54 protein-coding genes, 1 tRNA gene and 2 pseudogenes (1 of these 57 running past the window's edge) are annotated in these 57671 nt (G+C 38.2%); 23 read left to right on the top strand and 34 right to left on the bottom strand.

Annotated elements, in window-relative coordinates; all coding sequences use genetic code 11:
- The 3 genes in view from infB to rimP are tightly spaced (each overlapping or abutting the next) and all read left to right on the top strand, a layout consistent with a single transcriptional unit that may run on beyond the window.
- Nucleotides 1–618, top strand: the end of a protein-coding gene (gene infB, locus FIM66_RS02155; protein ID WP_140599888.1) for a translation initiation factor IF-2. The gene continues 2223 nt to the left of window position 1, outside the view; the window shows 618 of its 2841 coding nt (coding positions 2224–2841); its start codon lies off the left edge, out of view; its stop codon occupies nt 616–618.
- Complete coding sequence (rbfA, locus tag FIM66_RS02150; RefSeq protein WP_000991176.1) at nt 618–953, top strand: 30S ribosome-binding factor RbfA; 336 nt, start codon at nt 618–620, stop codon at nt 951–953. Before infB ends, rbfA begins: the two co-directional genes overlap by 1 nt.
- Nucleotides 946–1386, top strand: a complete 441-nt coding sequence (gene rimP, locus FIM66_RS02145; RefSeq protein WP_140599887.1) for a ribosome maturation factor RimP — start codon at nt 946–948, stop codon at nt 1384–1386. Before rbfA ends, rimP begins: the two co-directional genes overlap by 8 nt.
- A 108-nt stretch (nt 1387–1494) precedes the next feature.
- On the opposite strand, the gene acs is transcribed toward rimP, so the two are convergent.
- Nucleotides 1495–3483: an acetate--CoA ligase gene (acs, locus tag FIM66_RS02140; protein ID WP_140547897.1), complete on the bottom strand. Its 1989-nt coding sequence runs from the start codon at nt 3481–3483 to the stop codon at nt 1495–1497.
- 202 nt (nt 3484–3685) lie between these two features.
- Between acs and FIM66_RS02135 the strand changes: the two genes are divergently transcribed.
- Both FIM66_RS02135 and hsrA read left to right on the top strand, forming a co-directional pair.
- Nucleotides 3686–4798, top strand: a complete 1113-nt coding sequence (locus FIM66_RS02135) for a metallophosphoesterase (protein WP_140547898.1) — start codon at nt 3686–3688, stop codon at nt 4796–4798.
- 352 nt (nt 4799–5150) lie between these two features.
- Entirely contained in the window at nt 5151–5822 is a 672-nt protein-coding gene (gene hsrA, locus FIM66_RS02130) for a response regulator-like transcription factor HsrA (RefSeq protein ID WP_140547899.1), read from the top strand.
- A gap of 785 nt (nt 5823–6607) precedes the next feature.
- Here the strand turns inward: hsrA and FIM66_RS02120 are convergent.
- The gene (locus tag FIM66_RS02120; protein WP_194149234.1) at nt 6608–7651 is read right to left on the bottom strand and encodes a 3',5'-cyclic-nucleotide phosphodiesterase; all 1044 of its coding nucleotides are present in this window, start codon (nt 7649–7651) and stop codon (nt 6608–6610) included.
- A gap of 30 nt (nt 7652–7681) precedes the next feature.
- A complete protein-coding gene (gene flhA / locus FIM66_RS02115) occupies nt 7682–9883 on the bottom strand; it encodes a flagellar biosynthesis protein FlhA (RefSeq protein ID WP_140489915.1) in 2202 nt (733 codons plus the stop codon).
- A gap of 133 nt (nt 9884–10016) precedes the next feature.
- Between flhA and rpsO the strand changes: the two genes are divergently transcribed.
- The 13 genes from rpsO to FIM66_RS02050 all read left to right on the top strand — a co-directional run bounded on the left by rpsO (nt 10017) and on the right by FIM66_RS02050 (nt 20117).
- Entirely contained in the window at nt 10017–10289 is a 273-nt protein-coding gene (gene rpsO, locus FIM66_RS02110) for a 30S ribosomal protein S15 (protein ID WP_001207115.1), read from the top strand.
- A 29-nt stretch (nt 10290–10318) separates the two neighbouring features.
- Nucleotides 10319–11608, top strand: coding sequence for an O-antigen ligase family protein (locus FIM66_RS02105; RefSeq protein WP_140599886.1), 1290 nt, complete (start codon nt 10319–10321; stop codon nt 11606–11608).
- A 129-nt stretch (nt 11609–11737) separates the two neighbouring features.
- Nucleotides 11738–12241: a type II 3-dehydroquinate dehydratase gene (aroQ, locus tag FIM66_RS02100; protein ID WP_000699284.1), complete on the top strand. Its 504-nt coding sequence runs from the start codon at nt 11738–11740 to the stop codon at nt 12239–12241.
- Between the two features lie 13 nt (nt 12242–12254).
- On the top strand, nt 12255–13328 hold the full coding sequence (locus FIM66_RS02095; protein ID WP_140599885.1) for an aminopeptidase: 1074 nt from the start codon (nt 12255–12257) through the stop codon (nt 13326–13328).
- Nucleotides 13328–13816: a 2-amino-4-hydroxy-6-hydroxymethyldihydropteridine diphosphokinase gene (folK, locus tag FIM66_RS02090; protein ID WP_194147110.1), complete on the top strand. Its 489-nt coding sequence runs from the start codon at nt 13328–13330 to the stop codon at nt 13814–13816. Before FIM66_RS02095 ends, folK begins: the two co-directional genes overlap by 1 nt.
- Complete coding sequence (gene flhF / locus FIM66_RS02085) at nt 13813–15189, top strand: flagellar biosynthesis GTPase FlhF (protein ID WP_001991968.1); 1377 nt, start codon at nt 13813–13815, stop codon at nt 15187–15189. The genes folK and flhF overlap by 4 nt, the downstream gene beginning before the upstream one ends.
- On the top strand, nt 15186–16070 hold the full coding sequence (gene ylxH / locus FIM66_RS02080) for a flagellum site-determining protein YlxH (RefSeq protein WP_140547904.1): 885 nt from the start codon (nt 15186–15188) through the stop codon (nt 16068–16070). The genes flhF and ylxH overlap by 4 nt, the downstream gene beginning before the upstream one ends.
- Nucleotides 16071–16074: 4 nt before the next feature.
- Entirely contained in the window at nt 16075–16389 is a 315-nt protein-coding gene (locus tag FIM66_RS02075) for a hypothetical protein (protein WP_000868000.1), read from the top strand.
- On the top strand, nt 16367–17134 hold the full coding sequence (locus tag FIM66_RS02070; protein ID WP_140499285.1) for an RNA polymerase sigma factor FliA: 768 nt from the start codon (nt 16367–16369) through the stop codon (nt 17132–17134). Before FIM66_RS02075 ends, FIM66_RS02070 begins: the two co-directional genes overlap by 23 nt.
- On the top strand, nt 17127–18191 hold the full coding sequence (gene fliM, locus FIM66_RS02065) for a flagellar motor switch protein FliM (RefSeq protein ID WP_078296028.1): 1065 nt from the start codon (nt 17127–17129) through the stop codon (nt 18189–18191). The genes FIM66_RS02070 and fliM overlap by 8 nt, the downstream gene beginning before the upstream one ends.
- Before the next feature lie 3 nt (nt 18192–18194).
- Nucleotides 18195–19058, top strand: a complete 864-nt coding sequence (fliY, locus tag FIM66_RS02060) for a flagellar motor switch protein FliY (RefSeq protein ID WP_140599884.1) — start codon at nt 18195–18197, stop codon at nt 19056–19058.
- A 28-nt stretch (nt 19059–19086) separates the two neighbouring features.
- Nucleotides 19087–19623 carry a NanQ anomerase/TabA/YiaL family protein gene (locus tag FIM66_RS02055; protein ID WP_140489901.1) on the top strand — a complete coding sequence of 179 codons (537 nt, stop codon included), beginning with the start codon at nt 19087–19089 and terminating at the stop codon, nt 19621–19623.
- Nucleotides 19620–20117, top strand: a complete 498-nt coding sequence (locus tag FIM66_RS02050) for a DUF2147 domain-containing protein (protein WP_000780279.1) — start codon at nt 19620–19622, stop codon at nt 20115–20117. Before FIM66_RS02055 ends, FIM66_RS02050 begins: the two co-directional genes overlap by 4 nt.
- Before the next feature lie 20 nt (nt 20118–20137).
- Here FIM66_RS02050 and fur read toward each other — a convergent pair whose 3' ends face one another.
- The 4 genes from fur to FIM66_RS02030 form a co-directional block, all read right to left on the bottom strand.
- A complete protein-coding gene (gene fur / locus FIM66_RS02045) occupies nt 20138–20590 on the bottom strand; it encodes a ferric iron uptake transcriptional regulator (protein ID WP_001253272.1) in 453 nt (150 codons plus the stop codon).
- Between the two features lie 159 nt (nt 20591–20749).
- Complete coding sequence (locus FIM66_RS02040) at nt 20750–21925, bottom strand: replication-associated recombination protein A (RefSeq protein WP_140599883.1); 1176 nt, start codon at nt 21923–21925, stop codon at nt 20750–20752.
- Complete coding sequence (locus FIM66_RS02035; RefSeq protein ID WP_000332996.1) at nt 21922–22293, bottom strand: heat shock protein transcriptional repressor HspR; 372 nt, start codon at nt 22291–22293, stop codon at nt 21922–21924. The genes FIM66_RS02040 and FIM66_RS02035 overlap by 4 nt, the downstream gene beginning before the upstream one ends.
- A 9-nt stretch (nt 22294–22302) precedes the next feature.
- Complete coding sequence (locus FIM66_RS02030) at nt 22303–23169, bottom strand: DnaJ C-terminal domain-containing protein (protein ID WP_140568796.1); 867 nt, start codon at nt 23167–23169, stop codon at nt 22303–22305.
- A gap of 167 nt (nt 23170–23336) precedes the next feature.
- Here FIM66_RS02030 and FIM66_RS02025 point away from each other — a divergent pair, with 167 nt between their 5' ends.
- On the top strand, nt 23337–24587 hold the full coding sequence (locus tag FIM66_RS02025; RefSeq protein WP_140501338.1) for an outer membrane family protein: 1251 nt from the start codon (nt 23337–23339) through the stop codon (nt 24585–24587).
- A gap of 62 nt (nt 24588–24649) precedes the next feature.
- Here the strand turns inward: FIM66_RS02025 and FIM66_RS02020 are convergent, their stop codons facing one another.
- The 26 genes and pseudogenes from FIM66_RS02020 to FIM66_RS08305 form a co-directional block, all read right to left on the bottom strand.
- Nucleotides 24650–25486, bottom strand: a complete 837-nt coding sequence (locus FIM66_RS02020; protein ID WP_140599882.1) for a 5'-3' exonuclease — start codon at nt 25484–25486, stop codon at nt 24650–24652.
- Between the two features lie 255 nt (nt 25487–25741).
- On the bottom strand, nt 25742–26638 hold the full coding sequence (locus tag FIM66_RS02010) for an OriC activity response regulator (protein ID WP_140599881.1): 897 nt from the start codon (nt 26636–26638) through the stop codon (nt 25742–25744).
- A gap of 21 nt (nt 26639–26659) precedes the next feature.
- On the bottom strand, nt 26660–27880 hold the full coding sequence (locus tag FIM66_RS02005; protein WP_140478276.1) for a bifunctional 2-C-methyl-D-erythritol 4-phosphate cytidylyltransferase/2-C-methyl-D-erythritol 2,4-cyclodiphosphate synthase: 1221 nt from the start codon (nt 27878–27880) through the stop codon (nt 26660–26662).
- 21 nt (nt 27881–27901) lie between these two features.
- Nucleotides 27902–29332 carry a Do family serine endopeptidase gene (locus tag FIM66_RS02000; protein ID WP_140599880.1) on the bottom strand — a complete coding sequence of 477 codons (1431 nt, stop codon included), beginning with the start codon at nt 29330–29332 and terminating at the stop codon, nt 27902–27904.
- 44 nt (nt 29333–29376) lie between these two features.
- Nucleotides 29377–30819, bottom strand: a complete 1443-nt coding sequence (locus FIM66_RS01995) for an amino acid permease (RefSeq protein WP_140599879.1) — start codon at nt 30817–30819, stop codon at nt 29377–29379.
- Nucleotides 30820–31015: 196 nt separating this feature from the next.
- On the bottom strand, nt 31016–31555 hold the full coding sequence (pgsA, locus tag FIM66_RS01990; protein WP_000866199.1) for a CDP-diacylglycerol--glycerol-3-phosphate 3-phosphatidyltransferase: 540 nt from the start codon (nt 31553–31555) through the stop codon (nt 31016–31018).
- Complete coding sequence (locus tag FIM66_RS01985) at nt 31552–32160, bottom strand: hypothetical protein (RefSeq protein ID WP_140547911.1); 609 nt, start codon at nt 32158–32160, stop codon at nt 31552–31554. The genes pgsA and FIM66_RS01985 overlap by 4 nt, the downstream gene beginning before the upstream one ends.
- A gap of 9 nt (nt 32161–32169) precedes the next feature.
- Nucleotides 32170–32958 (bottom strand): enoyl-ACP reductase, encoded by a 789-nt coding sequence (locus tag FIM66_RS01980; RefSeq protein WP_140547912.1) that lies wholly within the window; start codon nt 32956–32958, stop codon nt 32170–32172.
- A complete protein-coding gene (gene dapA, locus FIM66_RS01975; protein ID WP_140501349.1) occupies nt 32955–33857 on the bottom strand; it encodes a 4-hydroxy-tetrahydrodipicolinate synthase in 903 nt (300 codons plus the stop codon). Before dapA ends, FIM66_RS01980 begins: the two co-directional genes overlap by 4 nt.
- A gap of 14 nt (nt 33858–33871) precedes the next feature.
- The gene (gene pqqE, locus FIM66_RS01970; protein WP_140547913.1) at nt 33872–35206 is read right to left on the bottom strand and encodes a zinc protease PqqE; all 1335 of its coding nucleotides are present in this window, start codon (nt 35204–35206) and stop codon (nt 33872–33874) included.
- The gene (locus FIM66_RS01965; protein WP_140547914.1) at nt 35203–36258 is read right to left on the bottom strand and encodes a quinone-dependent dihydroorotate dehydrogenase; all 1056 of its coding nucleotides are present in this window, start codon (nt 36256–36258) and stop codon (nt 35203–35205) included. Before FIM66_RS01965 ends, pqqE begins: the two co-directional genes overlap by 4 nt.
- Nucleotides 36259–36295: 37 nt before the next feature.
- Entirely contained in the window at nt 36296–38323 is a 2028-nt protein-coding gene (locus tag FIM66_RS01960) for an RNA degradosome polyphosphate kinase (protein ID WP_140547915.1), read from the bottom strand.
- A 106-nt stretch (nt 38324–38429) separates the two neighbouring features.
- Nucleotides 38430–38507, bottom strand: a tRNA-Pro gene (locus FIM66_RS01955).
- Nucleotides 38508–38564: 57 nt separating this feature from the next.
- Entirely contained in the window at nt 38565–39662 is a 1098-nt protein-coding gene (locus FIM66_RS01950; RefSeq protein WP_140599878.1) for a restriction endonuclease subunit S, read from the bottom strand.
- On the bottom strand, nt 39655–41286 hold the full coding sequence (locus FIM66_RS01945) for an N-6 DNA methylase (RefSeq protein ID WP_140599877.1): 1632 nt from the start codon (nt 41284–41286) through the stop codon (nt 39655–39657). The genes FIM66_RS01950 and FIM66_RS01945 overlap by 8 nt, the downstream gene beginning before the upstream one ends.
- A complete protein-coding gene (locus FIM66_RS01940) occupies nt 41279–44410 on the bottom strand; it encodes a type I restriction endonuclease (RefSeq protein ID WP_140599876.1) in 3132 nt (1043 codons plus the stop codon). The genes FIM66_RS01945 and FIM66_RS01940 overlap by 8 nt, the downstream gene beginning before the upstream one ends.
- 47 nt (nt 44411–44457) lie before the next feature.
- Nucleotides 44458–46353, bottom strand: coding sequence for a motility associated factor glycosyltransferase family protein (locus FIM66_RS01935; RefSeq protein ID WP_140548881.1), 1896 nt, complete (start codon nt 46351–46353; stop codon nt 44458–44460).
- A 25-nt stretch (nt 46354–46378) separates the two neighbouring features.
- Complete coding sequence (locus FIM66_RS01930; RefSeq protein WP_140489864.1) at nt 46379–47146, bottom strand: TerB family tellurite resistance protein; 768 nt, start codon at nt 47144–47146, stop codon at nt 46379–46381.
- A gap of 9 nt (nt 47147–47155) precedes the next feature.
- Nucleotides 47156–47470 (bottom strand): hypothetical protein, encoded by a 315-nt coding sequence (locus FIM66_RS01925; protein ID WP_001861281.1) that lies wholly within the window; start codon nt 47468–47470, stop codon nt 47156–47158.
- 1 nt (nt 47471) lies between these two features.
- On the bottom strand, nt 47472–48959 hold the full coding sequence (locus FIM66_RS01920) for a DUF5644 domain-containing protein (protein ID WP_140599875.1): 1488 nt from the start codon (nt 48957–48959) through the stop codon (nt 47472–47474).
- Between the two features lie 11 nt (nt 48960–48970).
- Nucleotides 48971–49459 (bottom strand): hypothetical protein, encoded by a 489-nt coding sequence (locus tag FIM66_RS01915; protein ID WP_140548877.1) that lies wholly within the window; start codon nt 49457–49459, stop codon nt 48971–48973.
- Nucleotides 49444–51180: a M3 family oligoendopeptidase gene (locus tag FIM66_RS01910; protein WP_140599874.1), complete on the bottom strand. Its 1737-nt coding sequence runs from the start codon at nt 51178–51180 to the stop codon at nt 49444–49446. Before FIM66_RS01910 ends, FIM66_RS01915 begins: the two co-directional genes overlap by 16 nt.
- A gap of 98 nt (nt 51181–51278) precedes the next feature.
- Nucleotides 51279–52529 (bottom strand): cation:proton antiporter, encoded by a 1251-nt coding sequence (locus FIM66_RS01905; RefSeq protein ID WP_100975086.1) that lies wholly within the window; start codon nt 52527–52529, stop codon nt 51279–51281.
- Nucleotides 52530–52661: 132 nt separating this feature from the next.
- Nucleotides 52662–52862 (bottom strand): hypothetical protein, encoded by a 201-nt coding sequence (locus tag FIM66_RS08120; RefSeq protein ID WP_140548873.1) that lies wholly within the window; start codon nt 52860–52862, stop codon nt 52662–52664.
- Nucleotides 52846–53406 (bottom strand): outer membrane beta-barrel protein, encoded by a 561-nt coding sequence (locus FIM66_RS01895; RefSeq protein WP_140599873.1) that lies wholly within the window; start codon nt 53404–53406, stop codon nt 52846–52848. Before FIM66_RS01895 ends, FIM66_RS08120 begins: the two co-directional genes overlap by 17 nt.
- A gap of 43 nt (nt 53407–53449) precedes the next feature.
- Nucleotides 53450–53610: pseudogene (locus tag FIM66_RS08305) on the bottom strand (orotate phosphoribosyltransferase).
- A gap of 18 nt (nt 53611–53628) precedes the next feature.
- On the opposite strand from FIM66_RS08305, the gene modA reads away from it, so the two are divergent.
- Genes modA through FIM66_RS01875 form a run of 3 tightly spaced genes read left to right on the top strand, consistent with a single transcriptional unit; the run spans nt 53629 to nt 55859 of the window.
- Nucleotides 53629–54369 carry a molybdate ABC transporter substrate-binding protein gene (gene modA / locus FIM66_RS01885; protein WP_140599872.1) on the top strand — a complete coding sequence of 247 codons (741 nt, stop codon included), beginning with the start codon at nt 53629–53631 and terminating at the stop codon, nt 54367–54369.
- A 21-nt stretch (nt 54370–54390) separates the two neighbouring features.
- Complete coding sequence (modB, locus tag FIM66_RS01880) at nt 54391–55065, top strand: molybdate ABC transporter permease subunit (protein WP_039088371.1); 675 nt, start codon at nt 54391–54393, stop codon at nt 55063–55065.
- Nucleotides 55062–55859 (top strand): ATP-binding cassette domain-containing protein, encoded by a 798-nt coding sequence (locus FIM66_RS01875; RefSeq protein ID WP_140548869.1) that lies wholly within the window; start codon nt 55062–55064, stop codon nt 55857–55859. Before modB ends, FIM66_RS01875 begins: the two co-directional genes overlap by 4 nt.
- A 116-nt stretch (nt 55860–55975) precedes the next feature.
- Here the strand turns inward: FIM66_RS01875 and gltX are convergent, their stop codons facing one another.
- Nucleotides 55976–57367: a glutamate--tRNA ligase gene (gene gltX / locus FIM66_RS01870; RefSeq protein WP_140500516.1), complete on the bottom strand. Its 1392-nt coding sequence runs from the start codon at nt 57365–57367 to the stop codon at nt 55976–55978.
- 116 nt (nt 57368–57483) lie between these two features.
- Here gltX and FIM66_RS01865 point away from each other — a divergent pair.
- Nucleotides 57484–57671 (top strand): annotated as a pseudogene (locus FIM66_RS01865) (hypothetical protein); the annotation flags it as partial.

Below are 57671 nucleotides of genomic sequence, written 5' to 3'. Positions count from 1 at the left end.
TTAAAAAACATTCCTGTAGTCATTAAAGCGGATACGCAAGGAAGCCTAGAAGCCATTAAAAACAGCTTGTTAGAGCTTAATAACGAAGAAGTGGCGATCCAAGTGATCCACTCAGGGGTGGGGGGCATTACTGAGAATGATTTGAGCCTAGTTTCTAGCAGTGAGCATGCCGTGATTTTAGGCTTTAATATCCGCCCCACCGGTAATGTGAAAAATAAGGCTAAAGAATACAATGTGAGCATTAAAACTTACACGGTGATTTATGCCTTGATTGAAGAAATGCGATCGCTGTTATTAGGTTTGATGAGTCCTATCATTGAAGAAGAGCATACCGGACAAGCGGAAGTGAGGGAAACCTTTAATATCCCTAAAGTAGGCACGATAGCTGGGTGTGTGGTGAGCGATGGGGTGATCGCTCGTGGCATTAAGGCGCGTTTGATTAGGGATGGCGTGGTGATTCACACCGGCGAAATCCTTTCTTTGAAACGCTTTAAAGACGATGTGAAAGAAGTTTCTAAGGGCTATGAGTGCGGGATCATGTTAGAAAATTATAATGAGATTAAAGTGGGCGATGTGTTTGAAACCTATAAAGAAATCCATAAAAAAAGAACCCTCTAATGAACGCCCATAAAGAACGCTTAGAATCCAATCTTTTAGAATTGTTGCAAGAAGCTTTAGCGAGTTTGAACGACAGCGAGTTGAATTCTTTGAGTGTTACTAAAGTGGAATGCTCTAAAGGGAAGCACCACGCTTTTGTGTTTGTGCTTTCACAAGATCATAAAATCCTTTCTAAATTAAAAAAAGCTGAGGGCTTGATCAGGCAGTTTGTTTTGCAGGCGAGCGGGTGGTTTAAATGCCCAAAACTCAGTTTTGTTTCAGACAATAGCTTAGAAAAGCAGCTCCGTTTAGACGCCATATTTAATGAAATCGCTAAAGGGAAAGATAATGACTAAAAAAATAGAAGAGAAAATAGAGGGCGTGATTGAAAGTTTGGGTTATTTGCTTTATGATGTGAGTTTGGTTAAAGAAAATGAGCAGCATATCTTAAGGGTGAGTCTTAAAAACCCTAATGGAGCGGTTAGTTTGGATATTTGCCAACAAGTGAGCGAGATTATTTCGCCCTTATTAGATGTGTGCGATTTTATTCAAGACGCTTATATTTTAGAAGTGAGCTCTATGGGGTTAGAAAGAGTGCTTAAAGCCCCCAAACACTTCAAGCTTTCTTTAGGCGAAAAAGTGGAAGTCAAACTCATCAATAAAGAAAGCTTTCAAGCTGTCCTTAAAGATGCTAACGATTTGAGCGCGGATTTTGAATTAGAAAATCACGCTATCAAAAGCGTGGAGTATAAAGATTTAAAGAAAGTTAAAACGCTTTTTGAGTGGTAAAATAACGCGAAGCGGTAGACATTCTTACGCTTTATGAGAAATTACCGCTTGATTGAAATTGGACTCTCATTATTTGGCTAAAAAACGCCAAAAAGCATTTTTGAGATTTCACTCTTCCATTTGAGCGATACTCATTATTTCTTTGACCACATTCACATCTTCTAGCGTGCTTAAATCTTGAGTGATGGGCTCTTTTTTGGCGATAGATTTCAAAAGCCTTCTCATGATTTTCCCGCTCCTGGTTTTAGGCAAACCTGGCACATACATGACATTGTCTAATTTAGCGATCTTTCCAATTTCAACGGATAAGATATGATTCATTTCTTTTAACAATTCTAAACTCTCGCCAAGATTGCATTTAGCCCCATCGCACAGCACCACAAACGCAAACAAGCCCTCTCCTTTAATCGTATCAGGGATACCCACTACCGCGCATTCAACCACCATTTCATGTTTAGAAATAGCACTCTCCACTTCAGCCGTGCCAATCCTATGCCCACTCACATTCACAATATCATCTGTGCGCCCAATAATAGTGATGTATCCGTTTTCATCCACGATAGCACCATCTCCAGAGAGGTAGACATATTCCCCATTCAACTTGATCTGAGAAAAATAGCTATCAATGTATCGTTTTTCATCGCCCCAAATGTTTCTTACCATAGAAGGCCATGGCTTAGTGATGCATAAAAACCCTTGCTCTCCGGGCTTTGTTTTGGTGCCGTCTTCGTTTAAAACTTCTGCATGGATTCCAGGCAAAGGTAAAGTTGCACAGCTGGCCCTTATAGGCGTAGCTCCCGGTAAAGGGCTGATGATATGCCCGCCTGTTTCTGTTTGCCACCAAGTATCCACGATACTGCATTTTGAGTTACCGATTTTTTCATAAAACCATTTCCATGCCGTAGGGTTAATGGGCTCTCCCACCGTTCCTAAAACTTTGAGTGAGTCTAAATTATACTTTAAGGGTTCGTTTTCGCCTTTAGCATGCAGCATTCTTATAGCGGTGGGGGAAGTGTAGAATTTATCCACGCGGTATTCTTCTATCATCCTCCACCATCTCCCATAATCCGGATAAGACATCGTGCCTTCTAGTATCAAAGTCGTCGCCCCACAAGCTAAAGGCCCATAAACCACATAAGTGTGCCCTGTAATCCAACCAATATCAGCGGTGCACCAAAAATTATCGTTATCTCTAATATCAAAAACCCACTCCATCGTCATTTGCGCCCACAGCAAATACCCTGCACTGCTGTGTTGAACGCCTTTAGGTTTCCCGGTTGATCCGCTTGTATAGAGCAAGAATAAAGGATCTTCAGAGTCCATCATTTCAGGTTCGCATTTATCGGATTGGTAATTGACCATTTCATTATAGACAAAATCGCGCCCTCTCACATAGTCAATCTCTTTGGCGTTTCGTATCACAATGAGCGCTTTTTCCACACTAGGGCAGGCGTTATTTTCTAGAGCCTTGTCAAGGGCTGGCTTAAGCATATAGGGTTTGCCTTTCCTAAAAGTCCCATCTGCTGTGATAACTAATTTAGCTTGAGCGTCGTTGATCCTATCTCTTAAGGCTTCAGGGCTAAACCCAGCAAAAACGATGCTATGGATCGCTCCAATCCTAGTGCATGCGAGCATCATATAAACGCTTTCTACAATCATGGGCATATAGATAATGACCCTATCGCCTTTTTTGACATTGAATTCGTTTTTTAAAAGGTTGGCTGTTTTATTGACTTCAGAGTGGAGTTTTCTGTAAGTGATGACATTATAATCCCCCATTTCCCCTTCAAAAATGATCGCCACTTTATTTTTTTTGTCTTTTAAATGCCTGTCTATGCAATTGTAAGAAACATTGATTTTGCCGTTTTCAAACCATTTGAAAAAAGGGGCGTTATCGCTGTTTAAAACCTTATCAAAGGGCTTAAACCATGTGAGTTTTTGCGTGGCTAACTCGCCCCAAAAATGTTCATAATCTTCATTGGCTTCATGCACTAAATCTTTATATTCACACATGTTTTTAATCCTGGCTTGCTTGGCAAACGCTTTGTTAGGGTTAAAGACTTTTTTAGCGAACTCTAAATCATCGTCTAATTGCATTGCATTTCCTTTCTATGGCTTTAAGCACATTTTTTATTATTGTATCCAAACTCACACTCTTTTAAGGGGAGGGATACTTTTCTCTTTCTGTGGGGATTGAGACTGATAAAAAAGGAAACAATAGTAAGATGAAACCTAAAGGGTGCATTAGCGTTAATATGCTAATATAAACCAAAACATTATGACTATATAAAAGGGTGGTATGCTGATCTCCATAGCGTTTTTATTGGTTTTGTGTCTTTTGAATTATAGTTCTTTTAGGATGTTGAAATCGTTTTTAACCTTAAAGAAATTCTCTCAATACGCTTATTTAGGGTTTTTTATCCTTTTGAGCACGGGTGAGGCGGCTTTTGCTTTTTATAGAAATATTATGCCTAGCCATTTATTTGTTTTGACTTCGGCGTGTTCGTTTGTATCTTTTATTGCGTTTATTTTTTCCTTAAGTTTTTACGGGTTTTCCTACTCCATAGAAAAAATAGATTTTTTGCATTCAAGGCGTAAAAGTTTAAAAAACTTTTTAAAATTAGGGTTTTATCTGGCGTTATTAGGGTATTTTTGGCGCGGGTTTTATGAAGGGTTGGCCCGCCCTAAAATCAAAGAAACCCCTATTTATTTGGATAAGCTGGATAAAGAATTAAAGATTATTTTACTCACAGACATGCATGTGGGGAGTTTGTTGCAAAAAGATTTTGTTGATTACATTGTAGAAGAAGTCAATCAAAAAGAAGTGGATATGGTGCTGATTGGGGGGGATTTAGTGGATGAAAACATTGAAAAAGTCAAATCTTTTTTACTGCCCTTAAACAACCTTAAAAGCACGCATGGCACTTTTTATGTGCCAGGAAATCATGAGTATTATCATGGCATAGAGCCGATTTTATCGTTTCTTAACACGCTTAATTTAACGATTTTAGGGAATGAGTGCGTGCGTTTAGGGGGGATCAATTTGTGCGGCGTGTATGATTATTTCGCAAGGAAGCGTCAAAATTTTGCCCCTGATATTGACAAAGCTTTAAAAAAGCGCAATGAGAGTAAGCCCACGATCCTTTTAGCCCACCAGCCCAAACAAATTAGAAGCCTCAAAGAAAGCCACTCTGTAGATTTAGTGCTTTCAGGGCATACCCATGCAGGGCAAATCTTCCCCTTTAGCCTTTTAGTCAAGTTGGCGCAAACCTATTTACATGGTTTATACAAGCACAGCGGCACCACTCAAATTTACGTGAGCAGTGGGGCAGGGTATTGGGGCGTTCCTTTAAGGTTTTTAGCCCCTAGCGAGATCGCATACCTTAGGCTTTTACCTAAAAATCAAGCTTAGTTAAACAAAATCTTAATCGTAATCAAGCGGTTAAAAAAGGATTAAAACAAGGGGTTAAAAGCAACCGCCAAGACAAAGGGAAAGGAGGGGGAGGTGACCCTTCAATCTTAAGCGGTGCCAACCAAACCATAAGGAATGGTTGGATTGTAATTATACAATAAAATGGTGATTTTTAGCAAATGATTTTAAAAATTATCCATAAAAAACGCTTAAAGGCATTTTTTACAACCAATAACCAAACACAAAAGAGCTTGATTTTAACTAAAGCTTTTATTAAAATTTTCTTAAACTAATTTAAATTTATGATATAATCAGTGTTCGAATTACTCTTAAATGCAGGAGTCCATACACCATGCGCGTTCTACTGATTGAAAAAAATTCTGTTTTAGGTGGAGAAATTGAAAAGGGCTTAAATGTTAAAGGCTTTATGACTGATGTAACAGAGAGTTTAGAGGATGGGGAATACCTTATGGATATTAGGAATTATGACTTAGTTATGGTTAGCGATAAAAACGCTTTAAGTTTTGTTTCTAGAATCAAGGAGAAATATTCTTCTATCGTTGTTTTAGTTTCTTCTGATAACCCTACAAGCGAAGAAGAAGTCCATGCGTTTGAGCAGGGTGCGGACGATTACATCGCTAAGCCTTACCGCAGCATTAAGGCTTTAGTCGCAAGGATTGAGGCTCGTTTGAGGTTTTGGGGTTCTAATGTGATTGAAATTGGGGATTTGACCATTAGCCCTGATGAAGAAAAGATTATTTACAAGGGGCGTGAAGTTGAAGTGAAAGGGAAGCCTTTTGAAGTGCTTACCCATCTTGCCAGACACAGGGATCAAATCGTCTCCAAAGAACAGCTTTTAGACGCTATTTGGGAAGAGCCTGAAATGGTTACCCCTAATGTCATTGAAGTGGCTATCAATCAAATCCGCCAAAAAATGGATAAACCCTTGGGGATTTCCACGGTTGAAACCGTGAGGCGCAGAGGCTATCGTTTTTGCTACCCCAAACCGGCGTGTGAAGAGTAAATTCCGTGGTTTGCTAAAAAATAGATTAGAATGAGGGTGTGGAGTGGGTAAAATCAAATATTTGAATAGCGATAATAGAGACATCATGTTGGTGTTTAGCTAGGAGCATGATCATTTCATCTGCGATTAGTAGGGTGTTTTGGTTGAAAAACACTCAAATAAATTCGTATCAATTCATGGAGTTAAATATCTATCAAAACACAAAATACAAACTTTGGCTCCGTTTTCATTGGATATTGACAAAGTCTTATTTTTGTGGGATTTTTATGGGACACAAGAAAAATACACAAAGAAAACGCTGGCAAGATTTTAAGCTTATGCTGAAATTTTAGTGTAGTGGCGTTGCGAAAACCATTAAAACTATGACTAATCGTTTCATAGTTGGTTGTCTCGTTTTTAAGATAACCACCCGCTATTACCCCAAACCCTAACATGCTCCAAATACCCGCAACACAAAAACAATAACATAGAGAGATAATTTAAACCACTATTGGTTGCGATTACGGATTAAAAAACCTAAAAATACTAAAAAAGCGTTTTTTACAATCAAATTATTAAGAGAGCTTGATTTTAACCAAGCGATAGCTTTTTAAGCGACCTTTTGGGGGTTAGGGGGATTTAGTTGGGGGTTATAGGGGGAGAATTATTTTAAAATATCCCTCATTCCCTTAAAGGAATGAGTTTATACAAAACGATAGAATGAAAATTTTTAAACCTTATCAAAAAGAGTTTTTAAACTCTTAGTTTTTATAACTAACGCTTTTTACAAACAGCTAACTTTAGCGTTAGGCGTTATTGAAAATTTCTTCAACTTGCTCTTTAATGTCCTTATAATTAAAGCTTTCTTTAAAGCCATCAATCTTGCCTCCGCTCGCATTCCTATGCCCGCCCCCATTAAAACACATTTGACTGAGTTCGCACACATCGCAATTCCCATTCGCCCTTAAGCTCACATTCCCTTTAGCGTTCACATCCATATAAAAATCAAAATCCGGATTTTGCGTTAAAAAAAGGTTAGCTAACACGCTAATACCTCCCATAGAATAGCTTAAAAACCCTTTTTTATCCTGGTAATAAACGCTGCAATCATGCTTTTTTAAAGAGAGCAAATGCGTTTGCGCATTTGAAGAGATATTGTCCATCGTTTCTGTGTCAGGGTCGCCCCCTAGAGCGATTTTTTTAAGCCTGAACAAATCGTTATCATAGGCTACAGGGGCATTTTCTAAAAACAAATAGTTTTTAACTTCTTCTAAAAGCTTTAATTTATAGTTGCGGTTTTCATCATCAAACATGAAACGATTCAATTCAGAGCTTTGAGTGATCATGCGCATGCACACCTTTCCTAATTCAAAGCCATAACCTTGCGTGTCCCAAATATCCACAGAATTGACCATTTTCACTAAAGGCTCTAGCCATAGTGTGTTTTTTGGCTCTAAAATCGTGTAATGCTTTTTCAAAAATTCATACACGATTTTAGTCGCGCAGCGGTTCGTGTCTAAAAAATACCAATGGAAACTCTCAGCCACTTCCTTACCGCTGATATGGTGATCCAAAAGCTGGATTTGAATGTTTTTATTTTGCAAGCGGTGTTCTTGGATTTTATCCTGCAAATACTGCGCCTCGTTTAAATTCAAATTCAAATCGCTAACCAAAATAAGGAATTCACTCTCCTTAGATTGAGCGATCGCATTTAGAATTTCATAAATTCTCGCTGAGACTTCACGCCCGTAATTAGCGTTATAGCATTGGATATTTTTAAAAAATTGTTTTGAAACAAGCTGGCATGCATAGCCGTCTAAATCAATGTGTGAGAGGTGGTAAACTTGCATCATTCTCCTTTTTTATCAATTATTTATCCATTAAAAGTTAATATGGATCGTGCCTAAGGCTTCAAAATTAGAGTTAGGGTCTAATTCCGCATGGCTTAGCACGACCACATCAATTCTAGCCTGCTCCATTTGATTAGAAAGGGCTTTTCTTAAATTAGGCTCTACGATCAAAATCACCGGAGCGATCCCTTTTTGCAAGACTTTCATGGCCTCTTCAGAAACCCCTTCAATGAGTTTTTGCAATTCGCCCACATTGAGTAGCAAACTCTTAGAAGTGCCATTTTCTCGCAATTTATTAAGCAAAAATTGTTCGCTATCGGTAGAAAAGGTTAAAAATTTCAAACGCCCGTCTTCAGATTTAAAAGCGTTAGTGATCACCCTAGAAAGCCTCGCTCTCACTTGTTCGGTTAAGATATTCACATCGTTTTGAACCAATGGGGCAATATCGGTAATCGTTTCCAAAATAGTGAGCATGTCCTTAATGGGGATTTTTTCATGCAACAAGGCTTGCAAGACTGAACGGATCGCACCGGTGGGGATTTTTTTACTCTCTTCTATAATCGTAGGATAGTCTTTAGCCAAGCGCTCTAAAAGGGATTTCACTTCATCTTTAGTGATAAAATCTTCAGCGTATTTTTTCACTAATTCGCTGGTGTGCGTCGCAATAACGGTGCTTGGATCAATAATAGTGTAGCCTTGAATAATGGCTTCTTCTTTATTTTTAGTTTCAATCCATAAAGCGTCCATTCCAAAAGCCGGCTCTTTAGTAGGAATGCCTTCAATTTCTTTATTCACAAAACCGGTATTCATGGCTAAAAACTTATCCGGCATCACCATGCCCTCACCAATCACAATGCCCTTAAGCTTGATTTCATAATGTGTTGGGGGGAGCTGTAAATTATCCCTGATCCGGATTTGTGGCATCAAAAAACCATAATCGCTCGCTATCTTTTTTCTAATGCCCCTAATCCTTTCTAACAAATCGCCCCCTTGTTTCATGTCTGCTAAGCTAATGAGCTGATAGCCTAAAGCCAATTCTAAAAATTCAATTTTTAACACTTCATCAATGGCTTGCTCTTCTTCTCTTTTAATCTCTTCTTGGGTTTTAGCCCTTGTGGTGGGGGCGTGGGGTTTGATTTTAGAGCTGTGGGGTTTTTCACTCAAATCCAAGCCGAATTTTTGACTCAAATAATTTTCTAATTTAGTGAGCAGCCCGTCTTTTCCCTCCCTGCTAATCAGCCATGCGATGAATAAAAAAAGGGTCCCTACAAACGCTAAAGAAAAGGTAGGGAGTCCAGGAATGGTGGCAAAAAGTAATAAAATCGCCCCCACAATCACTAAAGTTTTGCTTTTATTCGTAAGCTGTGTGATGAGCTTAGAAGCGAAGTCCTCTTCTTCATTTTGCGTGGTGCGAGTGGCGACAATACCGGTCGCTGTCGCAATGATTAAAGCAGGGATTTGCCCCACAAGCCCATCGCCAATGGTTAGGATAGTAAAAGTGCTAGCGCTAAAACTCAAGCTCATATCCCTTTGAAACACGCCCACTAAAAACCCTCCAATGATATTGATAAGCGTGATAATGATAGAAGCGATCGCATCGCCTTTGACGAATTTAGACGCGCCATCCATCGCGCCATAAAAATCCGCTTCTTGGCTTAGAGCGGCGCGCCGTTTTTTGGCTTCCTTATCATCAATAAGCCCTGAGTTTAAATCCGCATCAATCGCCATTTGCTTTCCTGGCATAGCGTCTAGGGCAAATCGCGCCCTAACTTCAGTAACCCTAGTAGAGCCATTAGTAACCACTAATAGATTCACCAGCACTAAAATACTAAAGATAATCGCCCCAATCACATAATTCCCGCTCACGCTAAATTCCCCAAACGCTGTGATAATATCGCTCACTGCGCTAGGCCCTTTATAGCCTTGGGTTAAAATCATTCTAGTGGTGGCGACATTTAAAGCCAAGCGGTATAAGGTTACAATGAGGAGCAAAGTGGGGAAAGCGCTAAAATCAGTGGGCTTGTCAATATAAAGCCCGATTAAAATAATCAACACCGATAGCGCGATAGAAATCGTGAGTAAAAAATCCAACACAAAAGGCGGTAACGGCACGATAATGATCGCTAAAATAGCTATCACAAAGACCACAAGAGCTAAGTCTTTGGATTGCAAGAAGCGTTTAAAAACAGGGAAAGTCTTTTTAAAAGCTAATTTGGAGCGTTCGTTTGCCATAATCTAAAATCATGCCTTAATCTGGTAGGTGTGTTTGTCTCTTATTATAATATAAAGTTTAAGCGTATGATACAAAAAAGCTTGTTTTACGCTATAATGCGATCTTTATTAAATTACCAATTAGGAGGTCGTTATGGCTTTGAATCTGGAGAAAAAACAAGAAATCATTAAGGCGTTTGCTACTAAAGAAAACGATACGGGTTCTTGTGAGGTGCAAGTGGCGTTGTTGAATGAAAGGATCAAGCTTTTAACCGAGCATTTAAAGGCTAACCCCAAAGATCATTCCAGTCGTTTAGGGCTTTTAAAATTAGTCGCTCAAAGACGCAACTTGTTGAAATACATCAAACGCACCGCTCATGCGCGTTATGTGGTTTTGATTGAAAAGTTAGGCATTAAAGACAGATAATTTTATCGGCTTTAGGGTATGGCGAGTTTGTGTTGAAAGAGCGTTTGAAAGCCTTTTTTAGTGCGGACTCTCTTTTCACTTTAATTTTTTCCCTTTTCTTTCTCACTTCGTTTAAAAAACCTTTAACGCAAGTCTTATTGATTGTTTTAATGGTTTTTTTGTTTCTTAGGTGTTATTTCCAAGCGTCTTTGAAAGAAACCTTTAGAGTTAATCATCTAAAAACAATGCCTTTTAAATGGCTCACTCTGGCTTTTTTGGGCGTGTTTTTAAGCATCTTCCCTAACATGTTTAACATGCATGATAGCCAAACTTTCCGCTACAATTTATTCGCTCTAAACATGTCCTTAACTTATGCTTGCGGAGCGTTATGCTTGCTTTTTGCCAGCCGTTTAAGAATCAAATTGAATCAAAAAGTCCTTTTTTACAGCATGGCTGTTGCAAATTTCATTAACGGCCTGCTTTCATTGGTGCAAAAAATTTATTTTAACATGCCCAGAGCGCAAGGGTTTAGCACGGTTAAGGAGTATGTGGTTTTAGTGAGCGTTTCCATTTTAGGCTGTTATATTTATGCACTCTATTCGCAAAATCAAAAAGAAAAACTTTTTTTCACGCTTTCTGTTTTTGTGGGGTTTTTAGTCGTTATTTTAAGCGCTACAAGGAGCGCGACAATCGCTTTTGTTATTACTTTTTTAATCCTTTCTTGCTTTATTTTATACGCCAAAAAATCGCTCAAACCATTGGGTTATATGGTGGTTGTGAGTCTTGTTTTGAGCGCTTTGTATATGGGGAGTAACGCTTTAGAAAAAAAGGGGGCAATAGAGCAATCTAGGGTTCAAAACCAAAGCTTTGAAGAGGATTTGAAACGCTACGCTAAAAAGGACGCTGATAGCAGTATCGGGTGGCGTTTGGAACGCTGGAAAGAAGCCCTAACGGTTTTGCGTTTAAGACCCTTGTTTGGTATGGCCGCTAGCGAGAAATGCCAGAGGTTAGAAGAGATTTTATCCTTATCAAAGTCTTATAGAGCCAAAGATTTGATTCTTTGTTATGAAAGGTATGACAATCAAATCATTCATGTTTTAGCCACTAGGGGGATCATAGGCTTTTTGATCTGGCTCTTTTTTTTATTAGCGGTTGTAAAGATTTTTTGGAGCGGGATCAAGCAAAACTCTCTAATATCACTCTTTATATTAACGACACTCGCTTTTTACCTTATTTTTGGCATCGGGTTTGACCCCTTTGATTTCTTCATTACGGGAAGTTTTTTTGTAGGAATGGTCATGATGGCTGTTTTTTTAAAAAAGGATAAAAGCGCTTTTTAGCATCAAAGAGTTTGATGTTAGTCAAGCGGTAGTTTCTTGTGATGCGCTCTTAGGGGGATTTAAGGGGTAAGATAAAAACTTATGCTATAATGCGGTTTCATTCCATATTCAACAAGGAGAAATAAATTAATGAAAATTTTAGTGATTCAAGGGCCTAATTTAAACATGTTAGGACACAGAGACCCAAGACTTTATGGCATGGTAACCTTAGACCAAATCCATGAAATCATGCAAACTTTCGTGAAGCAAGGCAATTTAGATGTGGAATTAGAGTTTTTTCAAACCAATTTTGAGGGCGAAATCATTGATAAAATCCAAGAAAGCGTGGGCAGCGATTATGAAGGGATCATCATTAACCCTGGAGCGTTTTCGCACACTTCTATTGCGATTGCAGATGCGATCATGCTAGCGGGCAAACCCGTTATTGAAGTGCATCTCACCAACATTCAAGCCAGAGAGGAATTCAGGAAAAATTCTTACACTGGAGCGGCTTGTGGAGGCGTGATCATGGGATTTGGCCCGCTTGGCTACAACATGGCTTTAATGGCGATGGTCAATATTTTAGCCGAAATGAAAGCGTTCCAAGAAGCCCAAAAAAACAACCCTAATAACCCCATTAACAATCAAAAATAAAAGGGGGTTACCCATGAAAGGATTAGAAAGAGAATCGCATTTCACGCTCAATGAGAACGCGATGTTTTTTGAATGCGCTTATAGTTGCGATAACGCTTTGTTTTTGCAATTAGACGATCGCTCGTTTTTTATCACTGATTCTCGCTACACTCAAGAAGCTAAAGAAAGCATTCAGCCTAAAAATGGCGTTTTAGCGGAAGTGATAGAATCCAGCGATTTAGTGCAAAGTGCGATTGATTTGATTACAAAACACTCGGTTAAAAAGCTCTTTTTTGACCCCAATCAAGTGAATTTGCAAACCTATAAGCGTTTGGATTCGGCGATTGGGAATAAGGTTATTTTAGAGGGTGTGCCTAGTTACCACCGCCAAAAACGCATCATTAAAAACGATCATGAGATCCAACTTCTCAAAAAATCTCAAGCGTTGAATGTTGAAGCTTTTGAGAATTTTGCTGAGTATGTGAAAAAGATTTTTGATGGAAAAGAATCCTTGAGCGAGCGGTATTTGCAGCATAAGGTTAAGGACTTTTTGACTAAAGAGGGGGTTTATGATCTGAGTTTTGAGCCTATTTTAGCCTTGAATGCGAACGCGAGCAAGCCCCATGCTTTGCCTAGCGCGAAGGATTTTTTAAAAGCGGAGCATAGCATTCTTTTGGATATGGGGATCAAATACGAACGCTATTGCTCGGATAGGACTCGCACGGCTTTTTTTGACCCTAAAGATTTTGTCTTCAAAAGAGAGCAGAGTTTCAAGGATAAAGAGCGTCAAAAGATTTATGACATTGTGAAAGAAGCACAAGAAAAGGCTATTTCAGGCATTAGAGCGGGCATGACCGGTAAAGAAGCGGACAGCTTGGCTAGGGGAGTGATTAGCGATTATGGTTATGGGCAGTATTTCACTCACAGCACCGGGCATGGCATTGGCTTAGACATTCATGAGCTTCCTTATATTTCATCGCGCAGTGGAACCATTTTAGAAGAGGGCATGGTGTTTTCTGTAGAGCCTGGGATTTATATCCCTGGATTTTTTGGGGTGCGCATTGAAGATTTAGTGGTGATCAAAAATTCCAGGGCTGAGCTTTTGTGATGCGAGAGATCCTTACTAACCGCTTTTTCCCTAGCCTTTTTAAAAAAAGGCTTGATTTTTCTAACAGGGTGGTTTTAGGGTTGGGATCTAATCTTAAAAATCCTTTAAAAATATTAAAAAATTGTTTTTTGTATTTTAAAAATCATAGTAAGATCGGGAAAATTTTTTCTTCGCCCATTTATATCAATCCGCCTTTTGGTTACACTAATCAACCCAACTTTTATAACGCTACGATTATCCTTAAAACATCTTTAAGTTTGCGCCATTTTTTCGCTCTGGTTTTTTATATAGAAAGGCGTTTTGATCGCCAAAGGAAGCGCGATTTTAAAGACGCTCCAAGAACTTTAGACATTGATATTATCGCTTTCAACCAAGTCATTTTAAGACAGAACGATTTGACTTTACCTCACCCTAAATGGAGTGAAAGGGATTCGGTGTTAGTGCCGTTAATTTTGCAACAAATTCTTTTTAAAAAAGGGGAGTGGTGAAATTCTATACCTATAGTGGGGAGACGGCTGCTGAAGCTTTAAAGATCGCTCAAAGCCACCATGGGGTGGATACGCTGGTGTTTAAAACGCAAGAAATCCGTAAAAAAACGCTCACTTCTTCTGGGCTTTATGAAATCGTTGTGGCGGTTGAAGAAGAGAGCGAAAACAAACCCCCTAAAGCCCCCCTTATTCCTGAAAGTTTGTATGATGAAGAATTGAATGAAGAAGATGTGGTCATGCAGCTTTCAAGCACTGTAGAAGAAATGCGCAAACTCGCCGGGGTTTCATCTAATCAGCGCAACTATAGTTTTTCAAAAAATAAAACTCTTTTAGAAAAAGACGCTCCATTAGAGGATGCGCCTTTAGAGGCTAATAAGCAAGACGCTTTATTGCAAGCTTTAAAAGATGAAGCCAACCATAAAAAAGAAAGAGAAAAAAGAGAAGTTAAACAAGAAGAAGAGATTAAAGACATCAATCTGCAACTAAGTAAAATCAGAGACAGCTTGAAACTCATTCAAAACATGTTTTGGGATGAGAAAAACCCCAATTCTGTCAATATCCCTCAAGAATTTGCAGAAATTTACAAACTGGCCAAACAAAGCGGGATGAAATCCAGCCATTTAGATGAAATCATGCAATTGAGCCTGGAATTGATGCCTTTACGCATGCGCGAAAATTCCGTAACGATTAAGCGCTATTTTAGAGAAGTGTTGCGCAAAATGATCTTATGCCGCCCTGAAGATTTGAATTTAAGGCAAAAACGCATCTTAATGCTTGTAGGGCCAACAGGCGTGGGGAAAACGACAACTTTAGCTAAATTAGCCGCGCGCTATTCTAGAATGCTAGCGAAAAAATACAAGGTGGGCATTATCACTTTAGACAATTATCGCATTGGGGCTTTGGAGCAATTAAGCTGGTATGCTAATAAAATGAAAATGAGTATAGAAGCGGTGATTGACGCTAAGGATTTTGCTAAAGAAATTGAAGCGTTGGAATACTGCGATTTTATTCTAGTGGATACGACAGGGCATTCGCAATACGATAAAGAAAAAATTGCCGGTTTGAAGGAATTTATAGATGGGGGTTATAATATTGATGTGTCCTTAGTGCTTTCGGTTACCACTAAGTATGAAGACATGAAAGATATTTATGATTCTTTTGGGGTGTTAGGGATTGACACTTTAATCTTTACGAAATTAGATGAGAGTAGGGGGCTAGGGAATTTGTTTTCTTTAGTGCATGAAAGCCAAAAGCCTATCAGCTATCTTTCTGTCGGCCAAGAAGTGCCTATGGATTTGAAAGTGGCTACTAATGAGTATTTAGTGGATTGCATGCTAGATGGCTTTAGTAACCCTAATAAGGAACAAGCATGAACAATCAAGCGAGCCGCTTGGATAATTTGATGAATCTTAAAAACCCCAAAAGTTTTTTTGATAATAAGGGGAATACCAAATTCATCGCTATCACAAGCGGTAAGGGAGGCGTGGGGAAATCCAATATTAGCGCTAATTTAGCTTACTCTTTATACAAGAAAGGTTATAAGGTAGGGGTGTTTGATGCGGATATTGGTTTAGCGAATTTAGATGTGATTTTTGGGGTGAAAACCCATAAAAATATCTTGCATGCCTTAAAGGGTGAAGCCAAATTGCAAGAAATCATTTGCGAGATTGAACCCGGGCTTTGCTTAATCCCTGGGGATAGCGGTGAAGAAATATTAAAATACATTAGCGGAACAGAAGCTTTAGATCAATTTGTGGATGAAGAGGGGGTTTTAAGCTCTTTAGATTATATTGTGGTTGATACAGGTGCTGGGATTGGAGCTACTACGCAAGCGTTTTTGAATGCGAGCGATTGCGTGGTGATTGTTACCACACCCGATCCTTCAGCGATTACGGATGCGTATGCATGCATTAAAATCAACTCCAAGAATAAAGATGAATTGTTTCTTATCGCTAACATGGTAGCCCAACCTAAAGAGGGTAGGGCGACTTATGAAAGGCTGTTGAAAGTGGCTAAAAACAATATCGCTTCATTAGAATTGCATTACTTAGGAGCGATTGAAAACAGCTCCTTATTGAAACGCTATGTGAGAGAGCGCAAAATTTTAAGAAAAATAGCCCCTAACGATTTGTTTTCGCAATCCATTGACCAGATAGCGGGTCTTTTGGTTTCTAAATTAGAAACCGGTGCTTTAGAAATACCAAAAGAAGGTTTGAAAAGCTTTTTTAAAAGGCTTTTGAAGTATTTGGGGTAGGCTGATGAAAGTGCAAAATTTTATCCATTTTTCTGTTGTGGTAGGGTTTTTTTTAGGGTTAGTGTTTTCGGTGTTGAAATTCAATGAGCCAGAGAGCATTTTATTATGGACGGTGTTATCCACGCTTGGGGGATACTTGATCGCCTTATTGTTTGCGTCTATTTTTATCGCTTGCACGGATTTAGATATTTGTCTTTTTGACAAAAAAGGCACTGAAGAGAGCTTGCTTCGTTTCAACCATGAGTTTAAGAACAGAGAAAAAGAAGTAGCTAGTATTTTAGAATACATTAGAAGTTATGATTTTGATGATGGAAAATAGAATGCCCAAAGGAATTCAAAAAACTGAAACAAGCGAAAAAAATATAGAAAAGGTTTTGAACGCCTATGATAAGCAACAACACCACCATCAAGACGATCTCGCTATCCAGTATCTACCGGCCGTGCGTGCTATGGCGTTTCGTTTAAAAGAGCGCTTGCCCAGCTCTATTGATTTTAACGATCTGGTTTCTATTGGCACTGAAGAATTGATTAAATTAGCCAGGCGTTATGAGAGCGCGTTAAACGATTCTTTTTGGGGGTATGCTAAAACTCGTGTCAATGGGGCGATGCTAGATTATTTGCGTTCTTTAGATGTGATTTCTCGCTCTAGCAGGAAACTCATTAAAAGCATTGATATTGAAATCACCAAACACCTTAATGAGCATGGGAAAGAGCCTAGCGATGCGTATTTAGCGGAAGTTTTAGGCGAGAATATTGAAAAAATTAGAGAAGCCAAAACGGCCTCAGATATTTATGCGCTAGTGCCAATAGATGAGCAATTCAATGCGATTGAGCAAGATGAAATCACTAAAAAGATTGAAGCAGAAGAGTTGTTAGAGCATGTCCAAAAAGCACTGGATCAAATGAGCGAACGAGAGCAAATCCTTATCCAGCTTTATTACTTTGAAGAGTTGAATTTGAGCGAGATTAAAGAGATTTTAGGCATTACCGAATCGCGTATTTCTCAAATCATTAAAGAAGTGATTAAAAAGGTGCGTAAATCCTTAGGAGTGGATCATGGCTGATATTTTAAGCCAAGAAGAAATTGATGCGCTTTTAGAAGTCGTTGATGAGAACGTGGATATTCAAAATGTCCAAAAAAAGGATATTATCCCGCAGCGCAGCGTAACCCTCTATGATTTCAAACGCCCTAATCGTGTGAGTAAGGAGCAACTGCGTTCTTTTAGGAGTATCCATGACAAAATGGCTAGGAATCTTTCCAGTCAAATTTCTTCTATCATGCGTTCTATTGTAGAGATCCAGCTCCATAGCGTGGATCAAATGACTTATGGCGAATTTTTGATGAGTTTGCCTAGCCCTACGAGCTTTAATGTCTTTTCCATGAAGCCTATGGGAGGAACAGGGGTTTTAGAAATTAATCCTAGCATCGCTTTCCCCATGATTGACAGACTATTAGGAGGTAAGGGGAGCGCGTATGATCAAAACAGGGAGTTTAGCGATATTGAATTGAATTTATTGGATACGATTTTACGCCAGGTGATGCAAATTTTAAAAGAAGTGTGGTCGCCCGTGGTGGAGATGTATCCTACCATTGACGCTAAAGAATCCAGCGCGAATGTGGTCCAAATCGTCGCTCAAAATGAAATTTCTATCATGGTGGTTTTAGAGATTATCATTGGGCATAGCCGTGGGATGATGAACATTTGTTACCCGGTGATTTCCATTGAGAGCATTCTTTCTAAAATGGGGAGTAGGGATTTGATGCTTTCAGAAACGAACTCTAAAAAGAGCCGTAATAAGGAATTGCAAGCACTATTGAGTGGGGTGAGCGTGGATATGATGGTGTTTTTGGGCGCGGTGGAATTGAGTTTGAAAGAAATGTTGGATTTAGATGTGGGGGATACTATCCGGTTGAATAAAGTCGCTAATGATGAAGTGAGCGTGTATGTGCATAAAAAAAAGCGTTATTTAGCGAGCGTGGGGTTTCAAGGGTATAGAAAAACCATTCAAATTAAAGAAGTGATCTATAGCGAAAAAGAACGCACTAAAGAAATTTTAGAAATGTTAGAAGAACAGCGCAGAGGCAAAGTGGGCGATATTATGAAGATAGAAGAAGAGTGAGAAATGCAAGATTTTATTAAGATTTTTATTCAAGAGGTTGTCTCTACTTTAGAAGGGTTAGTGGGTAAGGCTCCAAGCGTGGGATTAGAAAAAGAAGTTTCTAGTAGCGACGAATCTTTTTTGAAATTAATCAGCGCACCTTATGCAAGAGTTAAGATTAGCGCGATTGAAAAAGAAGAGAGTCCTATTGAATTACTGGCTCCGGTCGTTTTAGTTACCGCTTTAAGCGATCTGATGTTAGGAGGTGAGGGGGCGAGTAAGGAAGAAATGGATAATGACGATTTAGACGCTTTTAAAGAAATGGCTTCTAATATTTTTGGCGCGATCGCTACGAGCTTGAAGTCTCAAGAATTGCTCCCCAAACTCAATTTCACTACCACGAACGCTGAAATCGCTAAAGAGCTTCCTAAAAAAGAAGATTACGCTAAAGCGATGGTGTTTTCTTTTAAAATGGAAGCCATCAAAGAAAGCCAAATCATTTTATTGACTACGGAGGCTTTTGAGTGCCAATTTGAAAAAACGCATAAAGAAGAAAAAGAAGAAACGACACAGAGCGCTACTGAAGAGATTAAAACCCACGATACGTCTTTAGAAAACATAGAAATCCGCAATATCAGCATGCTTTTAGACGTGAAATTGAATGTTAAGGTGCGTATCGGGCAAAAAAAGATGATTTTAAAAGATGTGGTTTCTATGGATATAGGGAGCGTGGTGGAGTTGGATCAATTGGTGAATGATCCTTTGGAAATTCTTGTAGATGACAAGGTGATCGCTAAGGGCGAAGTGGTGATCGTGGATGGGAATTTTGGCATTCAGATCACGGATATTGGCACTAAAAAGGAACGCTTAGAGCAACTGAAAAATTAAACCATTTTAGAGTAAAAAAGGAAGGATTATGGCCATTTTTGGGGAATTAAGCTCGCTTGGGCATTTGTTTAAAAAAACGCAAGAATTAGAAATTTTGCATGGGTATTTAAAAGATGTTGTGCAAAAGGGTAGTGGAGCGAATCAAAGGGTTTTAAATCTCGATCCTAATACGGAATTTCAAACGCCTTTAGGGCATGGCATCTTTAGCATAGAGCAGAGTTATTGTTTAGAACATGCCAAAGAAAGCGAGAAAGGCTTTTTTGAAAGCCACAAACAATATGTGGATTTCCAGCTGATTGTCAAAGGCGTTGAGGGGGCTAAAGTGGTGGGTATCAATCAAGCTGTCATTAAAAACCCTTACGATGAAAAAAGAGATTTGATCGTTTATGAGCCGGTTCAAGAAGCTTCTTTTTTGCGTTTAGATGCGGGCATGCTGGCTATTTTTTTTGAAAGCGACGCGCATGCGTTGAGGTTTTATGGGGAGTCTTTTGAAAAATATAGGGAAGAGCCGATTTTCAAAGCGGTCGTTAAAGCGCCTAAGGGATTGATCAAATTAAAATTATGAAATTGGTGAGTCTTGTTATAGTTTTTTGTTGTTTTTTAGGGGCTGTAGAGTTGCCTGGAATTTATCAAACTCAAGAATTTTTATACATGAAAAGCTCTTTTGTGGAGTTTTTTGAGCATAATGGGAAGTTCTATGCCTATGGTATTTCTGATGCGGATGGTTCTAAAGCCAGAAAAGATAAGTTTAATCCTAACCCCAAACTAAGGAATCGCAGCGATAAAGGCGTGGTGTTTTTAAGCGATTTGATTAAGGTTGGAAAACGATCTTATAAAGGCGGTAAAGCGTATAATTTTTATGACGGCAAGACCTACTATGTGAGAGTCACTCAAAATTCAAACGGGGATTTAGAATTCACTTCAAGCTATGACAAATGGGGGTATGTGGGTAAGACTTTCACTTGGAAACGCTTGAGCGATGAAGAAATCAAAAATCTAAAACTCAAGCGTTTTAACTTGGACGAAGTCCTTAAAACCATTAAAGATAGCCCTATTTAAGCTAGCTTTTTTAAAATCTTTTAATATTCACTCTCTTGGCATTCTTTACACCACACAAACATTTTCATGTCATGGCTAATTAGCTTGGCTTGATATTTTTTAACGACTTCGTTCTGGCGGTGTTCAATTTCGGGGTCTGCAAATTCAATGATCTTACCGCAATGCAAACAAATGATGTGATCATGGTGTTCTTTAGCCGCAATTTCATAGCGCCGACCGCTTTTTGAAGTCTCTAAAACGCAGATAAAATTTTCTTTTTCTAAGAAATTCAAAATGCGATACACTGAAGAAATGCTGGTGTTTTTGTCCTTTTGGCGGATAGAATGCGTGATTTCTTCAGGGCTTAGGTGTGTGCCGCTGCGATACAAAACGCTCACCACTTCTTCTCTTTGTTTTGAATTTTTGAGTCCGTTTTTTTTGATAGACATCCTCAAGCGCTCTAAAATAGATTCTAAAGTTTCTAATCTTCTCATGCTAATATTTCCCTTGTCCGTAAAATGATTTTTATAACTAGAATATTATTATACAATAATAATGCGATGAACCATAGATAAAACTCATTATTATTTTAATTTAATCAAAAAATATTGATTTTTTATTACCATTGTCGCATTTTAATGTAATTTATAAGATCAATTTCTTATCTTATCAAGCCATTCTAAAAGGGTTTTTTCAAACCCTATGCCTTGAGAAGAAACCAAATCTAGGGGTTTTTCCAAATAATCTTGTTTGACATAGCCGTTATAATCATGCGGGTAAAGATAGTCTTTAGCGTTAGGCAGCAGGTGTTTAGGGATAGGGTAGAGTGAGCCTTTTTGAACGCAATCCAAAGCCTGATTGATCGCTCTATAAGCCGTGTTAGACTTGGGCGAACAAGCCAGATAAATCACGCATTGGCTTAAAATAATGCGCGCTTCAGGGTAGCCGATTTGTTTGACTGAAAACAAGCAAGAAGCGGCTAAATTAAGGGCGTTTGGGTTAGCGTTACCAATATCTTCGCTCGCAAAAATCACCAGTCTTCTGGCGATAAATTCCGGGTTTTCCCCGCCAGCAATCAAGCGCGCCAGATAATAGATGGAAGCGTTTTCATCGCTCCCTCTTAAAGACTTGATTAACGCGCTAGTGAGGTTATAATGCGTATCATCGCTATAAGATCCGTCATTTAGGCTATGGGGCCGTAAGGATTTGAGCGTTTTTAAAGTGATAGGATTTTCTACTTTAGCGCTCAAATCTAAAAGGTTTAATAACGCTCTAGCATCGCCAGTGCTGTTGTTTAAAAGATAGGTTTTAGCGTCAGGCTCTATTTGTTTTTTTAACAATGCTAAAGCCTTAGCACAAAGCTTGTCTAAATCGCTCTTGTTTAGGGTGGTTAATTCAAAAATAAAACTTCTTGAGCGGATCGCATGGCTTAGGCTGTAATTAGGATCTTGCGTGCTAGCCCCTAAGATTAAAGCGTGATCTTTTTCCATAATGGGGAGTAAAAATTCTTGTTGGGTTTTATTCAATCTGTGGGTTTCATCAATAAAAACAACGGGCTTTAAAAGGGTGTTTTGGTAATTTTTAAGCTTAAGGCGTAAATCCTCTAATTTGAAATCCGTCGCATTAAACAAAAGAATGGGGCGCTCTAGGGAGCGAGCGATGATTTGAGCCAGGCTTGTTTTACCCACGCCAGGAGGGCCATAGAAAAAGGCATGGGGGAAGTGTTTGGATTGTAAGGCTTTAAATAAGGGGGCGTCTTTCCCTATTAAATGCTCTTGGCCTAAAAAATCTTCTAGGCTTGTGGGGTTTAAAAGCGAAGTCAGGCTCATTTTTTAAATAAAATCAATTCGTAAAAATTCGTAGGGGTGTTTAAATTTTTCGTTGGGGTTTTGTGGTTTTTAGAGTGTTTTTGCAGAGCGTCTTGCAGTTCTTTATTGAGGTTGTCTAATTCATCAAGCTTTTCTTTTAAACGCAAGATAATATCCACGCCCGCTAGATTAACCCCCATATCCCTTGTAAGGCGTAAAATCGTTTTGATTTTGTCCATGTCTCGTTGGGAATACAAGCGCATTTTCCCATCAGTCCTGCTAGGCTCTATCAAACCCTCTTTTTCGTATTGGCGCAAGGTTTGAGGGTGCACGCCTAAGATCTTAGCCACAACGCTGATCAAATAAAGCGGTTCATCATAATCGCACACGATTCCTCCTTACAATTCTTTTTCTAATAACGCTTTTAACTCATTAGAAAGCGTTTCAACTTTAGGCAAGATCAAACGAGCTTGCAAATACAAATCCCCCACATGCGAAGTTTTTCTGTTTTTAATCCCTTTGTCTTTGATGCGGAATTTTTGCATGGCTTTGGTGTTAGGGGGAATGGTTAGGGTTAAGGTTTTATGCCAAGTAGCGATTTCAACCTTCCCTCCAAAAAGAGCCGTTTTTAAGGGCAAATCAAAGGTTTGGATAATATCGTCTTTTTCGCGCCTATACATTTCATCTTCTTCAATATGGATCTGTAAGAGCAAATCGCCCCTACCCGTTCGCCCCGTTTTCCCTTTGTTGCGAACTCTGATTTTTTCGCCCTCTTCCACGCCAATAGGTATTTTAAGGCTAAAAGTCTCATTATTGACGCTCACTTGTTTTTTATTGCCTAAAAGGGTGTCTAAAACAGAGACATTTAAAGTAGCGGTTATGTCTAAATTTTCAGGGGCGAAATTGGAAAAATTAAAGCCAGAAAAGCCTTGCGAGTTTTGAGAAAATCTTTGCGAAAAGCCTCCTTTCCCAAAAATAGAGCTTAAAATATCGTCTAAATCTTCACTAGCGCTGCGGCTTCTGGCAAAATCGCTGAAATTTTGCCCGCCAAACATGTTGTCGCCAAACTGATCGTATTGGCGGCGTTTTTCTTCATCACTCAAAATTTCATAAGCGGCGTTGATTTCTTTGAATTTTTCTTCGGCTTCTTTGGTTTTATTCAAATCCGGGTGGTATTGTCGGGCTAAACGGCGGTAGGATTTTTTGATTTCATCTTGGCTGGCGTTTTCGCTCACGTTTAAAGTTTGGTATAAACTCTTACTCATGGATCACCTTTAAAATAGTTTTATTAGAATACTATCATAAATCTTTAGTGTTAGTCAATCAAGTTTATTGATAATGTTTAGTGGTCATTGAGATTTTAAACCCGTTTCAGCGCAATTAAAAGGAATTTTAACTAAAATATTGCGTTTAAATCCACGATGAGTTTTTAATGCAATATAAGAAAAATAAGAAAAGATATTATTATTTAGCGTTAGGGATCTTTTTTTTAAATGGTCTGTCTTTGAAAGCTTTAGAAATCGCCGTCAAACCTTTTGGCTATCTGGGGCTATTGTATAATCAGGGGACGCAAAAAAACCCTCACAGCTATGTGGGGGCTTTAGCGCGTCTTGGGGTGGATTTTTCTTATAGCAATGGGTGGTCCTTTGGTATTGGGGCTATTGGGGCTTGGAATATTTATAACAAACAGCGTTTGGCTAACCTTTACATCAGTCTAGGGAATTTTTTTGGTAACCCTAACAACGTTAAGCCTTATTTGAGCGCTGGCGATGTTTCTGATGCGTATATCCAATACACCAACCAGCGTTTTAAAATCGCTTTAGGGCGTTTCAATACAGATTTTGTGGATTTTGATTGGATAGGGGGCAATATTCAAGGGGTCTCTGTGGCTTTTAAGCAAAATTCCATGCGTTATTTTGGGATTTTTATGGATAGCATGCTTTATAACGGGCATCAAATCAATAAAGAGCAAGGGAATCGGATCGCCACTTCCCTAAACGCTCTAGCGTCTTATGATCCTGTGTCTAAACGCTTGTATGTAGGGGGGGAAGTGTTTGTTTTGGGCGCAGAATACAAAAATAAAAATTTGACATTCGTTCCTTTTATTTTAACGGACACCCGCTTGCCTTTGCCCACCCAAAATGTTTTAGTGCAAGTGGGGGGTAAGTTAGAGTATGACGCTTCTTTAGCTAAGGGTTTCACTTCGCGCACTCTAGTGCATGGCATGTATCAATACGGCAACACTGATATTACTACAAGCGCTAAAAATGCCGGCTTGTTTTTGATCGATCAAACTTTTAAATACAAAATTTTTAATTTTGGAACGGGTTTTTATATCGTTCCAGCAAGGAACAATAAGGGCTATCTATGGACTTTTAACGACAGGACTAAATTCTATGGCCGTGGGATCAACGCACCCGGCGTGCCAGCGATTTATTTTGCTAATTCTAGCATTTCAGGCTATGTTTTTTTAGGGCTTAAGACTAAAAGGGTGCGTTTAGACGCGATGGTGGCTTTTGGGGATTATCAAGAATATTCTTTGATGAGCAGTTTTAGGGTTTGGACTTATAGGAGTTTGTCTTTTGATATGGGTGGGGGGTATGTGTATGCTTATAATTCTAAAGCCACGAGAAAAAGCCTTGGAGATAGTTCTTTTGTCTTTTTTGGGAAGTTTTTGTTTTAAAAGATGCCGTTTTTACAATCAATAGCAAAGAGCTTGCCAAAAGTAAGCGATAATTTTTTGTTTTAAGAAATTCTTTTAAAATCAGGTTTTTGTGTTTTTTTAGGGAAAAAAGCTTTTTTAAACTCAGGCTCCCATAGTTTGATCACGCCATGGTGGGTCATTTGGTGCATATTGACTAAACGCATGTTTAAAAGAGCCTTTTCTTTAGCTTCGCTGTCGCTCAAATCTTCTTTAATTTTGAACGCTTGAATGATTTGTTCCCACAGCTCATGCTCTTTAGCGTCTTCGTTTAAAAAATCTTTATAGTTGAAACCGCCAATCCCTTTAACCCCTTTAATATTATCCCCCTTATCCCCCACAACGCACTGATAATAAGCAAAAAAATGAGCCTCTTTTTGACTCACATTAAAAAAAGCGTTGGTTTTGAGATTGAAATGAGAGCCTCTATTGGAATACAAAATATCCTTATCCATGCTGGCTATCACATAATTGTTGGGGTCTTTCTTTTTGTAAAAAGAGATAATATCATCGGCTTCATATTCAAAACAATGTTCGCCCTGGATTTTAGCCCCTTTTTTTAGGGGGTATTTTTCCACCAAAGCGATTTTGAGAGCTTTTAAAAGAGATCTAAAATCTTCATCAAATTGGTGGCGTTTTTGTTTGTAATGATCGCACAGCTGGTAGCGGAAACTCTCTCTGCTCCTAGTGATAAAAAAGAGCGTTTTAGAGCAACGGGTTTTGTGCATGATAGATAAAATTTGAGTGGTAAGAAAGATTATGCCCACTTCTTGCAAGCTGTAAGCGGCGAATCTTTTAGGGAGCGTTTTATTAGAGAGCAAACGCCTAACAATATTAGGGATAACGCAATCAATGTCTAGTAAAAGAGTTCTTGAATGCATGAATCTTGTTTTGTTAAACGCTTGTCTAATGGTTAATCCTTAAGTTGAATTTCTCTTTTTTAAAAGTTAAACTATTATAGTAAATATATAGCAAATAATAAGTTATTTTAATAATAATTAACTCTATTCTCATTAAATACGCTAAATTTTGAGAGGTTACCGCTTGTTTTAGCTCTTTTGATTGCAAAAACGCTTTTGGCATTCTTGCATTTTATGATCAACGCCCCACAAAAAACAGGGCTTAAGGATTTTCTGTTATTTGCGCGGTAAGTTATATTTCCGGCGTTTTTCCCAAAGGCTTTTGCGACTAATGCCAAGCTTGTTAGCCAATTCTGTATCGGTGCAAGTGGAAGAAAAATGCCTGATCGCTTCTTTTTCGTATTCTTGAATGGAAAGGAAAGTCGTGTGGTTGCTAAACAAAGATAGGGGTTTATTGCCGCATTCAATGCTCACAATTTTAGGAAATTCTAGGGGTTCTTTATGGGTATAGGACAAAACAATAGGGCATGAACGGGCCAATTCTAGCAATTTCAATTGCTCATCTTTTTTAAGCTCTTCTAAATGCATGATGTAAAAAGGGCGTTCTAGCTTGTCTTTATTCTTGTATAGCTCTTTCCAAGTGGTATCCTTTAAAGAGAAAAAAGAAAAATCCATTTGCCTTTCTTTAGCGTATTGCAATAAATAAGCGTTCGCAAGCTCTTGAGAGGGCGTGTGGATGATGAAAGGCGGCCGGTAAGAAAAATCTTTAGGCAAGGGCAATTCCGCATGGATAAAGTCTAAGTAATTTTCATAAAATCCCAAGCGAGCGGTCATTTCTTGGTAGGCTTTGTGGTATTGGATTTTACGCAACAACTCATCCATTTTAAAAGGTTTTAGAATATAATCTCTCGCTCCCACTTGAATGGGTTTATTCACGCCATCTTCATTGACATGCGAAGCCATCATGATAATGATTTGCTTGGAATTATAACGCACAAAATGTTCGCAACGCCCTTGAGCGCAAACTTTAGAAGAAACCAAAATCACATCATAAGGCTCTTTATTTTCTTCTGAAATGCTAGAGATGATCTCGCAAAAATGCCCTAAATCATGCAAATTATGAGAGATGCTCCTAGCTAGCGCTAAATCGTCTTCAATGATTAAGATTTTCATCCATTCTTCCTTTTATCGCATTTAAAGTTTTTGTTTATAACACATGCTCGCATGTGCTTGGACTAACAGCCCTTCTTGTTTGCCAATGAACCCCATTTTTTCCATTGTGGTGGCTTTTAAGCTGATTTGAGATTTTTCTAAACCCAAAAGTTGGCTCAAATTCTCTAAAATCGCCGGTTTGTAAGGAGTGATTTTAGGGATTTCGCTAAAGATGGTCGCTCCCATTTCAAGCAATTCAAACCCAATGCTTTGAGAAAAATCCAACACGATTTTTAAAAGCTCTTTAGAGGAGGCGTTTTTGTATTTGGGATCACTATCAGGGAACCATTCGCCAATATCCCCTCCTTTAATCGCTCCTAAAATCGCATCAATAACTGCATGCAACAAAGCATCGCCATCGCTGTGAGCCTTTAACCCAAACTCGCAATCCAAAACAACCCCCCCTAAAACCATAGGCTTATTTTTAATGAACGCATGCGTATCAAAGCCCATGCCGATAAAAGTGTCTTTTGCTGGGTTAAAAAAGAGAGCAAAATGTTTCAAATCGTCGCTCGTGGTGAGTTTGTGCAAATTTTTACTGCCTTCAATATAACTCACACGATCAGGGAAAGCTTGTAAAATCGCGCTGCTTTCATCTTTAAAATCCCCTAAATTTAGGGCTGATTGGAGCGTTTTAGTGTGGCTTAATTGCGGGGTTTGAATGAGTTTGATCGCTTCTCGATCTAAAACTTCATTATAATAGATCGCTGTGTCATAGCAAGGCAAGTAAGGAGCGATGCAATAATGGCTTGTTTGTTGGAGGGTCAAAAACAAACTTTTAAGCACTTCCATATTCGCTAAACCCCTAGCCACATCGCTGGTGAGCGTGTAAGCGCTATCAATTATTTTTAAAGCGTTACGCACGGATTCCTGCCTTGATGCCCCACCTTTTACAAGCTTGATTTCAGGGTAATGGCGTTGGATATAAATATAATCCAATTCGTTTACAACCAGAATGATTTCTTTAAAGTCTAGGGCTTCTTTAAAGCTTTCATACACGCTGAGCCATAAGGGGGTATGATTAGAGCGCAACCATTGTTTTTTGATGGTTTGAGAAAAACGCTTAGACTCCCCAGCAGCCAATAAAACAACGCTCGTTTGTTTGATAAGCGTTTCTAGCGTTTCTTTAGTTTCAAAAGGGTCTTCTTCTAAACTCTCTAAAGAAAGATTAAAAGCTTCCCCATTCACTCTAATCAAAGACATGCGACTGACAACCCACCCCTATCATTTCACCAAAATGATCCTATAACCTTGATTCAAGTCTAAAACTAAGAATCGTTTGGGTTTGCCTTTATACTTTTCTAAAGCATGGTTAAAATCCGCAACGCTTTTCACTTCAATCTCTTCAATTTTTGTGATGATGTTGCCTTGCCTGAAGCCGGCTTGCTCTGCTGGGGAATTTTCATTCACTTGAGAGACTAAAACCCCTTGAACATCATCGCTCAAACGCATAGACCTTTTGGTTTTTTGGGTTAAATCTTCTACTTGAAGCCCGTTCAATTGACCTTGCGTGCCGTTTTGAGCAGAAATGGTTTCTTTTTTGTTAGGGTTTTTCCTTTCAGCTAGAGTGAGGGTGAAGGTGCGTTCTTTTTTGTCTCTAATGACTTTTAAGGTTACTCTTTGATTGGGTAGCATGGAGCCGATTAGGTTTCTTAACTCATTCGTGTTTTTAACCTTTTTCCCATTGATTTCAGTGATCAAATCCCACACCAAAATCCCTGCTTTTTTAGCCGGAGAGTCTTTTTCTACGCTAATGATTACCGCTCCTTCTTTATTGTCATAAGAATTTTGCAAATCGCCGCTCAAATCTTGCAAGCCCACGCCCAAGTAACCTCTTTCAATCTTACCGGTTTTGATGAGCTGGGTTACAATATCTTTCACCATGTTAGAAGGGATGGCAAAGCCAATGCCGTGGTTGCCCCCGGTTTTAGAAATGATAGCGGTATTGATCCCCACTAACCCTCCACGGCTGTCAATCAAAGCACCACCGGAATTTCCAGGATTAATGGAAGCGTCTGTTTGAATGAAATTCTCATAGCTGTTGATCCCAATCCCGCTTTTATTGAGCGCTGAAACAATGCCTTGAGTAACGCTTTCGCCCACGCCAAAAGGGTTACCAATCGCAAAAACCAAATCGCCCACTAAAATATCATTAGAATCAGAGAATTTGATCGTGGGCAAGTTGTCTTTAGTGATGCGAATCACGGCTAAATCGCTTTCAGAATCAGTGCCTATTAAAGTAGCGGAATATTCTTTATTGCTCCCTGGAATGGTAACTTTAATCTTATCCGCACCATCAATCACATGGTTATTGGTTACGATATAGCCATCTTTAGAAATGATAACCCCACTGCCTAAAGCCCTTTCCATTCTTTCTTTAGGGATCATGCCGCCCAAATCCCCAAAAAATTGTTGGAAAAAGGGGTCATTAAACACACCGCCACCTATAAAGTTATTTTTAATCTTCTTTTCAGTGGAGATATTCACCACCGCCTTAATCGAATCCTTAATAGAATCGTGGTAAGAATAGATCGTATCGTCTTTAGAGGGGACACTCACTCGCTCTTTAACTTTGGGCATGTTTTGGATTTGGATATTGCCCGCATTCAAGCTTAACGCTAAAGCCAGAGAGATAAAAAAAGTTTTTTTCATCATGGTTACTTCCTTAAAATTTGCTAAACTTCAAAATTAAAAAGAGATTATATCAAATCTTTTTTGTTATTTTCATTAGTTTTTTGTGTAAAATAGTATCCAATGTAACACACAACAGCAAAAACAATCGTTAAAATCATCCCAATGCGTTGATCCTTATCCATAGCCGAACCAATCACGCCGATGACACACCCAGTGATCCCTATGAGTTGCAAAAAGGGCAGAAAGGGGGCTTTATAAGGCAAATCCTCTAAAGAATGCCCGGCTTTTAAGTATTGCTTGCGGAAAGAATATTGCGAAACAGACACGCTAACCCACACAATAATCACCGTGAAACTGATCACATTAATCAAAGCTTCCACGACATTTTCTTTGGCATAAATTTGGACTAAAAGCCCTATGAGAGAAAAAGAAAGGGAAAAAAACATCGCATAAGTGGGCGTGCCTTGTCGGTTGAGCTGGGAAAAAACTTTAAAAAACATCTTTTGTTTGGACAGCCCATAAATCATGCGGCTCGCTCCATAAAGCCCTGAATTAGCGGTAGAAAACATCGCCGTAATGATAACAGCGTTCATTATATCAGCCACATAAGGGATACCCATGCTAATAAAGGGCAAGTTGATGCGTTCTAAAACGCTTACAAAAGGGCTTTGCGCGATAGAAGAATCGCTCATGGGTAAAAAAACAGAAATGACAAACACAGAGCCTAAAAAGAAAAAGACAATCCGCCACAAAGTCGCTTTAATCGCTTTGGGCATCACCTCGCTAGCGTTTTTAGTCTCGCCTACAGCCACCCCAATGACTTCTGTGCCAGTGAAAGCAAAAATGACAGCGAGCATAGCAGAAAAAACCGCCTCGCTCCCGTTAGGGAAAAACCCCTTATCGCCAAAATGGAAGTTATCAAAAATAGAACTAAACCCATGCAAATAGATTTGATAAATAATCCCAATCGCGCCAATGCCTATAAAAGCGATCACCGCTAAAACTTTAATCAGGCTAAAGAAAAACTCGCCCTCGGCAAAAATTTTAACCGAAAAAAAGTTCAATAAAAAAACTAACGCAATGCATAAAATAACCCAATAATGGATAGGAATATCCGCAAACCAGCGTTGCATGAGCATGCCTATAGCGATGTATTCTAACGCCACCGTGATCACCCAGCCAAGCCAATACATCCAAAAAACCATATAGCCCGTGCCAGGGCCTATGAATTTAGCCGCATAATCCCCAAAGCTTCCCGTAGTGGGATAAACGCTCGCCAATTCGCCTAAAGAGAGCATGATGCAATAGACCACAAGCCCTCCAAAACAATAAGCGATCAAAGTCCCTAAAGGGCCAGCGCTCGCAATATTACCCCCAGTGCCTACAAAAAGCCCTGTGCCAATCGCTCCTCCAAATGCAATCATCAAGAGATGGCGCATTTTCATGTCTCTTTTAAGCTCGCCTTGTTTTTGCGTGGTATTTTGATGCGTTATCTTTTGATTGTCCATGCGACACCTCCTTAGATTGAAAATAAAAATAGCTTGGATTATAACAAAAATAAAATAAAATGATTTTTTTTAATTGAATATTGAAAATAAAATTTTAAAAAAACGAAAGAATACTAAAGTTAATGTTTATCAATATTTGATGAGAGCAAAGTTTTAAGGTGTTTTTTAAAAAATGCTAAAAACTTCTTTTAAAACATTAAGATTTATAATATTTAATCGTGTAATCTATCCCCGAATAAAGGGTTAAAAAAACCGCTATAGCTACAAGCACATAAGAGTAAGTTAAATTGGCTAATAAAGCGCCAATCGCCACGACTTGAGAAACGGTTTTATACTTGCCTAACGCATTGACAGGAATATCCTTTTTTTCATTAGCGGCTAAGACTCTAAGCCCTGAAATAAAAAATTCGCGCCCTAAAATCACAAACGGGACCCACGCATTCACACGATCCAAATAAACTAACCCTAAAAACGCGCTCAAAATAAGGATTTTATCCGCCAAAGGGTCAAAGATTTCCCCAAAGCGCGATTTGGCTTTATAGCTTCTGGCGATGTAACCGTCCAATAAATCCGTGAGCGCGGCAAACAAAAAAACCAATGAAGAGATCATGTTGATGTGAAAGGGGGTTAAAAAACTAAAATAAGTGCGCGTGTTTAACAATAAAAACAATAAAAATAAGGATAAGACAATGCGTAAAATCGTTAAAAAATTAGGCAAGAGTTTTAAAACTTTCATGCTTTCAAAAAGACTTGTGAAAAATTCAAAAACGCGTGCCCTAAAAAGCTAAGCGCCACACATATTAAAATCACAGCGATCGTTAAAAAGATGATAACTAACGCTTGCACTAAAACCCCTAAAAGAGCCAGCATGAAACTAAAAAGCAACAATCTAAAACCGCTTAAAAAAAACCTTTCTTGCGTGTAAAGGCTCAATTCTCTATAGAGTTTATGCAGATAAAAAATAGAAACGCCATTACCGATTAGTGAAAGGGCGTTATTGGCGTTAGGGACAAGATAGCTTAAAAGAGCACATAAAATCACCGCCAAAAAACTGAAAGCAAAATTTTCAAAAAAACTCAGATGGTGCGTGATTTTAGAAAGCCTGTAAAAACCAATCGCTCCGGCAATGAACCCAATCGCGCACAAAAAAAGAGACAACAACACGATATAAGCTAGTTGATTATTGAAGAGGTTAGAAATTTGAAACGATTTTGCTCCGCTTGAAACAAGAAAAAGCACTAAAAGAATAGCCCCACACAAAGGGGCGAAGAAATAGCCCAACAAGCATTTTTTAATGAATCGCAACTCTTTGTTTTGGTGGATGTGGATAATGTTTTTCAAAAAAAATCTTTATTTAAAAGTGGTCCCGCCATCCACAACGATCGTTTGCCCTGTAAGCCAACCGCTTTGGGTTTCATCGCATAAAAAATAAGCCGCCCCGGCTAGATCGTTAGGATTGCCCATGCGCTTTAGGGGCGATTGCTCTTCTACTTTTTCTTTAATCTCCACATAGTCAGGGAAAGCTTTTAGAGCGTCCGTATCAATAGGCCCGCCACTAACCGCATTCACTCTAATGTTGAATTCGCCTAAATCCACAGCAGCGTATTTGACCATGGTTTCTACGGCGTTTTTGGAATTGCCATGCCCGGCGTAATTGGGCATATAGACCAAATTCCCGGTAGAGCTTAAACTCACGATCGCCCCGCCGCCTATTTTTTGCATGCGTTTTGCCGCTTCTTGAGCCCCTACCACAAACGCCAACACGGTGGCTGTGTAAATGTTGTTTAACCCCTTAGGTTTTAATCGCATGAAAGGCGCAAATCCCCCCACGACAGAGCGCCCATAAATAATAGCGTTAGAAATAAAAAAATCCACTCTGTCAAAATCAGCGTCAACTTGCTTAAAAAGCTCTGTGTATTGCTCAGGCTCTAAAACATTAAGGGGGTAGGCTTTGGCTTTAATGGAATATTTTTGCTCCACATCTTCTATAATTTTGTTGGCTTCTTTAACATTTTTATTGTAAGTGAAAGCGATATTCACGCCGCTTTGAGCGAAGCGATACAATATCGCCTTGCCAATCCCTCTTGTCGCGCCGCTGATCACTAGGGTTTTATTTTTCATGTGGTTGGAATGATTCATGCAATTACCTCATATTGTTGTAGGGTTTTTTCTAAGAGTTTGATCGTTTCTTTGCTTGGGGCCACTAAAGGCAGTCTGTAACTTGGGTTTTCAATCAAGCCGGCTAAATGCATGGCCATTTTAATAGGGATAGGATTGGTTTCTACAAAAAGGGCTTGATGCAAATGAAAAAGCTTATTTTGGATTTCTAGGGCTTGTTGGTATTCAAGTTTGAGCGCACAATTGACCATTTGTGAAATCAAATTGGGCATTAAATTACCGGTCACTGAAATCACGCCACACCCCCCTGAAAACATGATAGAGTGGTTGAGCGAATCTTCCCCGCTAAAAATTTTAAAGTCTTTTTCATAGTAATGCAATTCTGTTACTCTTTTCAAAGAGCCAGACGCTTCCTTAATGGCTTTAATGTTAGGGACTTCTCTAAAGAGTTTGAGGGCGGTTGGAACTTCAATAGACACACCTGTTCGGCTTGGCACATCATAAAGCATGACAGGGATTTCCACCGATTGAGCGATAGTTTTATAATGCTCAAACAGGCCTTGTTGGGTGGGGCGGTTATAATAGGGGCTTACGCATAAAATCGCATCCGCACCGATTTTTTGAGCGAACTTTGCTAAAGAAAGGGACTCGCTCGTGGCGTTACTGCCCACGCCGGCCAACACTTTCATGCGTGAATTGGAGGGCGTTTTAGTGTTTTTGCAAGTCTCTATGGCGATTTCAATGCAACGCATATGCTCTTTGTGGGTGAGCGTGGCGGATTCTCCTGTCGTGCCAACAGGCACGCATGCGTCCATGCCCTGAAAGATTTGGCGCTTGATCAAGGATTCATAAGTGGCCTCATCAACGCTCAAATCTTTTTTAAAAGGCGTAACTAACGCACTAGATGAATGAAATTGCATGCGATAAGGCTCTTTTAAGGTTTCAAAAACACGGTGGTTGATTGGGTGTCTTTAAAATATTCATTAGCCACACGCACCAAATCGCTCACCTTTAAATCCAAAAATTGTTGCTGATAATCAGTCAGGCCTTGAATATCGTTTTGCACTAAATAGTCCGCAAAAAGCCCCGCCACATCGCCAGAACTTTCTAAGTTAGAAATGAAATCAGCTTTTTGATTGATTTTGAGCTTGTCTAATTCCGCTTGAGTGATTTCGCCTTTTTTAAGCTTTTCTAAAAGTGCTACGATTTCTTTTTGTAAGGCTTCGGCTTTGACATTAGGGTTACCCCCCGCAATGAATAAAAACACGCTTTCATCTTGTAATTGCATGTTGTGTGAGAAAGCCTGAGAAGCCAGGCGTTTTTTATCCACTAATTCGCTTTGTAACCATGAACTTTTACCTTCGCCTAAAAGCCTGCTTAACGCGTCTAGGGCGACTTGATCTTTATGTTTGAAAGCAGGCACTTTATACCCTAACGCTACCCATTCTAAATGGACCCCATCTTTATGCACGACTGCTGTTCTTGCCCCATCTTGCTTAGGCTCTTTCATGTAAGGGGTGGGTATAGCTTTTTCATCAAGGTTTTTTAGGGATTCAAAATGCTTTTTACTCAATTCAAAAACCTTTTGGGAATTGACATCGCCTACCACTAAAATAATAGCGTTTTTAGGCTGATAATAGAGCGAATGGAATTTTTGAATGTCTTTTAAAGTCCAGTTTTGAATATCGTCCATAAAACCAATGGGCGTCCAATGGTAGGGGTGATAGACATAAGCGGTGTTAAAAAAGCGGAAATAAAGCATGCCGATAGGGGAATTATCAGTACGCCATCGCCTTTCTTCAGCGACCACTTGACGCTCAGGCAAAAACTCATCTTCTTTTAAATTCAAAGAACCCATGGTTTCAGCGAACAATTCTAAAGACTTATCCAAGTTAGCCTGACTGGTTTTAATGAAGTAGCGCGTAATATCAAAACTCGTAGAAGCGTTACTCACGCCCCCAAAACGCTTAACGATCTTATCAAATTCGCCGGCTTTAAGGTTTTTGGTGCTTTTAAAATTCAAATGCTCTAACATGTGAGCGATCCCGCTCTTGCCCATGACTTCGTTTCTAGAGCCGACTTTATAAAGCACATCCACTTCTATAACCCCAGTTTTATTTTCTAAGGGGACGCTTACGACTTGCAACCCGTTTTTTAAGGTAACGCTCTCATGTTTGGGTAAGTAAGATTGTGCGTGCATGCTCGCTCCTAAAGTGACTAACAAGACAGAACTAAGCCTCAAAAGTCTTTTAACAGAAAAATATTTCATCTTAAATCCGCTCCTATAGCCTCTTTAACGCTCAAAAATCCATCTTTTTGGAGTAATTTTACCAAATCTTTAAGAATATTTTGGCATAAATTTGGCCCGTTGTAAATAAAAGCACTATAAATTTGTAACAGACTCGCTCCCATTTTAATCCTTTCATAAGCTTCTTTGGCACCGCTAATCCCCCCCACAGAAACAAGAACGCTTTTATTGAAAAAAGCTTTAGCCAATTCTCTAAAGACTTCACGGCTTTTTTTAGTCAAGCATTTCCCGCTCAAGCCCCCCATTTCTTTAGGAGCGAACACCAGGCTTTTATCAATCGTGGTGTTAGTCGCAATAATCCCATGCGCTCCCGCTCCAATAGCGCTATTGACGATTTCTAGCATGTCGTTTATTTCTAAATCCGGGGCGATTTTTAAAAATAAAGGCTTATGGGTCATTTCTTTCGCCATGCAAAAAAGCTCATTCACAAACGCCTTGTTTTGTAAATCCCTTAAATTAGGGGTGTTGGGCGAAGAAAGGTTGAAAGTGTAATAATCGCCAATGTTTAAACATTTATTTAAAACTGCCTTGTAATCTTCTAGGGCATGCGCTTGCTCTATGTGTTTGTTTTTGCCTAAATTGATGCCAATAGGGGTTTTATAGGGGGCGAAGCGCTTAAACGATCTCACTCCTAAAATCGCCCCGTAATTATTAAACCCCATCGCATTTTGTAAGGACTCTTCTTCAATGTGCCTGAAAAGTCTTGGTCTTTCATTCCCGCTTTGTGCGGTATTAGTCAATGTGCCTGCTTCTAAATAGCCAAACCCAAAAGCAATTAACGCCCTGAGCATGGAAGCGTTTTTATCAAAACCGGCGGCTAAACCTAAGGGGTTAGGGAAGTTTAAGCCTAAAATTTCATTTTCAAGTTTTGGGTTTTTATAACCCCATTGAGAATGGATTAAATGACACAAAAAGGGCGATGAAGAAAGCGTTCTTAAAATTTGACAAACCTTTTCGTGCGCGTCTTCAGCGTCTAGGCTAAAAAGATATTTTTTTAACAATGAATAAAGCATTTCAATCCTTGTCTTTTATGATTTGAACGATAACCCTTTAAAAGGTTTTAAGGGCTTGTTTTTCAAAATAATCCTGTGAATTTAAAGGATCGTTAGGGTTTGAAACTTTAGTGTAACGGCCTTTAGAATTTAACTCATAGCGTTTTAAGGTGTCTTTTAATTGGATTTCTAAAATGTGCAACAATTTATTGGCGATCTTTGGGTTTGTGGCTGGAATGAGCAATTCCACGCGCCTTTCTAAATTCCTGGGCATTAAATCTGCGCTAGAAAAATAAATATTTTCATGTTTAAAATAATAAATGCGTGCATGTTCTAAATATTTCCCCACGATAGAATACACCCTGATATTTTCGCTCAAGCCCTTGACTTGGGGCTTTAAACAGCAAATCCCCCTGATAATGAGATCAATTTTAACCCCTTTTTGAGAGGCTTTATAGAGCCATTCAATGATTTCGCTATCCACTAGGGCGTTGGCTTTTAAAATGATATAACCTTCTTGTTTGTGGTTCATTTCGTTTTGAATGAGTTCAATGATTTTAGGCTTGATCTGTTTGGGCGCCATAAAAAGCGTTTCTAATGCGTTGCTAGTCGCACTGCTCGTCAGCAAGGAATGGAAAAGCTTGATAATGTCGTTAGCGATTTCATTTTTAGCGCTAAAAAAACTCACATCGGTATAGATTTTAGCGCTCAAAGGGTTGTAATTGCCCGTGCTTAAATGGGTGAAATGGCGTAGTTGGTTGTCTGTTTTTTTAGTGATCACGAGCATTTTAGCATGCACTTTGAGTTTGAAAACGCCATAAACGACTAACGCGCCAGCCCTTTCTAAAGCTTTTGCCCAGTGCAGATTACTCTCTTCATCAAAACGCGCTTTTAATTCCACTAAAACGCTCACTTGAATCTTGCTCGCCGCTTCAATCAAGGCTTTGACAATGGGGGAATGCTTGCCCACACGATAAAGCGTCATTTTGATAGAAAGGGTGGCAGGATCGCTAGCGGCTTGCTCTATCAAGTCAATCACAGGCTCAAAACTTTCATAAGGATGAAACAGCAACAGATCCTGTTTTTCTATGGATTTGAAAAGATCGTTTTCATTGAAATGAGGGTGGATTTTGGGTGTGAAATTGGGCGATTTGAGCGCTTTAAAATCGCTATGATTTACTAATTCCCACAAATCCCCTAAATTGAGCATGATCGCGCTTTTATAGATATGCATGCCGGTGAGTTTGTGCTTTTTGTAAGAGTGGGTTTGAAAACTCCTTAAAGACGCTAAAAGGGTTTTTAAAAGCTCTTGACTCCCTTTTTGGGTTTGCAAGCGCACGATTTCGCCTTGATTTCGTTTCCTCAAACTCTTACTCATCAAATCCGCATAATCATGCGCTTCATCTTCAGTGATAGCAATATCCGCATCGCAAGTTACCCTAAACGCCATGCAATCTAAAATCTCATGCTCTAAAAACAATTCTTCTAAATGCGCTTCTACGATTTCTTCAGCTAACACAAACAAGCCTTTTTCTAGCTCCACAAAACGGAAGATAAAAGAGGGGAGTTTGATGAGCGCATAGGAGGTAATTTGAGTTTCTTTGTCTTTGATGTGGGCAAAAAGCGCAAAAGTCAGATTCGCTAAAGGTGGGAAGGTGTGCGAAGAATCCAACTTAAAAGGCAAAACTAACGCGTAAAGTTGCTCTTTAAAATAGGTTTTAACCTTCGCTTTTTGCTCTAAATTCAATTCATTATAGGGGGTGATACAAAGCCCTTTTTTAAAGAGTAGGGCTTGGATTTTTTGGAATTCCAACTCCCTTTCTTCAATTTCATGCGCTAAATAATGCTTGATTTTTTCCAATTGCTCTTCAGGGCTTGCGCCATCAATGCCTTTAGAGGCGATTTTATGCTCATAGAGTTGTTTAAGCCCTGCCACTCTTATCATGTAAAATTCGTCTAAATTCGTGTCATAAATGGCTAAAAATTTCAAGCGCTCTAATAAAGGCAAGCTCTCATCTTTGGCTTCGTTCAAAACCCTTGTGTTAAAAGCTAACCATGAAAGCTCTCGGTTAAAGAAACGATTCAATAAAAATCCTTTCAATCATCATGTTTAAAAATCAGTTTGTTTGGTGTGATTATATGGTGTGATTATATAATGAAATGATAAAAATTGAAGCTTTTTTAAAAAGTCATGGTCGGAGTAGCGGGATTCAAACCCACGACCTCACCCACCCCAAGGGTGCGCGCTAATCAGGCTGCGCCATACTCCGCAATCAAAAAGGGGTATTTTAATATAAGTTTGCTTAGTTATTGCTTATTTTTGGTTTTTATTTTGGTTTGACTTGTTGTTTTAGGAGTAGGGGGAGTAGGAAGTCCCTGATTTGTTCTAATTTTTTAGAAGTTCTTGTGTTAATGGATATAAGCGTGAGTAGAGGTATTATAATTTGATTAAATTTTTTAATTTCATGTGCGGACGGCATGTAAATAGGATATTTTTTAAGTAAATTTTTTTGTAAGTGTTTAAGGCTAGTTCCTTGAAAAAAGCTTTGATTGATATGGTTTTTTATACTTGAGAGCAGTAAATATAAATAGTCGCTAAATTCGTTAGCACAAATACACCAAGTATCCGTTGAATAAGAAGCTTTGCCTACATAAAATTTAATACCCGCATTACCTCCAGTGTTTAAAAAGCAATTTCTGCCATCAATGATCGCTTTAGGATAGGATAGGATATTATCTCCGCTTGTAAAAAAGGGGTATTTATCTTGGGTTTTTTGGGCGTTTTTAACCATAATATTAGATTTAGGATTTTCAATAATAATTTGTTCTAGCTTTGCATTTTTAGGTTTGTATTTGAAATAATATTCATAGATTTTATAAGCGAGCGTGTGTAAAAGCTCGTTGATTTTGTGGTTGTTCTCTATTTTTTGATCTAAAACAGAAAGCGTGCGGGCTATTTTTTGTTGTTCGCAATAAATAGGGGGTATCTTAACTTTGAATAGACCTAAAGTAGCCCCTGAAACTTCTTTAAAAGTAGTTCCGCCCCCTATGTTAGAGATATTATCCTTATGGTATTTGAGTAAGTAGTATAAAAATTCAAAATAAATTTTTTTGTTAGGGATAATGCTTTTAAAACCTTGATTGGTGCATAACCTTTTTTTGGCAATAGCCACATAACCTATGGGAGCTCTTGAAGAAAATAAAATGGCATGTTTTGGGAGTAACACACAAGAGCATGACTTAAATCCTAAGCGTGAAATGCTGCGGCTGCCTTTTTTAATGTAACGCCCTTGTAAAGTGGATAAATCTTTAGGGGTAATCCAAGCAATTTTATTGCCGTAGTTTTTGGGGTTATTGGTAGATGGGGTAGTGCCACCGACTATTTTTCCTAAATCTTTTAAACAAAATGTTTGCCACTCACTCAAACCTAACCCCTTTTAAAGTTTCTAAAATTTCTTGTTGCAAGCTCTGGCTTTCATCAAAAAGGCTTGTCAATTCGCTTGAATATTGTTGCATTAAATTTTCAAACTCTGCTTGGCTGATTTTCTCGCTTGTGTCTTCTATAATGAAATACTGCCCGGGGTTTAGAGAATAATTTTTTTCTCTAATTTCATCAAAAGAAACCAGAGCGCAAAAATCCGCTTTTGGGGTTTTATTTTGAAAAGTTTCTAAAATCAAATCAATATCGCTTGTTCTTAAGCGCGTTTTTTTGTTTTTGTTTTCGGTGTATTCTTCACCGAGTTTGGAAGCGTCAATCAAAACCACTTCCTTTGCGCTTGGCGTTTTTTGAAAAAAGATGATGCTCACGTTAGTGCCGGTGTTGGCAAAAACTTGACTGGGCATGCAAACCACCCCATAAACGAGCCTTTCATCTACTAAATGCCTAACAATCTTATTTTCTACCCCGCTTTTAGCGCTGATGAATCCGGTTGGCACGACTATAGCCCCCTTACCCTTATTATTAAGCATGTTCAAGCAATGCTGGAAAAAGAGCGTGTAAATGGGCATTTTGCTTTTATCGTTTTTAGGGATATTAGGCACGCCTAAGAAAAAATCGTTTTTGTTTTGCGAAATCTCGGCATGCTCGTTGGAAAAATCCAGCTTGAAAGGGGGGTTGCTCACGATGTAATCCATTTTCCCCTTAAATTCTTTAGAATGGTAGGGGTTAGTCAAGGTGTTTCCCTCAATGGCGTATCTTAAAGAGTGGGTCAAGTCGTTTAAAATGAGGTTGAGTTTGAGCATTCTTAAGGATTTTTGCGAAATGTCTTGGGCATAAAGGGTGCAAGAAGTGGTGCCTATTTGGTGGGCTAATGCCATTAAAAGCGTTCCTGTGCCAGCGCTTGGGTCATAGATTTTGACGCTTTGAGTTTTCTCATTAATCAAAAGCTTAGCCATGATGCTAGCGATGCTTAAAGGGGTATAGTATTCGGCGTATGTCTCTCCGCCGGCTTTATTGTAATCTTTGAGTAAGTATTCAAAAATGGGGGCGAAAAAATCATAGCCTTGTTGGTTTTGTAAGTTTAAAAAAGCTTGTTTGAAATTAAAATTTTTGAGTTTGTCTAATAAAACTCTTGTAAAATTAGCCCTTTTAGACTCTTCATTAATGTATTGTGAGACGCTTTCAAATAAAGCGATAGTGGTTTTATCCGTGCTTGTGGTGTTGAAAAGCTCGGCATTATTGCTAGAAATACGATTAAAAATAATATCTAGCTTTAGGTGTAAATCGTTATCGTTAAAATGTTTTTCAAAAAGATAGCTTAAAAGATCATCATAGGCGAGTTTGGGGAGTCTTTTATCTATTAAGGTAATAAAAAAATTTTCTTTCTCTTCTTCGTTAAAGTCTTTGTAATCTTGTATTGTTTGGTTAGGAAATTCTTGTTCAAAAAGGAATTCAAACTTATCGCATAAGAATTTATACAAAAAGCATTGCGTGATGATTTTGTATTCGTTGCCGTCGTTCCCTAAACCAAAACTCGCGCAAGTGGCTTTTAACTCATCAATGAGGCTTAGGGTGTCTTGTTTGATTTGTAATAAAGCGTTATTAGGCATTCAAATTTCCTTGATGGTGGTTTTGCAGCTCGTTAAAAAGGGTTTGAATGATAAATTCTTTTTCTTTTTCTAAATCTTTTAAGGAGGGGTTTTCTTTGAAAGCGTTCCTTAATTCTAGTTTTATGGCATTTTTTAGGTAATCTTCTTCGTTTAAGATTTCTTGACGCTTAGAAATACGATCATCAATAGCGCTTTTTAACACGCTTAAAAGCGTGAAAATTCCCACTGGGTCAGAAATGTTTTCTTCCATAAGGCGCTTATGCGTGATCGCATAAGCTAAATTATTATCGTATTTATTTAATAAGTGGGTGGTTTGTTGGTTGTGTTGTTTGAGTTGTGAAATGATCGCGCTATAAGAATGAGAAATCCCATCAAAATTCTGGCTTGTTGCGGGCGTTTGGAGCAGTTTTGAAAGTTCTTTATAAATCTTTTGGATTTCTTTATCTTTTTGATCCGGGATTTTTTCTAAAATCTCTTTAACTTGCTTTTGTTTGGCGCTAATTTCTTCGCTTTCTTTAAAGTGTAATTCTTTGCGTTCTTTAAACGCTATTTTAAAGTCTAAAAGAGCGATGAGGTCTTCTAAAATGATTAAATCGTTGGGGTTTTTAGGCTCATTGATATTTTTTAATGCATGGAGTTGTTTGGCTTTTTGGCTGAGCATGAAAGAGATTTTATTGATCTTTTCAATATCAATTTTTTCTTTTAGTGAAAGGATTGTTTCATCAATAGAAGTGCGGATTAAATTGTAGCGCTCTTTGAGCGTTTTAATAGCGTGTGAGACTTTTTGTAACTCGTTAATTCCGCTCATATTGACAATGGCGCTAGTCATGCCCTCTATATTGTCAATGGGGTAATCAAAAAGATCATTATAGGCGTTTTTAATGTCTTTTTCTAAAACCTCACGATCCGCAAAAATGTCTTTGATATTAAAATCGCTGTTGGCATCGCTTTGATTGAATCGGTTTAATTCTTTCAAATAATCATCAGTCGTTTTGTCAAAATTTTCTTCAATCCCTACAAAATCTATAAGGTAGCCAAAAGACATGTTGTTATAGGGGCGATTCACTCTGGCTAGGGCTTGGAGTAAATTGTGATCTTTTAACTCTCTGTGGATATAAAGGCGCTTGAGATTGGGTAAATCAAAGCCGGTTAAAAGCATGTTAAACACAAAGGCTATATCCGTATCTTCATGTTTGAAAGAATAAATCTTTTCTTTAACTTCTTGTTCGTCATGCAAAATCAGGCTGGATTTGAGTTTGTTTAAAATTTGCAGGTTAGGGTTTTCTTGTAAGATTTTTTCTTGGACTTCATTAAAAAGCAAATTGGCTAATCTGGCTTGCTGGCTTGAAAAACAAACCACCATAGCCTTTAAATGTTTATCATTGCCATTCGAACGCCTGAAATCCAATAAATCTCTAATGATATAAGAGAGCATGGCTTTAATGTATTTCTCATCATTAAAGATCATTTCTTTTTTAACCTCTATGTCTTCAATAGTGATGCTTTCTTGTAAAGGGCGATAGATTTCTTGCAGTTCTTCTTTGTAGCTCTTTTCAATGGTTTCTAAAAAGAGTTTTAGGGTGTGTCTGTCTTTAATGGATTCTGCATAAGAATAGGTGTGAAAGTAGTTGCCAAAAGTTTTTTTAGTGGCTTTATCTTGTGCGTTGTCTTCTAACAGGGGCGTGCCTGTGAGAGCGATTTTAATCGCATTTTTGTCGCATTCTATCAAATTGGCGTAAAAGCAACCTTTAGGGTCATAGCTCCTGTGGGCTTCATCTATGATAAACACCCTTTGTAAATCGCGGCTGTTTTGAATGGATTCTTGTAATTCTCTTTTAGAAATGATTTCTTCAGGAGCGCTATTAGAGGGGTTTTCATTGGGGGCTTTTTCTTCATTGGGGGCTTTGAATTTTTGGATATTCACAACGATGATTTCATCATTCCCTTGAAGGCCTTCAAACACGCTAGAGTTTTTTAATTTTTGGCTCAAATCCTCTTTATTTTCTGCCTCATGCACACAAAGGCCTCTTTTTAAAAACTCGTTTTTGGACTGTTCTAATAAATCCAGTCTGTCCACAATAAAATAAAATTTAGTCTTTTTCCCTAGCGGGCTAAAAAAGTCTTTTATGAGTTTGGTTAAATGGTAGGTTAAGGCGGTTTTACCGCTGCCTTGCGTGTGCCAGATGATGCCTTTTAGGGGATCTTTTGGGTTCGTTTCATAATGCTTTTGCAATTCTTTTAAAACGTTCAAGCTCGCAAACATCTGCGCGTAACGCCAAATGTGTTTTTTAAACTCTGATTTTTCTTTTAAGAAACTGATGCCGTATTTTAGGATAAAGCAAAGCCTTTTGTGAGAGCAAAACGAAGTTAAAAAGGGGTTTGTGGGGGTTTCTTCAGGGCTTTTTGGATAGTCGGTGTTTTTAAGGTTGAATTCGTTTAAGATGCGTTTTTGAATTTCTTCAAGCGATCTATGTTTTTGATGGTTTTGATGACTTTGTTCATTTTCGGGGGGGGGAGGGGTAATATCTAGCCTATTAGCTTCAACAAAGCGTTGGAAAATAGGCGAATAAGAAGCACTATAAAAGACGCCTTGATCGGGGTTTTTTTCATCATAGGGCAAGTTATCGCTAAAGAGCCAGATTTGCGCAAGGTTATAAAAAACTTTGTTTTCAGGGTTTTCATAGCGTTGGATATGGCGATCTCTTTCTTCTTTAATGCCTTGTCCGGCTAAAGGCTGTTTGACTTCTATATTCACCAAAGGCAAGCCATTGATAAAAAGGGTGATGTCGGGCCTAAAGGATTTATAGGGTAATTCGGTCATCATTTCATAAAGATTGTTGTTAGGGTTATCAAAGTCTATGATTTGATGCTCGCTTTTGAGCAAGTATTCATAAAAGCTTTTGCCCAAATCATCGTAATTCAAGCGTTTTTTCATTTCAGCAAGCGAATCTTTTGCGTTTTTAGTAGGGTTTAATCGCTTAAACGCTTGAGTGAAACTATCTGTTAAAATATTAGTGGCCGTGTCTAGGTTAGGCTTAGAATTAGTAGGAATAAAATCATAGCCCAACTTGGCTAAATGCATTAAGGCAGGGACTTGAACCCTTGTGATTTCATTGTATGGCATGAACACCCCTTTAATCTAGGATTGTTATTATAATGTAAAAATAAAAATCATGGTTGTTTGAGTTGTGTTTGTAATAATAAACAAGCTTTTTTAAGGAATTGTTTTAAGGCGTTTTGAGAGTGGTTGGTAAAATGTGCAAGCTCATTTTCGTTAAGATGCAATGAAACGACTAATACGCTTTGTAAGATATGAGCGATACTCCCTTCAAATAAAATGCCTATAGTGGGGGTTTTAGTGCTTGTTGTTTGGCAAAATCCATTCAAGCTATCCACCCATTCAAATATTTCTTGCTTGGTTTTGCAAGGCGTGTTTAAATGCGTGAAAAAATCCTCTTTAAAACTAATAAGATTTTTTTGTAAATTTTTTAAATCCTTAGCATGATGACTTTTAGGGCTAAACATGCTTTTAATGCGAGCGATAGCTTCTTGTTTGTTGGAAGGTTTCAATTTTACTTGAGAATGGTTGAGGCTAACGGCATGCTTGATTTTAGCCCCATAACTTAAATTATAGACTTTTTTAGGCTGGTAATAATTAAGGGCTTCTTCAACCCTTTCTTTAGAGAGCAAAAAAAGCGAGTCACTAAAAGTTTTATAATCTTTAAAATTACTCTCTACGCTGATTAAAGACGAAGGGTCAATTTCTTTTTCGTTTTCATAATAGGAATTTTGAGCGTGCTTTTTAAACCCTTTGATATAAGCGCAATCTAAAGCGCACAGATAAATTTCATCGCTCATCAAACTCGCTAAAGCCACCCCGGCATTGCCCACAAAAGGCGCTGCGTATTCTATGCTTAAAGGGCTTATATACGCGCAAGCGCTCCCCCCACGCATAAATATTAACGCTTCTTTAGCCACATTAAAAGCGTTAGGATTGAGCATGTTAGCCCCTATTAAGGGGGTGTCTTCTAGGGGGGCTTTTTCTAAAACCTCTTTAAGATAATCTATGCGCTCCACTTCTATTTGAAAATCCACTTTGATGCCATGCGTTTTTAAAGGCTTTAAAGCGGTTCCGCATGAAAAAATGATGAAATGATCTTCATTTTCTTTTAAAAAATCCAACAATAAATCCAGGCTTGGCCCATTACCCACCACGCAAATGGGGGCGTTAATCTTTTTAGGTTTGGTTTTTAGGGTTGGATATAGGGGTAAGTTTTTAAGCGTGTTTTTTAATCCTAGCAATTCATCTTCAAAACTCCCCCAACCCCTTAAGGCTTGTTTGTAATAGCTTTGAATGTTTTCTTTCATGCGTGAATTAAAAGCGCTTTTATAGGGCATGATTTCTAGCTTTAAAAAAGAATGCGTGATAGGGCGTTTCAAAAAATCCATTTTTAATTCATTGGGGTTAAAAAACCCTTGAATAAAGAGTTTAGCCCCTTTTATGATCAAATCTTCATAACGCACAAAATAACAGCTGATTTTAAACAAATCTAAATTTTCTTCAAACAAATAAAGCGAATGGAAGCGGTAATTTTGAGCCTGTAAAATAGCCAAAAACAAGCCATCTAAGACGCCATAAATCATGGTAGGGGGTAAGAATTTTTTTAAAGAGCAAGGCGTTTGATAATCATCTAAAAAGTTTGAGATCGCATGCGTGGCTTTAAGGGTTAGGGGGAGTTTGGGGTTGTTTTGAGTTTTTAAATAATTTAAAGAGAGGTGGTTATTGTCTAATGACCATCTGGGATTATTCAGGGGGTTAGAAGCCATGTTAAAAGCGATTTCTACCATTTGATTTTTAGGGTAGCTTAAAGCGTTTGTGGGCGTGTGTAAGAGATTGAAGTGGTTTTTTTCAAAAAGCAATTGGTAATTTTTAAAAGGCGTATTGAGAGCGTTAAAAAGATGGGGATTGTAAGATTTGAAAAAAACTAAATTATCCCTAAAACGCTTTAAAATTTCTTTTTCTAAAAAGGGTGCATCAAAAGATTCTAGGGCTTTTAAAAAGGGCATTCAACAGCCTTTTTCATAAGACCCCCTAGGAGTCTTTTAAATCATTTTCTAAGAGTTGGGAAGCGAGGGCGATCTTTTTCAACGAGATAAAATCTTGTTCGCTGTAGCACTTGTTGTCATTCATTTTGTGGTAGTAGGGGGCGCTTAAATTTAGGGCTTTTTCCTCTAAATCTTGCTTGGTTATATTGGTTTGGATTTCAAAAAGATTTTTTGCTTCTTCTAAAGACATAGGGATTTCTATGGAATTGAAGCGTTCAAAATTATCATAAAGCTCGTTAAAATCCTGATTGTCTATCTGCAAAAACGCCCCCACATCTAAAAACAATTCTTTTTCTTTGCTATCTAGTATCCCATCAGCATAGGCTAATAACATAAGAAATTCCACTAATTTTAGGCGTTTGGTGTATTCCCCATGCGTGTGCTCAGCGATTTCTTGGCATAAGGATTCAAAATTTTCTTTTTGATCCACAGGCTCATTGAGAAGCTCTTTGGCTAAATTTTGCTGTTCGCTGCTTAAGGGCTGCTCTAATTCATGGATAAAAAGCGTCCTTAAAGCGTTATCCAAAGCGTTTTTTTGAATGTCTAAAAATTTTAAAAGACGCATATACGCACCCGTTTGGGTTTGCTTGAATTTGTCTAGGGGGCTAGATTGCACCAACAAATAGGGGTCATTTTTCAAGTCGTATTCTTCGGTTTTGGTTTTAGGGTTTAGGGGGTTTTTCAAATATTCTTTGAGAGTGTTGTAAAAATAAAACAACACAACCGCCGCAACAATTAATAAAATGATTTCCATTTTTTTCCTTTATGAGTATTTTTTCATTTGTTCTTTAAGGTCTTGTTTTTGCCTGCTCTCTCGCTCTTTTTTGGCTTGATAGAGGCGCATTTGCTCTTCTTTTTGTTTGTCTTGTAAGATCATTTTCCTCTCATGATTTTTTTTAAGCCGTTCTATGTATTCTTCTCGTTTTTCTGGGTCTTGGAAACTCACAGGGCGGATGAAAAAAACAAACAAAATCAACACAAAAATCCCTATAGCGACAATTTCAGAGCCTTCGCCATTGAAAGCATACCAAAGCCCTCCCATCAAAGAAGCGAGTGCGAGTTTTAAAAAAGCGTTCATCTTAAATGAAAGTAACCTTATGATAATGCGCATCAAGCCCTAAAGCTTGCGTGTTTTTTTCCCCCATAGCCATTAGCGCGATTTGAGGTAAAAATAAAGTGGGGGTGTTGTCATTATCTCTTTTATAAATCTTTGAAGCTTTTAAGCTTAAATTTTCAAAAGCGTGAAAAAGCCCTAAAGAATGCACGATTAAAAAATCCGCCCCCAAATCAATCCCCAAATAGCGTAAATGCGCGCACTGGAGTAAGCCGCTTACTTCATTGACTTCCAAAAGGGGGGCGTAATTTTGAAAAGATTCTAAAAAATGGGGGGCTTTTAAATGGATTTTATTGAAAAAATGATCGCTTCGTTTGATGCGAGAAAATTCAGCCCCTAAAAACGCATCAAAAGGGCTTTTCAATTCCCATGCTAAAAATTCATTAACCCATTCATTAAGATAGACGACTTCAACGCCTTTTTCATAAACAAGCTGGTATTTTTTCAATTTTTCATTGACGGAGTTGATGATTTCAGGGTTGTTGTCTAAAACTTCTTTAGCATGCAAGATATTCAAATACGAATCTTCTTCGCAAAAAATGAGCGAAACGCCATTGGCTTTAGCTAGAGCCAGATTATACGCAGAAGCCGTGAGGAAATCATGCGTGCTTATAATCTTCCCATAATAGCCTCCATCATAACAAAAAGGCAGATCAATGATTTTTTGCCCCATTTTTTCTAAATAGAGCTTAGCGCTTTTTAGAAGCGATTGCGCGTTTAAATGCTTCGCATAAGCGTTAAAGAGCGCGCAAGTTTTAGGGGGGTTAGGCGTTTTAGGGGGGTTAGAGTTGTATTGAAAAAGGCTTAAAAGGTTTTTAGAAAAATCTTTCCATGGCTTGATTTTGGAATTGGTTAGGATTTCTTGCAATTCATAGATTTCATGGTCAATGTTGTCATCGTTTTTATAGAGGTAATGCGCCACGCTTAAAAAATTCATCACGCCGCTTTCAGGCTGAGAAATCATCTCTAATAACCGGTTCCGCTCCATAGGGTAGCGCTTCATCAGCCATTTAACATACAAAAAAAAGCCATCGCCCAGATATTTAGGGTTTGTTTGGGGGTTGATAAAATTGATTTGGATAAACTTTTCTAATTCTTCTTTTTCGCCTTTAGTGATGTAGGGGATTTGTTTGAAAAAATCTTCATAGTTTTTTAAAACCGCCTTTTCATCAATCATTAAGTCTTTTAAAGCGTATCGTTTGGATAGGGGATCTAGCACCCACTCTTTAGAAAAAAACGCTACCAAATCGCTCACTTTAGCGTCTTCAAACACCGCAATTTGGTTGATTTTAAGTGCGATATTTTCATTATAGCTCACGCCTTTGAGTTGTTTTAAAAGATCCAAAAGGTATTGATCTTCTTGGTATTCTAAAAAATAAGACTCATAAGCAGGGTTGTAATCTTTGTTGGTTTCAAAACGAAAGACTTTTACATGCAATTTCAAAACGCTCATCAATCAGTCCTTTAGCTTTTGTGCAGATTTTCTAAAATCGCGCGGTTTTTGGAATTGGAAAAAAGAGCCTCTTTAGAATCCAGCCATTCTTTAGACTCCCGCTCGTCTTTTTTTGGCTCTTGCGTGGTTGGCTCTTCTTTTTGAAACAATTCAAGCGAATCGCAACGATTGAATAAAACGATGTTTTCATTGTTTTCTTTGATAAGGATTTGAATGATGCCAGGAAGTTCCACTTGAACCACGCTGCCAATGTTATTAGGGCCAAACCCGGCTTCAAACTGTACGCTTTTTGCATCAACCATCAAGCTTTCTAGGGTGTATCCGGCTAAAACAAACAGCACTAACGAACCGAATTTTTCATGAATTTCTTTAGGGAGCTTGGGGGAAAAATCAATCGCATCTCTTTCGCACAAAAGGTTGAAACTCAAATGGTTTTTGGACAGAAATTGCAAATATTCAATGCAATGTTTGTTGTTTAAAAGCCTTAATTCTCTTTGCATGCGAGCAACCTTTCAAATTCTTCTAACAAATGACGCACCTCTTGCATGCCAATTTCCCAAAATTCTTTGCTATCAATGTCAAAGCCAAACATGGACACTAATTCTTTAGGGCTTTTTGACCCTCCTAAGCTCAAAAATTCCGTGTAAGTTTTAACAAATTCTTTAGCGTCGCTTTTTTTATAAAGCCCATAAAGTGCTAAAGTCAAAAGCTGCCCGTAACTATAAGCGTAGCAATAAAAAGGCGAATGGATAAAATGGGGGATATAGCTCCACCACAAATGGTAGTTTTTAGTGAGTTTCACGCTCTTTTCAAACATTCTTTGGTTTTCTTCAAACCAGATTTGATCAAAATCTTTGGTGTCTAATTCTTCATCTATTTCATGGATTCTTCTTTCAAAATTAGTCATCACCACTTGCCTAAAAAGGGTAGAAAAAATATCCTCTAGTTTGCCTGCTAGCATGAAAAGGAGCTCATCAGATTTTAAACCCTTTTTTAAATGCTCAAAAAACAGCATTTCAGAAAAGACAGAAGCGGTTTCTGCGGTGGTTAAGGGCGTATCCATGTTCAATACGCCTTGTTTTTTGGACAATTCTTGGTGGATCATATGCCCAAATTCATGAGCGATAGTGAAAGCGTCTCGGCGATTCCCTGTGTAGTTTAACAGCACATAAGGGTGAGCGCTAGGCACCCCGCCATGGCTAAAAGCCCCGCCTTGCTTAAAGTCTTTGGGGTGTGAATCCACCCAGCCTTCTTTGATCGCTTTAGAAGCGATTTTATGAAATTCAGGGCTAAAGGCTTTAAGGGTTTTAAGCACTTCTTCTAAAGCTTGAGAGTAAGTCATGGTGGTATTTTCATCGCTTAAAGGGGCGTAGCGATCGTAGTCTTTGAGTTTATGCCCTAAAATTTGCGCTTTTTGATGGTAGTAACGATGCACTAAAGAAAAATTAGCGTTCACAATCTCTATCATGCTATCCACGCTCTCTTGGGAGATCTGGTTGTCAATGTGGCGGAAACTCTCTTTTTTATCGTATTTTCTCAGCTTGGTTTCAATGAGTAAATCTTTACGCACCATGTTTAAAATATAAGTGAGTAAAGGGCGGGATTTTTCTAACGCTTTACTGAAAGCTTTTTGAGATTTTTTACGGATCTTGCGTTTGGGGTTGTGCAAGAGAGCTAAAATTTCTTCCTCGCTTAAATTTTGCTCTTCAAAAGGGATTTTCAAAGAAGAAAAATGCTCATCAAAAAGACGGCTAAACGCGCCCACTCCCACAGGTGAAAGGGCTAGAGCGATCTTTTCTTCATCTAAATTTAAGGTGTGCTTTTTCTTTTCTATGAGATTATTTAAATAAAAAGCATGGTCTTTGCATTTTTTAATGAAAGCGAGCTGTTTTTTGGCGTCTAAATTCTTGAATTCAATTTCAAAGAATAAAAGGTGTTGTTGGATATTTGTGCAAGCCATTTCGCATTGCGAATAAAACTTCGCTTCTTTGGTGTTCTTAGCAAAAAGTAATTGAGCGTAAGTCATCGCTCTAGAAATCTTTTCTGACAAATTTTCGTAACGTTTAAGAGCGTTGGCAAATCCTGTAGCGTCTAAATTCTTAAGGTTATTTTGATAAGCGTTCTCAAATTCTTGCACTTCTGTTTGTAAGGTTTTTAAAAATTCTTCTGCGCTTTCTTTATTTTCAAATAAAGCGCTTAAATCCCATTCTTGTTCTTTCATGAAATCCCCTTTTTATACCAATTTGAAGTTAAAATGCTTGTATTTTAACATAACACTGACAATACAAGCAAGCTTATAGCTTGCGTTTTTTTGCACCATTATTTTTTAGCTGGCTCATTTTCTTGGCTCTTTTGGTGCAAAATAAATTGAGCGATAGATTCTAGGTATTTTAAAATAAAAGGGGTTGCCAACATGGAAAAGACTACCATCAGAATAAGGAGTTGGTGGATGTCATTTTGAGCGATATTTAAGATATTTTTTTGGTGCAAAAAACCAAGAATCCCTTTTTTTTCTTGCAAATTAAAGAGTTGGTGCGAGCCTGAATTTAAAAAGATAACAAAGGAAAACTCCCCGATTTGCGCCAAAGAAAGAGCGGTTTTTATGGCGGTTTTAGCGTCTCTAAAAAAACGCAAAAGCGCATAAATGATAGCAGTCTTAAAACCCATCACTAAAATGAGTAAGAAGATGACAACAAAGAATTTCTCTATAAAGAAACTCACATTAATTTGCATCCCTATCGTAATGAAAAAAAGGGCTAAGAAGAGGTTTTTTAATTGCGCGAATTCTTCTTGGACATTGATTTTATAGCGCGATTTAGAAATCGCCATGCCCACAATGAACGCCCCTAAAGACATAGAAAACCCAAAAAAATGGCTCAACCCTGCTGCACTGCAAACAATCACTAAAATCGTGCCTATAAAAATTTCAGGCAAGCGCGTGTCTTTTGCTTGCTCTAAGATGAGATTAGCCCCTTTTTTTCCAGGCAATAACAAAAGAACTAAAATAATCCCTGCGGAAATAAAGGTTTTAAGAATGAGTAAATTAACATTAGAATCTTTACTGCCTAGAATTGTCAAAATTAAAAGCATGGGAATGGCTGCAATATCTTGGAAAATCAAAATCCCCACCGCGCTCTTTCCCATGGGCGTGCTAAGCTGTTTGGAATCTTCAAAGAATTTCAGCACAATAGCGGTTGAAGAGAGCGAAAGCCCCATGCCTAAAACAAGGGAAAAAATGGGTGAAAGACCCAAAACAAAATACCCCACTAAAAAAGCGATTAAAGCGCACAAAATGACTTGTAAAAGCCCAAAAACCAGCACTTCTTGTTTGATGGATTTGAGCTTGTCAAAATTAAACTCAATGCCTATCATAAACATTAAAAAGACGATACCAAATTCACCAATATCAGACAACAAATTAAAATCATTAATTTTAAAAAAAGCCGCTAAGACCGTTCCTGTGCAAATGTAGCCAATGATAACCGGCATGTCTAATTTCTTTAAAAAGATTCCAAAGCCTACAGCAAGCCATAAGCCAGCAATAACAATATAAAGTGTGCTGTTTTCCATAAAAACCTTTCCCTAGTAGAATCAATTTGTTTTAAAGAAATAAAAGCGAAACTATTCTATTAAATTGAGCCGTTAAATAACACTATTAAATAAAATAATATCTATCAAAAATATATATAAGCAATTTATTATTTAGATCTTACTAAATCCGCTTTCAAACGCCAACACCAAACACCTATTGAGTAAAATAAAAATTAAAACGCTAGGATTATACTGCATTAAGGCAAACTTTCTATTTATGAAAAAGATTTTTGAACCCCAACCTTTCAAGAGTCGGCTAGGGTTTAAGATGAAGAAGAGCGAATGAAAGAATAAATTAGAAAGTAAAGACATAATCCACATACCAAGAATAGTAGCGGATAAGCCCTACATCTTTGCTGCCCTGATTAACCATAGGGAATTTCACGCCCGCTTCAAACGCACTGCGATCCCCAACGCGCATTCTTCCGCCTAAATTCCATAAGAACTGGAATCTTGTTTGATTGACATCATAAGGGAACATCCAAGTGTTTCCGGCTAATTGAACGCCACCGATGAGACCCAGAGCGAATTTATCCAAAGGAATGAGATTGACAATCAAATCGCCACCGCCGCCATAGGTGAGCAAATTGGTTTTGGTGTGTTCAGTCCCTGAAGTGTTAAACCAATCTAAAAAGCCATACACCCTAGCCCCAAACCATTTATTGGCAAAGCCTACAAAACCTAATTTGAAATTCAAACCATAAAGATCATTGCCATGGTGCCAATCAGAGTAATTGCTGTTATAAGGGCCATAACGACCTTGCTGATAACCCGCACCCATGAAAAACCCATTCACTTCGCTAGCCAGCGCCAAACTCGCACTCAAGCTTAAAATACAAGCAATTCTTTTAATCATAATAAATCCTTCTTGTTGAATTAAAATTACACCCTAAAATCGGTTATTTTTCTAAAAGATTTAATTTTTTATCAAAGATGAGGGTTTTAGAGTGAAAATGTTGATTAAATCATGGATAAGTGGGATACACCTACAAAACCACCTCAAACTTTTAAAATACAAATTTTTAAGATACAAATAGGTATAATCAATAACTTCAATCATTTAATCAAAGGGAGTTCTATGAAAAATACTTTCAAAGCGTTTGCCTTTTTAATTGTATTTTTTTCAAGCGCTCTGTTGGCACAGGATTTAAAAATCGCTGCTGCTGCTAATCTCACACGTGCTTTAAAAGCCCTTGTTAAAGAATTTCAAAAAGAACACCCCAAAGACGCTGTTAAGATTAGCTTTAATTCTTCAGGCAAGCTCTACGCTCAAATCGCTCAAAACGCCCCTTTTGATTTATTCATTTCAGCGGATATGATTAGACCTAAAAAGCTTTATGAAGAAAAAATAACCCCTTTTAAAGAAGAAGTCTATGCTAAAGGCGTGTTGGTTTTATGGAGTGAAGATCTAAAAATGGATTCTTTAGAAATTCTTAAAGACCCTAAAATTAAATATATCGCTATGGCTAATCCTAAACTAGCCCCCTATGGAAAAGCCAGTATGGAAGTCTTAGATCATTTAAAACTCACTCCCAGTCTTAAATCTAAAATCATTTATGGCGCTTCTATTTCTCAAGCCCATCAATTTGTCGCTACTAAAAACGCTCAAATAGGCTTTGGAGCGTTATCCTTGATTGATAAAAAAGATAAAAACCTCTCTTATTTCATCATTGATAAAGCCCTTTATAACCCTATTGAACAAGCCTTGATCATCACTAAAAATGGGGCTAACAACCCTTTAGCCAAAGTTTTTAAAGATTTTTTATTCAGCCCTAAAGCTAGAGCTATCTTTAAAGAATACGGCTATATTGTGGATTGAAACGCATAAAAAAGGCGAACAATGGATCATGAGTTTTTGATTACCATGCGTTTGAGCTTTTCTTTAGCCTTGATTACCACTCTTATTTTACTCCCTATAGGGATTTTTTTGGGCTATTTTTTAAGCCTTAAGCGCAATCTTTTAACGAGCTTAACAGAAACGCTTGTGTATATGCCTTTAGTTTTACCCCCAAGCGTGCTAGGGTTTTATCTCCTTTTAATTTTTTCGCCTTCTTCTTTTTTGGGAGCGTTTTTACAAGATGTGTTCAATGTGAAACTTGTTTTTAGTTTTCAAGGGCTTATTTTAGGGAGTGTGATTTTTTCCTTACCCTTTATGGTAAGCCCCATTAAAAGCGCGTTAATTTCCTTGCCCACTTCTTTAAAAGAAGCCAGTTATAGCTTGGGTAAAGGGGAATATTACACCCTTTTTTTTGTCCTACTCCCTAACATCAAACCAAGCCTGTTGATGGCTATCATTACCACTTTTACGCACACTATAGGCGAATTTGGCGTGGTGATGATGCTTGGGGGTGATATATTAGGGGAAACAAGAGTGGCTAGCATTGCGATTTTTAACGAAACTGAAGCGCTTAATTACCCTAAAGCCCATCAATACGCCTTAACGCTCACGCTTATCAGTTTTAGCCTCTTATTTGTTACCCTATTTTTGAATAAAAAACAAAGCTCGTTTTTATGATAAAAGCGCGGTTTAAAAAACACCTTTTAGGATCTAGGGGTGCGTTTGATTTGAATATAGACTTAGAAATTAAAGAAGCAGAAGTTGTCGCTTTATTAGGAGAATCGGGAGCGGGTAAAAGCACGATTTTACGCATTTTAGCGGGGCTTGAAGCGGTGGATAGCGGCTATATTGAAGTCAATCATTCAGTATGGCTAGACACTCAAAAAAAGATTTTTTTAAAACCGCAACAACGAAAAATCGGCTTTGTGTTTCAAGATTACGCCCTATTCCCTCATTTAAATGTGTATCAAAACATCGCCTTTGCCCACCCTAAAGATAAAAATAAAATTCATGGAGTGTTACGCTTAATGCGTTTAGAAAATCTAAGCCAGCAAAAAATTCCTAAACTCTCTGGCGGACAAGCCCAACGAGTCGCTTTAGCAAGAGCTTTAATCGCAGCCAAGAATTTATTGCTTTTAGATGAGCCTTTAAACGCCCTAGATAACGCCTTAAAAAACGAAGTGCAACAAGGTTTGCTTGATTTTATCAAGCGTGAGAATTTAAGCGTGTTATTGGTAAGCCATAACCCCAATGAAATAACCAAACTCGCGCAAACTTTCCTCTTTTTAAACAATGGCGTTATTGATCCTAATCAAGAAAATCGGCTTTTTTCAAACCGCTTGTTGATAAAATCTCTCTTTGAAGATGAAAATTATTGCCATTATGAGATCATTCCTCAAACGATCAGTTTGCCCAAAGATTGTCTGAACCCAACTTTTAAGCTTGATTCCAATCAAGGCAAAAAATTTTAGAAATATTTTTTCATTTTTCTCTTAAAACCCTCTTATTTTCAAAAGGAGTTGTTTATCACAACCGCTAAAATCAAGCCCTTTTATTATTAATATCCAATGAAAACAGAGCCAATTTTTTAGTTTTTCAAAAATGCCTCTATTCTTTTGACGCTCTCTGTTTTACCTAAAATAAAAAGCGTTTCTTTAAGGCCTATCCCGCCCCCCTTGCCCAAAAGGGCTAATCTTAAAGGCTGCATGAAGCTACCCGCTTTAATCTTTTCTTCTTCAATGATTTGGTGCATGGCGTTTTCTAGAGCGCTTTCATCGTTGAAATCAGCTTTATCTAACGCCAGTTTAAATTTTTCTAACAAGGGCATGACGAGCGCTTGATTGAGTTTTTTAAAAACCTTTTCTTCATACTCCACAGGAGCGATTAAAACCTCATCTATTTTAAGGGCTAATTCTTTTAGGGTTTGAGATCTTTCTTTGAGGGCGTCCAACAAGCGATCCAATTGAGCGGGGTTTAAATGCGAGAGATCGCTAAAACTAAAAGGCTTTAAAAGTTTTAACAATTCCTGCGTGCTTTGGTTTTTCAAATAATGAGCGTTGAGCCAATTAAGCTTGTGCCAGCTAAAGCAACTGGGCGAAGAATTTAAATCTTTAGGGTCAAAACATTCCAATAATTCTTGCATGCTAAAAATCTCTTTATCTTGATAGCTCCACCCCAAACGCGCTAAAAAATTCACTAAAGCTTCTTTAAGATAGCCCCTTTCTTGATAGTCCATCACATTAGTAGCCCCATGGCGTTTGCTTAATTTTTGCCCTTCTTCGTTCAAAATCATCGGCACATGGAAAAAATTAGGGATTTTAAAATTCAAAGCCTTATAGAGAACGATCTGTTTAGGGGTGTTAGAAAGGTGATCATCGCCTCTAATCACATCAGTAATCCCCATTAAAGCGTCATCAATAGTAACCACAAAATTATAAGTGGGCGTCCCATCGCTCCTAGCGATAATGAAATCGTCTAGTTCGTTAGTGTTCACTCTCACTTCGCCTTTAACCCCATCATTAAAAACAATCACCTCATTTTGGGGGACTTTAATCCTTACGACAGGCTCTATGCCTTTAGGGGGCGTGCCTTTAAAATCACGATAGCGATTGTCATAGCGTGGGGTTTCTTTCCTAGCTTTTTGCTCTTCTCTCAAAGCGTCCAACTCATCTTTGCTCATGTAACAATAATAGGCTTTGTCTTCGTCTAAGAGTTTTTGAATGTATTCTTTATAAATTTCAAAGCGTTTGGATTGGTAGAGGATTTCGCCATCGTATTCTAGCCCCACCCATTTGAAAGCCTCTATAATGGCGTTAGCCGCTTCTATGGAGTTACGACTCAAATCCGTGTCTTCAATGCGTAAAAAAAACTTTCCTTGATTGGATCGTGCAAAAAGATAATTAAAAATGGCTGTCCTTAAGCCTCCTATGTGGAGGTAGCCAGTGGGCGATGGAGCGAAGCGCGTAACGATCAAACTCATTATTCTAACCTTAAAAATAAAATGCTCTTATTGTATTCAAAAATGGCTTAAAAATTGTTTCACTTTTTTCTATTAAAATTAGTGTATCATTGAGATTATTTTTAACAGGATCACCCATGCAATTTCAAAAAACCTTATTTCCTTTATCTTTATCTCTATCTTTATTCTTATCTTTTGGTATCGCTGAAGAAAATGGGGCGTATGCGAGCGTGGGGTTTGAATATTCCATCAGTCATGCCGTTGAGCATAATAACCCCTTTTTAAATCAAGAACGCATCCAAACGATTTCTAACGCTCAAAATCA

The organism is Helicobacter pylori (genome assembly GCF_006439795.1).
Classification (GTDB): domain Bacteria; phylum Campylobacterota; class Campylobacteria; order Campylobacterales; family Helicobacteraceae; genus Helicobacter; species Helicobacter pylori_CR.
Note: the sequence above shows the minus strand (reverse complement) of the source record. Positions and strands in the feature narration are given on the sequence as shown.

Coding starts and splice junctions, on each gene's coding strand:
- rimP (WP_140599887.1), top strand. CDS start 946: ATGACTAAAAAAATAGAAGAGAAAATAGAGGGCGTGATTGAAAGTTTG.
- dapA (WP_140501349.1), bottom strand. CDS start 33,857: ATGCAATTTCATTCATCTAGTGCGTTAGTTACGCCTTTTAAAAAAGAT.
- FIM66_RS02055 (WP_140489901.1), top strand. CDS start 19,087: ATGGCCATTTTTGGGGAATTAAGCTCGCTTGGGCATTTGTTTAAAAAA.
- FIM66_RS01965 (WP_140547914.1), bottom strand. CDS start 36,258: ATGCTTTATTCATTGTTAAAAAAATATCTTTTTAGCCTAGACGCTGAA.
- rbfA (WP_000991176.1), top strand. CDS start 618: ATGAACGCCCATAAAGAACGCTTAGAATCCAATCTTTTAGAATTGTTG.
- FIM66_RS02005 (WP_140478276.1), bottom strand. CDS start 27,880: ATGTCTTTGATTAGAGTGAATGGGGAAGCTTTTAATCTTTCTTTAGAG.
- FIM66_RS02050 (WP_000780279.1), top strand. CDS start 19,620: ATGAAATTGGTGAGTCTTGTTATAGTTTTTTGTTGTTTTTTAGGGGCT.
- FIM66_RS08120 (WP_140548873.1), bottom strand. CDS start 52,862: ATGTCTTTACTTTCTAATTTATTCTTTCATTCGCTCTTCTTCATCTTA.
- gltX (WP_140500516.1), bottom strand. CDS start 57,367: ATGAGTTTGATCGTTACGCGCTTCGCTCCATCGCCCACTGGCTACCTC.
- pqqE (WP_140547913.1), bottom strand. CDS start 35,206: ATGAAATATTTTTCTGTTAAAAGACTTTTGAGGCTTAGTTCTGTCTTG.
- FIM66_RS01930 (WP_140489864.1), bottom strand. CDS start 47,146: ATGGAAATCATTTTATTAATTGTTGCGGCGGTTGTGTTGTTTTATTTT.
- FIM66_RS01915 (WP_140548877.1), bottom strand. CDS start 49,459: ATGCAAAGAGAATTAAGGCTTTTAAACAACAAACATTGCATTGAATAT.
- FIM66_RS02000 (WP_140599880.1), bottom strand. CDS start 29,332: ATGATGAAAAAAACTTTTTTTATCTCTCTGGCTTTAGCGTTAAGCTTG.
- FIM66_RS01925 (WP_001861281.1), bottom strand. CDS start 47,470: ATGAACGCTTTTTTAAAACTCGCACTCGCTTCTTTGATGGGAGGGCTT.
- fliM (WP_078296028.1), top strand. CDS start 17,127: ATGGCTGATATTTTAAGCCAAGAAGAAATTGATGCGCTTTTAGAAGTC.
- FIM66_RS01995 (WP_140599879.1), bottom strand. CDS start 30,819: ATGGACAATCAAAAGATAACGCATCAAAATACCACGCAAAAACAAGGC.
- acs (WP_140547897.1), bottom strand. CDS start 3,483: ATGCAATTAGACGATGATTTAGAGTTCGCTAAAAAAGTCTTTAACCCT.
- FIM66_RS02010 (WP_140599881.1), bottom strand. CDS start 26,638: ATGAAAATCTTAATCATTGAAGACGATTTAGCGCTAGCTAGGAGCATC.
- FIM66_RS01940 (WP_140599876.1), bottom strand. CDS start 44,410: ATGCCATACAATGAAATCACAAGGGTTCAAGTCCCTGCCTTAATGCAT.
- rpsO (WP_001207115.1), top strand. CDS start 10,017: ATGGCTTTGAATCTGGAGAAAAAACAAGAAATCATTAAGGCGTTTGCT.
- fur (WP_001253272.1), bottom strand. CDS start 20,590: ATGAGAAGATTAGAAACTTTAGAATCTATTTTAGAGCGCTTGAGGATG.
- FIM66_RS01895 (WP_140599873.1), bottom strand. CDS start 53,406: ATGATTAAAAGAATTGCTTGTATTTTAAGCTTGAGTGCGAGTTTGGCG.
- FIM66_RS02020 (WP_140599882.1), bottom strand. CDS start 25,486: ATGCATTCAAGAACTCTTTTACTAGACATTGATTGCGTTATCCCTAAT.
- FIM66_RS01910 (WP_140599874.1), bottom strand. CDS start 51,180: ATGAAAGAACAAGAATGGGATTTAAGCGCTTTATTTGAAAATAAAGAA.
- modB (WP_039088371.1), top strand. CDS start 54,391: ATGGATCATGAGTTTTTGATTACCATGCGTTTGAGCTTTTCTTTAGCC.
- FIM66_RS02025 (WP_140501338.1), top strand. CDS start 23,337: ATGCAATATAAGAAAAATAAGAAAAGATATTATTATTTAGCGTTAGGG.
- modA (WP_140599872.1), top strand. CDS start 53,629: ATGAAAAATACTTTCAAAGCGTTTGCCTTTTTAATTGTATTTTTTTCA.
- FIM66_RS01875 (WP_140548869.1), top strand. CDS start 55,062: ATGATAAAAGCGCGGTTTAAAAAACACCTTTTAGGATCTAGGGGTGCG.
- FIM66_RS02120 (WP_194149234.1), bottom strand. CDS start 7,651: ATGCAAGTTTACCACCTCTCACACATTGATTTAGACGGCTATGCATGC.
- FIM66_RS01920 (WP_140599875.1), bottom strand. CDS start 48,959: ATGAGCGTTTTGAAATTGCATGTAAAAGTCTTTCGTTTTGAAACCAAC.
- FIM66_RS01935 (WP_140548881.1), bottom strand. CDS start 46,353: ATGCCCTTTTTAAAAGCCCTAGAATCTTTTGATGCACCCTTTTTAGAA.
- FIM66_RS02135 (WP_140547898.1), top strand. CDS start 3,686: ATGCTGATCTCCATAGCGTTTTTATTGGTTTTGTGTCTTTTGAATTAT.
- hsrA (WP_140547899.1), top strand. CDS start 5,151: ATGCGCGTTCTACTGATTGAAAAAAATTCTGTTTTAGGTGGAGAAATT.
- folK (WP_194147110.1), top strand. CDS start 13,328: ATGCGAGAGATCCTTACTAACCGCTTTTTCCCTAGCCTTTTTAAAAAA.
- ylxH (WP_140547904.1), top strand. CDS start 15,186: ATGAACAATCAAGCGAGCCGCTTGGATAATTTGATGAATCTTAAAAAC.
- pgsA (WP_000866199.1), bottom strand. CDS start 31,555: ATGAAAGTTTTAAAACTCTTGCCTAATTTTTTAACGATTTTACGCATT.
- FIM66_RS02040 (WP_140599883.1), bottom strand. CDS start 21,925: ATGAGCCTGACTTCGCTTTTAAACCCCACAAGCCTAGAAGATTTTTTA.
- FIM66_RS01945 (WP_140599877.1), bottom strand. CDS start 41,286: ATGCCTAATAACGCTTTATTACAAATCAAACAAGACACCCTAAGCCTC.
- FIM66_RS01905 (WP_100975086.1), bottom strand. CDS start 52,529: ATGGAAAACAGCACACTTTATATTGTTATTGCTGGCTTATGGCTTGCT.
- FIM66_RS02095 (WP_140599885.1), top strand. CDS start 12,255: ATGAAAGGATTAGAAAGAGAATCGCATTTCACGCTCAATGAGAACGCG.
- FIM66_RS02070 (WP_140499285.1), top strand. CDS start 16,367: ATGATTTTGATGATGGAAAATAGAATGCCCAAAGGAATTCAAAAAACT.
- flhA (WP_140489915.1), bottom strand. CDS start 9,883: ATGGCAAACGAACGCTCCAAATTAGCTTTTAAAAAGACTTTCCCTGTT.
- FIM66_RS02030 (WP_140568796.1), bottom strand. CDS start 23,169: ATGAGTAAGAGTTTATACCAAACTTTAAACGTGAGCGAAAACGCCAGC.
- FIM66_RS01980 (WP_140547912.1), bottom strand. CDS start 32,958: ATGAATCATTCCAACCACATGAAAAATAAAACCCTAGTGATCAGCGGC.
- fliY (WP_140599884.1), top strand. CDS start 18,195: ATGCAAGATTTTATTAAGATTTTTATTCAAGAGGTTGTCTCTACTTTA.
- FIM66_RS02075 (WP_000868000.1), top strand. CDS start 16,075: ATGAAAGTGCAAAATTTTATCCATTTTTCTGTTGTGGTAGGGTTTTTT.
- aroQ (WP_000699284.1), top strand. CDS start 11,738: ATGAAAATTTTAGTGATTCAAGGGCCTAATTTAAACATGTTAGGACAC.